The sequence below is a fragment of the Microbacterium sp. PI-SA-G genome, assembly GCF_057215335.1.
On record NZ_CM170103.1, the window covers coordinates 2,701,474 to 2,756,568 of the forward strand.

The window sequence follows — 55,095 nt, forward strand, 5'->3', positions numbered from 1 at the left end:
GCTCGTGCAGGTGATGAGCAGGCTCGAGTGCGCGGCGGTGCGGGCGTAGTCCTCGGCCGAGACGGCGCGGAGGCCGTGCTTCGCGGCGAAGATCTGCGCCCGACCGGAGGGGGAGTAGACCGAGATGTCGACCGCGCCGCGCTCGCGCAGCGTGGCGAGCGTGACGGCGGCGTAGGCCCCGGTGCCCACGAGCAGCACGCGCTCGGCGGACCAGTCGGCGATGCGGCTGTCGGCGAGCTCGAGTGCGAGGCGCACGAGCGAGCGGCCGGCGCGACCGAGGGCCGTGACGTTCTTGACCTTGCGCTGTGCCTGGCTGGCCCGCTGGAAGAGCCGCTCGAGCTCGGGGGAAGTGGTGCCCTCCTTGCGGGCGGACTTCAGCGCACGGCGCACCTGACCGGCGATCTCGCCCTCGCCGGAGACGACGGACTCGAGTCCGGAGGCGACCGAGAACAGGTGCTCGGCGACGTGGCGGCCGGAGTGCACCGTATAGGCACCGTCGAGTTCGCGGGCGGGAACACCGGTGACGGCTTCGACGGCCTCGAGCACTGCTTCGACGCCGATCGCGCCGGCCGCGGTGACGGGTTCGTCCATTTCCACGTACGCCTCGAACCGGTTGCACGTCGCGAGAACCACCGCACCCTGCACGCACGGCGTCATGTCCACCAGGGTGGGTGCGACGCCGTCGGGGGTGCGGCTCAAGCGTTCGAGCAAGTCGAAGGAGGCGGTCTTGTGACTCGCCGTGACACACAGCAGCACTCTTCGATTGTACCGGAGCCCGGGGTGTGCGGGCTCCGCATCCCGCAGGCAGCGCACACGCGACGGATGGGAGGATGGAGTCATGGCCCTCTCCGATGCTCCTCTGCTGCGCGCTCTCGCCGGCGACCGCCCCGAACGGACCCCCGTCTGGTTCATGCGTCAGGCCGGCCGCTCCCTTCCCGAGTATCGCGAGCTGCGCGTCGGCACCCGCATGCTCGACGCCTGCCTCACCCCCGAGCTCGCGGCCGAGATCACGCTGCAGCCCGTGCGTCGGCACGGGGTCGACGCGGCCGTGTTCTTCAGCGACATCGTGATCCCGCTGCGTCTGGCGGGTGTCGAGGTCGAGATCGAGCCCGGACGCGGACCGGTGTTCGCGAACCCGGTGCGCACGGCCTCGGACGTCGATCGCATCACGGCCATCGATCCGGACTCGCTCGATGCGACCGCGATCTCGGAGGCCGTGCGCCTGGTGACGGCGGAACTCGGCGACACCCCGCTGATCGGCTTCGCGGGCGCACCCTTCACGCTGGCCGCGTATCTGGTCGAGGGCGGCCCGTCGAAGGAGCACATGCGGGCGCGCGGCATGATGCGCGCCGACCCCGACTCGTGGAACCGTCTGGCCGGGTGGCTGGCGCAGATCTCCCGTCGTTTCCTCGAGGCGCAGCGCGACGCCGGGGCGTCGGTCGTGCAGCTGTTCGACTCGTGGGCCGGGTCGCTCAGCACCGCCGACTTCCGCCGATACGTGGCGCCGCACTCGACAGTGGCGCTGCAGGACATCGGAGTGCCCAGCATCCACTTCGGCGTCGGCACGGGCCCGTTCCTCGCCGATATGCGGCTGGGCGGTGTGGCCGACGGCGTCGGCGTCGACTGGCGGATGCCGCTCGACGAGGCCGCGGCCCTCCTCGGACCCGATGTCACGGTGCAGGGCAACATCGACCCCGCCTTCCTCGGGGCGCCGTGGCCGGTGCTCGAAGCGCACGTGCTCGATGTACTCGCACGCGGACGCGCGGCCCGCGCCCACATCGTGAACCTCGGCCACGGCGTTCCCCCCGAGACGGATCCCGACCAGCTGACGCGCATCGTCGAACTGGTGCACGCGCATGGCTGAGAAGCCCGCGCCCGCTGAGCTCGCGCGTCGGGCGGCCGCGACCAGGGTCGTGGTGATCGGCGGCGGCGTCGGCGGCCTGATCGCGGCGCGTGAGTGCGCGAAGGTCGGCATGCGCGTCACCGTGCTCGAGGCATCGGATGCCGTCGGCGGAGCGATCCGCCGCACCGAGATCGACGGCATCGTGCTCGATGCGGGCGCCGAGAGTTACGCGACCCGCGGCGGACACGTGCGCGCCCTGCTCGACGACCTCGGTCTCGCCGATCGCATCGTCGCGCCCGCGGCGGGCGGCGCCTGGCTCAGCGGCATCCCGGGCGTGGGAGCCGCGCCGTTGCCGGTCGGCGGGGTGCTCGGCATCCCCTCCAACCCCTTCCAAGACGACGTGCGCCGGGTCATCGGCTGGTCCGGGGCCTGGCGCGCCTACCTCGACCGCGTGCGGCCGCCCCTCACCATCGGACACGAGTCGTCGCTGGGTCGCCTGGTCGCCTCACGCATGGGCGCGAAGGTGCGCGATCGCCTCGTCGCCCCGGTCACGACGGGTGTGTATTCCGCGTCGCCGGATGACGTGGATGTCGACGTCGCCGCGCCCGGTCTGAACGCCGCGCTGACGCGGGTCGGGTCGCTATCGGGTGCTGTGATGGCTCTGCGTCAGGAGGGCGCGGCGCGCAAGACGCCCGGTGCGGCCGTCGAAGGACTCGTCGGCGGCATGGGCGCTCTGGTCGATGCGCTGCTGGTGGACCTCGCCCGCCTCGACGCCGACGTGCGTACCGGTGCCCGCGTCGAAGAGGTGTCGCGCGACGAGCAGGGGTGGCACGTCGCGGTGCGCTGCGAGAGCGAAGGCGGGACCGATGTGGCGACCGACGCCGAGCTCGAGCAGCTCGATGCCGATGCGGTGATCGTCGCCACCGACGAGGGCACCGCGCGGGCGCTGCTGACCGCGACGATCCCGGCGCTCGCGATCGCCGACGAGACGTCATCGGTCGCGCCCGAGATCGAGGTCGTGACGCTCGTGCTGCACGCTCCCGCCCTCGACGCGGCCCCTCGCGGCACCGGCGTGCTGACGGTCCCGGGCAGTCACATCGCCAAGGCGCTCACGCACTCCACCGCGAAGTGGGACTGGGTGCGTGACGCGGCTCCGGGTCGGCACGTGGTGCGCGTGTCGTTCGGCGCCCAGGGTGAGCCCGCGGCGACGGCCGGACTCGACGACGACGCGGCGGCGACGCTGGCGCTGAGCGAGGCATCCGCTCTCCTGGGCGTCCCGCTCACGCGCGACGCCCTCCTCGGCGCGCACCGTTCGCGGTTCGTGCAGGCGCAGCCGGCGTCGATCATCGGATCCGGTGAGCGCCGTGAGGCCGCGCGTGCTGCGATGCGCGCCGTGCCGGGGCTCGCAGCGGTCGGGGCGTGGCTCGCCGGCACCGGACTCGCGCAGGTGATCCCCGACGCGACGGCCGAGTCCGACCGCCTGCGGCGCGAACTTCTGTGGAAGTGAGTCCGCTCCGCGTGTCAACCCCCTCGTGAGTAGATGCCGAAATCGGCATACAGGACTACGCTGAAGACCTGGCCGACGGGGATCGAAGCCTGCGGCTCGACCGGAACAACGTGAGGAGACCCCATGAAGGGGAAGATCGGACTCATCGTCGGACTCGGCGCGGGATACGTTCTCGGCACACGCGCGGGGCGCGAGCGCTACGAGCAGATCAGGACGCAGTGGCTCAAGGTCTGGAACCTCGACCCTGTGCAGGAGAAGGTCGAACTGGTGAGGGATCTCGTGAGCGAGAAGGCCGCGGCCGTTCCCGGCGCGATCTGGACCGGTGCGGTGAAGGTCGTGCAGTCGATCGGCGGCTCCGGCACGCCGGGGCAGAAGCTCGACTCGGCCATCGCCAAGGGCAAGAAGGCGGCGGGCGACGTCGGCGACGCGGTCGAGGATGTCGTCGACGGTGCCAAGGCCACGGTCAAGAGCAAGAGCGACAAGGCTTCGGACGCGCCGTCCTCGACGCCCACCAGCACCTCCAGCGCGACGCAGTCTGCTCCGAAGAAGACCGGCGCCTGATATGCCTCGCGGATTCCGAGATCGCGCGGACGACAGTCTGCTGAGCCTCATCGGGGATCTCCCCGAGCTCGTCACCAACCTCGTCAAGGCCGAGATCAACAACGCCAAGGCGTGGATCTCGCGCACCGCGAAGGATGCCGGGATCGGGTCCGTGTGGTTCCTGGTCGCCCTGTTCTTCCTGTTCTGGGCGGTTCCGGTGATCCTGGTGTTCGCGATCGCGGGACTCTCGTCGTGGTGGCCGGTCTGGCTGTCGGCGCTCGCGGTCCTCGGCATCCTGCTGGTGGCGGTGCTGCTGTTCGCGCTGCTGGGCATCCTGAAGTTCCGCAAGGTCCTGCGCAGACAGAACCCTGCTCAGGCCGTGGCTGAAGACATCCGACTCGTGAAGGACGCCGGCGATGACCGTTTCTGACAACCTCCCTCGCACCGCCGTCCCCGCGGGGATCGTCGACCCGGTGGCGTCGGCGCGTGCCGAGCTGAAGGCCGCGCTGGCAGCGATCGAGATCAAGGGCAACTTCCCCCGTCGCATCGACAAGGCGACCAAGCGCGGCGCGGTCAAGGCCCGTCGGTTCGCTGACCGCAACCCGGTCGCCGCGGTCGGTGTCGTGGTCGTGCTGGCCAGCGGCATCGGCAGTCTGGTGTGGGTGATCGCTCGGGCGGTCGCGCGCTGAGCGCCGGGTTCGCGAGTGCCCCGCAAAGGGGGCAGACTGGGATCATGTCCGAAGAGCACGAAGGCAACCCGTCCGGCTTCACCCTCTGGGCGGTCTGGCGACGCAATCCCGATGTCGCGGTGACCGAAGCCGACTCGACCGAGCTCGAGACGATCGTCTCGTATATCGAGGACTCCGGTGTGATCGTGCGCGGCTTCTACGACGTGTCGGGCCTCAAGGCCGACGCCGATCTGATGGTGTGGCTGCACGGCGACACCGCCGAGGACCTGCAGCGCGCATTGCGTCGCCTGCGTCGCACCGAGCTGCTGACCTCGCTGCTGCCGGTCTGGAACGTCATGGGCGTGCACCGCGACGCGGAGTTCAACCGCTCGCACGTGCCCGGGTTCCTGCGGGGCGTCGAGCCGAAGGACTGGCTCTGCCTCTACCCGTTCGTGCGCACTCCGGAGTGGTACCTCGCCCCCGAGGGTGAGCGCCGCACGATGCTCGCCGACCACGGACGCAAGGGCGCCGCGTTCTCGGGCGTCATCGCCAACACCGTCGCCGCGTTCGCGCTGGGCGACTACGAGTGGATCCTGCCCATGGAGGCCGACGAGCTCACCGATCTGGTCGACATGATGCGCGACCTCCGTTACACCGACGCGCGTCTGTACGTGAAGGAGGAGGTGCCCTTCTACACCGGGCGCCGGCTCCGGTTCGACGAGATCGCGGACGTGCTGCAGTAGGTCGACGATGAGCACTCCGATCCGTCTGGGAACCCGGCGCAGCGCACTCGCGCAGGCGCAGTCGGGTCATGTCGCCGCCGCCCTCGAGAAGGTCATGGGGCGTCCGGTCGAACTCGTCACGATCACCTCCGAGGGCGACACGAACCGTGCGTCGCTGTCGGAGATCGGTGGTCAGGGCATCTTCGCCACCCGTCTGCGCGACGCGCTCCTCGCCGGCGAATGCGACTTCCTCGTGCACTCGCTGAAGGACCTTCCCACTGCGATCCCCGAAGGGCTCGTGATCGCAGCGACGCCGCAGCGCGAAGACGCCCGTGACGTGGTGCTCACCCGCACCGGCGTTCCGGTGCACGACCTGCCGCCCGGCAGCACGGTCGGCACGGGTTCGCCGCGCCGCATCGCCCAGATCCGCCGCCGTTCCCCGCAGGCGCAGGTCGTCGACATCCGCGGCAACGTCGACTCGCGTCAGGCGCGGGTCGTGTCGGGCGAGCTGGATGCCGTCATCCTCGCCGCTGCGGGGCTGCGTCGCCTCGAGTCCGACGCTCCGCTGCGCCGCGAGGGGCTGGGGCTGGCCGAATGGCCGACGGCTCCGGGGCAGGGCGCACTGGGTGTCGAGACCACGACGGATGCTCCCGCTGAGCTGCGTGCGGCGCTGGCCGCGCTCGATCACCAGCCCACGCGTCTCGCCGTGACCGTCGAGCGCGCGATCCTCGAGGGTCTCGACGCCGGCTGCCAGGCGCCGATGGCGGCGCACGCCGTGGTCGAGGGCGATTCCGTGCGCATCAGAACGGTCGTGTACGCGACCGACGGAGGGCGCCGGATCGGGCTCGACGTCACCGAAGCCCTGAACGGGGAGTATATTCGTCGGAACGGCAGTGGCAATGGAGCGGATGCTGCCGATGGTGCAGGCCCGATCAGCGCAGCGCGCGAACTCGGGTTGACTGTTGCCCGTCGGCTGCTCGATCAAGGGGCGGCCGATCTCGTCTCCCGAGAGCAATCCTCATGACATCCGAATCAAAGCAGGACCGACCACTGGACGGCTGGCGCATCCTTGTGCCCCGCGGAGGGCCGTGGGGCGACGGTGTCGCCGCCTCCCTCCGTGAGCGTGGCGCCGTGCCCGTCGTCGCGCCCCTCATCAATTTCGCGCCCACGACCGATCAGCCGACGCTCGACATCGCGCTCGAGCAGCTGGCGGCCGGCGCGTTCGACTGGCTCACCGTGACGAGTGCGACCACGGTCGACGTGATGTTCGCGCATCGCGCCGTCGTGCCGCGCACCACCCGGATCGCGGCGGTCGGCGAGACCACGGCGGCAGCGCTCCAGGCCGTCGGCTACGAGGTCGCCCTCGTCCCCGAGCAGGATAACTCGGCCGAGGGTATGGCCGAGCAGCTGATCGCGCTCGAGACCGAGCCGCGTCGCATCCTGGCCCTCCGCAGCGAGATCGCGAAGCCCGTGCTCAGCCGCCTGCTGTCCGACGCCGGACACCACGTCGACAGCGTGGTCGCCTATCGCACGGTCGGCGTGCCGGTGACCGAGCGCATCAAGCGCGACGTCGAGAACGGCCGTATCAACGCGATCCTCATCACCAGCGGCTCGGTCGCCGAGCAGGTGCGCGAGCAGTTCCCGAACATCCCCGATGAGACCCTGCTCGCCGCGATCGGTCCGCGCACGGCGCGCGACGCGCTCAACGCCGGGCTGCCGGTGTCGGTCGTGGCCGACCGACAGACGGTCGACGCGCTGATCGACGCTGTCTCGCACTTCACCCTTCCGCACGCGGCAGACGAGTTCGCGCCGTGAGCTTTCCCGATGTCCGACTGAGGCGCCTGCGTCAGTCTCGCGCCGTGCGTGATCTCGTCCGCGAGACCACCCTGCAGCCGCGGCACCTGGTGCTGCCAATGTTCGTGCGCGAGGGCCTCGACGAGCCGGTCGCGATCGGCTCCATGCCCGGCGTCGCTCAGCACTCGATGGACTCCCTGCGTCGCGCTGCGGTCGAGGCGGCCGAAGCCGGTGTCGCCGGCGTGATGCTGTTCGGCGTCCCCGCGGTGCGAGATGCGCAGGGATCCGGCGCAGACGACCCGCGCGGCACCCTGAACCTCGCGACTGAGGCGCTGGTGGCCGAGGTCGGCGACGCGCTCGTCGTGCAGACCGATCTCTGCCTCGACGAGTTCACCGATCACGGCCACTGCGGTGTGCTGGCATCCGACGGCTCGGTCGACAACGATGCGACGCTCGAGCGCTACACCTCGATGGCGCTCGCCCAGGCGCGTGCCGGATCGCAGCTGCTGGGGCTCTCGGGCATGATGGACGGCCAGGTCGCGGCGGTGCGCAGAGCGCTCGACGCCGAGGGCTTCACACAGACGCTGATCCTCGCGTACGCGGCGAAGTACGCCAGTGCCTTCTACGGCCCCTTCCGCGAGGCCGTGGACTCGCAGCTCGTGGGCGATCGTCGCACGTACCAGCTCGACCCGGGCAACCGTCGCGAAGGTGTGCGCGAGGCGGTCGTCGACGAGGCCGAGGGTGCGGACATCGTGATGGTGAAGCCGGCGATGGCGTTCCTCGACGTGCTGCGCGAGGTGCGCGACACCGTCGACATCCCCGTCTGGGCGTACCAGGTGTCGGGGGAGTACGCGATGATCGAGGCCGCCGCGGGCAACGGGTGGATCGACCGTCGTGCCGCCGTCCTCGAGTCGCTGCTGTCGATCCGACGCGCCGGCGCCGACACCGTGCTGACCTACTGGGCGAGGGAAGCCGCGCGCTGGCTGCGCGACTGATCCGCACCCCGATCCACTGCTTCTCTCTCTCGTTCGGAGTCCCCTCATGACCGACCGCAATGACGAACTCTTCTCGGCCGCTCGCGCCGTGATCCCCGGGGGCGTCAACTCGCCGGTCCGGGCCTACGGCTCGGTGGGCGGCACGCCCCGCTTCCTCGCGTCGGCGCGCGGTGCGACGGTGACGGATGCCGCGGGCACCGAGTACGTCGACCTGGTGGCGTCGTGGGGTCCGGCACTCCTCGGTCACGCGCACCCCGAGATCGTCGCCGCGGTGCAGGAGGCTGCGACCCGCGGGCTGTCGTTCGGCGCGCCCACCGAGGGCGAGGTCGAACTCGCCGGCGTGATTGCGGAGCGCGTGCGCGTCGGTGCCCACCGTCCGGTGGAGCGCGTGCGCCTGGTGTCGACGGGCACCGAGGCCACGATGACGGCGATCCGCCTGGCGCGCGGTGCGACCGGTCGCGACCTGCTGGTGAAGTTCGCCGGTCACTACCACGGGCACTCCGACGGCCTGCTCGCTCAGGCCGGATCCGGTGTCGCGACCCTCGCCCTTCCCGGTTCTGCAGGTGTGCCTGCCCCGATCGCCGCCCAGACCCTGGTGATCGCCTACAACGACCCGGCGGCTCTCGCCGAGGTGTTCGCACAGCACGGCCCCCGCATCGCCGCGGTGATCGTCGAGGCTGCGGCAGCCAACATGGGCGTCGTCGCTCCGGACCCCGGGTTCAACCGGCTGATCGCCGACACGGCACACGCGCACGGTGCCCTGATGATCCTCGACGAGGTGCTCACCGGATTCCGCGTGCACCCCGCCGGCTTCTGGGGTCTTCAGGTCGAGCACGGCGAGGAGTACCTCCCCGACATCTTCACGTTCGGCAAGGTCGTCGGCGGAGGGATGCCGCTGGCCGCCCTCGGCGGTCGCGCCGACGTCATGGACCTGCTCGCCCCGGTCGGACCCGTCTACCAGGCGGGAACGCTGTCGGGGAACCCGCTCTCGGTCGCCGCCGGACTCGCGACCTTGCGCCTCGCGACGCCCGAGGTCTACGCGACGGTGAACTCTGCCGCGCTCCGCGTCGCGGCCGCCCTGGCCTCGGCGCTCGCGGGTGCCGGAGTGACGCACTCGGTCGCCCACGCCGGCAACCTGTTCAACCCGTCGTTCCGGGCCACCGCGCCGCGTGACTACGCCGAGGCGCAGGCGCAGGAGTCGTTCCGCTACGCGCCGTTCTTCCACGCGCTCCGTGAGCAGGGCATCGCGCTCCCGCCGAGCGTGTTCGAGGCGTGGTTCCTCACCGCCGCCCACGGCGAGGAGGAGCTGCAGCGCATCGAGGCCGCGCTTCCTATCGCCGCAGCGGCTGCCGCGGAGGCCGTCGCGGGCTGACTTCTCGCCGGTTGACTGTTTGCGGCTGACTGCTCGCCGTCGCCACGCGCCCGGCCGCCGAATACTCCACGACCAGGGACCGCTGCACGGTCTCGCGGTGGTGCGGGTTCTCGCGCGCATCGTCGTGGCGAGGAGCGGTCATGGTGCTAGTATAGAACAAATATTCGAATGTCGGAAGAGGATGTGCAAACTTGTGAGAAGTCGTCGCGGCGGAACGGAGGAACCCGACAACGGATCGTTGCGTTCCTGTGAGCAAGTTCCAGACAACCGGGAGGGCCGCGCTGGCAGACTGGTGTCATGGTGACGTTGCTCCTCGATCAGACGCAACTGGAGGTCGTGCTCTCGCCGCTGGAGCGAGCCGCCACCTTCCACCGTGAGAACGTGCGCATCGCGCGCGACCACATCACCAAGGTGCAACTGACGGACGACGCCTGGACGTGGCTGCGCGGAGTGCCGAATCCCGGCACGCATATTCCGACCGTGCTCGCCGCCGGCAGCTGGAAGGCCGCGGGCAGCCTCGACTTCGTGCTCATCCGCCGCCGTCGCCCGAGCGTCGTCATCGACCTCGACGGCGACCCGCAGTACCGACGTCTCATCTTGACGACCAGTCATGGACTCGCTCTCACGCAGGCGCTGCGCCTCGCGGTGTCGGACGAGCCGGCCGACGTCGAGGAGATCGTCGCCACCTCGCCGGTGCCGGTCTCGAAGGGCAGTCGTCGACCGGTGATCCGGCCGCGCCCCGCCTGACCCCGCGCATGCCTGACCCCTGTGCATGAGAGAAGCCCTCCGCGACCTTTCAGTGCGGAGGGCTTCTCTGCGACGTCACGTCGGCATCAGCCTCGGCTCTAGCCGTGGTGGTGCTCGCGGTGCTCCTCGTGCTCGCCGTCCGAGTGCTCGTGGTGCTCGGGCTCGTGGTGCTCGCCCTCGGAGTGCTCGTGGTGCTCGGGCTCGCCCTCGGATTCAGGGGTCGGCACGGTGTCGATCACGCCGGTGGATGCGACGGACCACGTCACGGGCTCGTCCTGCTGCTGCGGGTCGTCGCCGAGCGGATAGTCCTTCGGTTCGTCCTCGTAGTAGGCCTTCGCCGCCGCCGCGAGCATCGAGCTGACGGCCGCAGAACGAGGGTCGGAGTCGTCGGCGTCCGACTGCTCATCGGTATCCGACTGCTCGTCGTTCGAGCTGTCGAGGTCCTGGAAGATCTCGAGGCCCGTCTCCTTCGAGTTCTCGGATTCGTCGTCCGAGTTCTCAGATTCGTCGGTCGAGCCGTCCGTCACATCGTCGGTCGATTCGTCGGCGGCATCCTCGTCGCTCACATCGTCGTCGCTGCGATCGGCGAAGACCTGCTCGACGTCGTGCGTGGGAGCGTCGTCGGCGTGGTCCGCGTCGAGCGCCGTCGGAACAGACGCGACCGGCGTCGGAGCCGCGGTGCCGAAGAGGATCTCGTCGAACGACGGTGCCGGCGTCTCGGCGGTGTCCGAGGAATCGGCGTGCGGGAGCACGTCGATGACCGCCTCGTTCGCGGCCTCGGCCTCGGCGACGGCAGCGGCCGCGGCGGCATCCTCGTCTCCGTCGTCGTCACCGGCTCCGTCTTCGTACCGCGGCGTGAACGTGTCGTGGTCGTCGGAGGCGACCGCCGCAGCCGTCACGGGATCGGTCGGAGTGCTCTCGGAGATCGCTGCCGAGACGGCCGCGATCTCAGCGAACATGGCGTCTTCCTCGGCGACCACGGCGTCGGTGCCGTCCGTGTCGGCGTCGATCCGCGTGATGCCGGAGTCGGTGGCGTCGGATTCGGCGTCTGCAGCGTCCGAATCCGCGGCGACGGGGGCAGCCACGGGCGCCGCGGCGATCGGAAGGCCGGCGATCCTGGCCGGGATCGCGAGCTGCGAGGCGGCAGCCGAGGCACGCGCTTCGAGCTTGCCGCCGCGCACCAGGTCGATGAACACGTCCTCGAGTGTCGGTCCGCGCTGCAGGAGCGTGCTCAGCGCGATGCCGGCAGCGGCTGCGACGGCGCCGACGGTTCCGGCGTCGCCGCCACGCACGGTCAGGCCCGAACGCAGCACCTCGACGTCGAAGCCGGCCGCCGAGAGTGCGGTCGTGAGTCCGGCGCGGTCCGCGGCATCCACCACGACCGTGCCCGCCGCCGGGTCGGCCAGGGTCTCGATGCCGCTCGAGAGCACGAGCTCGCCCTTCGAGAGCACGAGCACGTTGTCGGCGACCTGCTCGACCTCGCTGAGGACGTGCGACGACACCAGCACGGTGCGCCCTTCGTCGGCCAGACGACGCATCAGCAGGCGCATCCAGCGGATGCCCTCGGGGTCGAGGCCGTTCGCCGGCTCATCGAAGACCAGGGCGCCGGGGTCGCCGAGCAGTGCGTGCGCGACGCTCAGCCGCTGACGCATGCCGAGCGAGAACCCGCCGATGCGCGAGTCGCCCTCACCCTCGAGGCCGACCTCGGCGAGCACCTGGTCGACGCGCGAGAGCGGGATGCCGTTGGCCTTGGCGGCGATCGTCAACTGGCGGTACGCGGTGCGGCGGGGACGGTACGCCGTCTCCTCCAGCACGGAGCCGATGGTGCGCAACGGCTGGCGGAGCTCGCTGAACGCGGTGCCACCGATCGTGGCGGTGCCGCTCGTGGGCCGCACCTGGCCGAGCAGGATGCGCAGCGTCGTGGTCTTGCCGGCCCCGTTCGGGCCGAGGAAAGCGGTGACGGCGCCGGGCTCCACGCGTGCGGAGAGGTCCGAGACGGCGGTCACCTCATTGAAGCGCTTCGTCACTCGCGTGAATTCGAGCACCTGTCCGTCGGGCATCCGCGACCTCTCCTTGCATTGGGCACTTCCCCCTATCCTGCCGGAAAAGCCGTGGGATCGCGTATTTCATGCGGATTGCGACGGTTCGCGATCGGAGTAGCCTGGCACCCGTGACCGATTCTCCCGCCGCTCCCCGTGTCCTCGTCCGCACGGAAGGGGCACTGGGAAGACTCACGCTCAACCGCCCCGAGGCGATCAATGCGCTCGACCATGACATGATCCGGCAGCTCACCACGGCGCTCGAGGCCTGGCGCACCGACACCGACGTGCAGATCGTCCTGATCGACGGCGAGGGGGAGCGTGGCATGTGCGCGGGCGGCGACGTGCGGGCGCTGCACGGCCAGATCGTCTCGGGTCGCGCCGACGAGACCGCCGAGTTCTTCCGCGCCGAGTACGCGCTGAACGCGCTGATCGCGGAGTACCCGAAGCCGGTGGTCACGCTCGCCGACGGCATCACGATGGGCGGCGGCATCGGACTCTCCGGGCACGCGGCGATCCGCATCGTGACCGAGCGGTCGAAGCTGGCGATGCCCGAGACGCGGATCGGCTTCACGCCCGACGTCGGGGGCACCTGGCTGCTGGGGCGCGCGCCGGGCCGGCTCGGCGAGTACTTCGCCCTCACCGGGGCTTCGATGAACGGGGCGGATGCCGTCTACCTCGGCCTCGCCGATCACGTGGTGCCGTCCGACCGGCTCGACGCGCTCCGCGAGGCTCTGGCCTATCGCGCCGACCCCACCGGTCCCAGCGAGATCGTGCTGCTCTTCGACGAGACCCCCGAGCCCTCCGCGCTCCCCGAGACGCGGTCCTGGATCGATGACGCGTTCTCGGCGCCCACTGTGGCCGAGATCGTCGAGCGTCTGCGCGCGCACGACACGACGGATGCCGCGGGCGTGGCTGACCTGCTCGAAGGACTCGCTCCGACCGGGCTCGCAGTCACGCTCGACGCCGTGCGCGAAGCGCGGGCGATGCCCGGCCTCCGCGCGGCGCTGGAGGGCGAGTATCGGCGGGTGATGTGGTTCGTGACGCAGCATCCCGACCTCGTCGAGGGGATCCGCGCGCAGCTGATCGACAAGGACCGCACCCCGCACTGGCAGCCGGCGACCCTCGCCGAGCTCGAGCCGGATGCCGGTGCCCCGGCCCGCGCGTACGTGCCGTCTCTGTCGCTGTTCTGAGCGTCTCGCCGCCGCTCGCACGGCGGGCCTGAGTTCTTCGTCGCGGTTCAGTAATCGGCGTCGCCCCGGGCAGTGGTTCGCTGTCAGCGAAGGTGCGCCCTCCAGGGGGGACGAATGTCCGAGCTTCGTGCCACTCTTTCTTGTGGCCGATTGTCGGTCGGCATCCGTCAGCCGAGAAATCCGCCGTGTTCTTCTTCCTAGAAAGTCCGCCTGTGCTGGGAAAACTCCTCGTCCGTTATCTCTCCCGATACCGTTGGCTGCTCGTCGGCGTGCTGGTCTTCCAGTTCGCGAGCGCCCTCGCCGCGCTGTACCTGCCGCGGCTCAACGCCGACATCATCGACAAGGGCGTCGCCCAGGCCGACACCGGCTACATCTGGCGCACCGGCCTGTTCATGCTCGCCGTCTCGTTCGGCCAGATCGCGGCGTCGATCGTCGCGACCTACTTCGCCGCACGCGCCGCGATGCAGGTCGGTCGTGACATCCGCGCCGACGTCTTCTCGCGCGTGAGCGGGTTCTCCGAACGCGAGGTCTCGCTGTTCGGCGCGGGCTCGCTCATCACCCGCAACACCAACGACGTGCAGCAGGTGCAGATGCTGGCGATGATGGGCGCGACGATGTTCGTCACCGCGCCGCTGCTCGCCATCGGCGGCATCATCATGGCCGTCCAGCAGGACGTCGGGCTGAGCTGGCTGATCGCCGTCTCGGTGCCGGTGCTGCTGCTCGTCGCCGTGATCATCATCAGCCGCATGGTGCCGCTGTTCCGCATCAACCAGAGCAAGATCGACGCCGTGAACCGCATCATGCGCGAGCAGCTGACGGGTGTGCGCGTCGTGCGCGCGTTCGTCCGCGAGGGCATCGAAGAGGAGCGCTTCCGCGGCGCGAACACCGACATCATGGTGGTCGGTCGCAAGATCGGCTCGCTGTTCGTGCTGCTGTTCCCGCTGTTCATGCTGATCCTCAACGTCACCGTCGTCGCCGTGATCTGGTTCGGCGGCATCGAGGTCAACGCCGGCAACGTCGAGGTGGGCACGCTGTTCGCCTTCATGCAGTACATCGGTCAGATCATGATGGGCGTGATCATGTCGAGCTTCATGGCGATGATGATCCCCCGCGCCGCGGTCTCGGCCGAGCGTGTGGCCGAGGTGCTCGATGCCGACGCGAGCCTCGAACGTCCCGTGAAGGGCGTCACCGTGTTCCCCACGCCGGGGTCGGTCGCGTTCGATGACGTCGAGTTCACCTACCCCGGTGCCGACTCGCCGGTGCTGCGCGGCATCAGCTTCGCGGCCGAACCCGGTGAGACCGTCGCGATCGTCGGCTCGACCGGCGCCGGAAAGACCACCCTCATCTCGCTGATCCCTCGCCTGTTCGATGTGACCGGCGGAGCCGCGTTCGTCGGAGGGACCGACGTGCGTCAGGCCGATGTCGACGCACTCTGGGGAAGCATCGGACTCGTGCCTCAGCGGCCGTTCCTGTTCACCGGCACCGTGGCGTCGAACCTGCGCTACGGCCGCGAGGAGGCGACCGACGAGGAGCTCTGGCACGCGCTCGAGATCGCTCAGGGCCGCGACTTCGTCGAGGAGATGCCCGACGGGCTCGACTCGCGCATCTCGCAGGGCGGCACCAACGTCTCGGGCGGCCAGCGTCAGCGCCTGGCGATCGCCCGCGCGATCGTGCATCAGCCGCAGGTGCTGGTGTTCGACGACTCGTTCTCGGCGCTCGATCTGACCACCGACGCGCGGCTTCGGCAGGCGCTCTGGCGCGAGTTGCCGCACGTCACGAAGATCGTGGTCGCGCAGCGCGTGTCGACCATCACCGACGCCGATCGCATCGTCGTCCTCGAAGGGGGCACCATGGTCGGCGTCGGCACACACGAGGAACTCCTCGAGACGAGTGAGACCTATCGCGAGATCGTCGGATCGCAACTGGGGGTGGACGCATGAGCACCGTGAGCGGATCCGCCGAGATGACGGCTGAGGAGAGGTACGAGGCCGAGCTCGCCGAGCAGGCACGACAGAACTCGGGTGACTGGGACAGCGTCGCACCGGGCAAGGCCGACAACTTCGGCAAGAGCTTCGGACGCATGATCGGGCTGCTCCGCCCGTCGGCGATGTGGTTCGTGTTCGTGTCGATCCTCGGAGCGATCGGCGTCGTGCTCACGGTCGCCGCACCGAAGGTGCTCGGCGAGGCGACGAACATCGTCTACGAGGGCTTCATCTCGAACATGCTCGCCGAGAACGGCGTGCCGCGCGACCTCACACAGGACCAGGTCGTCGAGCTGCTGCGCTCACAGGGCCAGAACGACTTCGCCAACATGGTCTCGGCGATGAACGGCTTCCAGGTCGGAGCCGGCATCGACTTCGAGGCGCTGCGCTGGATCATCACCGCGGTCCTCGCGATCTACGTGATCGCGGCGACCCTCACGTGGGTCCAGGGCTACGTGATCAACGTGATCATGGTGCGCACGATGTGGCGTCTGCGTGAAGACGTCGAGGCCAAGATCAACCGTCTGCCGCTGTCGTACTTCGACAAGGTGCAGCGCGGTGAGCTGATCTCGCGTGTCACCAACGACATCGACAACATCACCCAGACGATGCAGCAGTCGCTCTCCGGGGCGCTCACATCGGTGCTGACCGTGGTCGGCGTGCTCGTGATGATGTTCTCGATCTCGTGGCAGCTCGCCCTCGTCGCACTGGTGTCGCTCCCGCTCATGGGCGTGATCTTCGGCGTCATCGGTCCGCGCTCGCAGAAGGCGTTCGGCACGCAGTGGCGCAAGGTCGGCCGGCTGAACGCCCGAGTCGAAGAGGCCTTCTCGGGCCACGCGCTGGTCAAGGTCTTCGGCCGCGAGCAGGACGCGCTCGACAAATTCCAGGCCGAGAACGAGGAGTTGTACCAGGCGAGCTTCAAGGCGCAGTTCCTCTCGGGAATCATCATGCCCGCGATGACCTTCGTCGGCAGCCTCAGCTACGTCGGCATCGCCGTCCTCGGTGGGCTCATGGTCGCGGGCGGTCAGCTCCGACTCGGTGACGTGCAGGCGTTCATCCAGTACTCGCAGCAGTTCTCGCAGCCGCTGTCCGAGCTCGGAGGCATGGCCGCGGTCGTGCAGTCCGGCACCGCATCGGCCGAGCGCGTGTTCGACTTCCTCGACGCCGACGAGCAGGAGGCCGACGCCGAAGACGCCCCCACGGTGGTCGACGGCAAGGGCGTCATCGAGTTCGAGAACGTCGCGTTCTCGTACACGCCGGAGCGTCCGCTCATCCGGGATCTCTCGTTCCGGGTCGAGCCGGGCCAGACGGTCGCGATCGTCGGACCGACCGGTGCGGGCAAGACCACGCTGGTGAACCTCATCATGCGGTTCTACGAGCTCAGTGGCGGTCGCATCCTGCTCGACGGGCAGGACATCGCCGAGATGACCCGTGAAGACCTGCGTTCGCGCACCGGCATGGTGCTGCAGGATCCGTGGCTCTTCGCGGGCAGCATCCGCGAGAACATCCGGTACGGCCGCTCCACCGCGACCGACGACGAGGTGCTCGCCGCCGCGCAGGCGACGTACGTCGACCGGTTCGTGCACGCCCTCCCCGAGGGGTACGACACCGTGCTCGACGAGGACGCGTCGAACGTGTCTGCCGGAGAGCGTCAGCTCATCACGATCGCGCGGGCGTTCGTCGCACAGCCGTCGATCCTGATCCTCGACGAGGCGACGTCGGCGGTCGACACCCGCACCGAACTGCTCCTGCAGCAGGCGATGGCGGCACTGCGTGAAGGACGCACGTCGTTCGTGATCGCGCACCGCTTGTCGACCATCCGCGACGCCGACCTCATCCTCGTGATGGAGCACGGTGACATCGTCGAGAAGGGAACGCACGACGAGCTGATCACGGCGCAGGGAGCGTACTGGCGGCTGTACCAGTCGCAGTTCGAGCAGGCCGCGACCGACATCGACGCCGAAGACACCCTCACGGGTTCGACTGATGTCGTGCCGAGCGACGATGCCGAAGAGGCCGCTGCCGCCGCGGTGCAGGGCGTGACCGTCGGCGCGCAGGCGCCCGTGTCAGAAGCAGCTGCGGCTCAGGCCGTGGTCGACCAGCCCGCCGGCGACACCCCGGACCGCCAAGACTGATCCGCCGCAGCGCACGACGAAGCCCCGCCTCGGTGATCCGGCGCGGGGCTTCGCGTGTGTGGGCCGGCGCGGGGCGGCGGGGGGTCGCGTATGGCCGCTTCATGGTGGGCGTTGCGGCGTGTTGTGACCCCTCGCGCGGGGTGGGTGTGGGAGGCGAGGCGCAGGGGGCGCGAGTGGCCGTTACTGCGCGCGGGTTTCGGCCATGTGCGACCCCTCGCGCGCGGTGGGTGTGGGAGGCCAGGCGCAGGGGGCGCGTGTGGCCGCTTCAGGGCGCGGGATGCGGCGTGTTGTGACCCCTCGCGCGGGGCAGAGGCGTGGGTGAGTGTGGGACGCGCGGGCGCAGGGGGCGCGAATGGTCGCCATGGGGCGCGGGATGCGGCCATCTGCGACCCCTCGCGCGGGGGCCGGAGGCGGCGCGCGCGCGCACAACCCCAGGGGTCAGCGCGGCTCGACCTGGATGCCCAGCAGTTCGAACGGATGGGTCAGCCGCCACCACGGGCTCGGCCCGACGATGTCATCCGCCAGCGTGAGTGTCGTCGTGGCAGTGTCGAGCGGTCCCGCCGTGGTGAGGGTGCCGACCGCGGCATCCTGGTCTCGAGCGTCACCGAGATCGAAGTCCGGCGTGGCTGTCGCCGCGGCACCCGACCACAGCACGACCTGTGCGTCGGCGTCGGTGACCACGTCTACCGTCTCGCCCCACTCCGTCTGCACCTGACCGATGACCGTGCCCTCGGCGACCGCAGGGCCCTGCGCGTCCAGCGCGGCCTCCATCTCGGCGAACAGCGAGCGCGTCGCGGCGAGGCGCTGTGCGTCGTCATCCTGATCGAGCACGGCGGCGAAGAGGTGCACGGTGGTTTCGCCGACCGTGACATCCTTCGCGGTGAGCAGGTTCCACCCCACCAGCGTGCCGGTCTTGATGCCCACGACTCCGACGTCGGCGAGCATGCCGTTCGTGTTCGAGACGGTTCCCGCGCCGGGGAGGTTGACCGACGACGTCCCGACGATCTCGGCGAACACCGGGTTCTGCATCGCGTACTCACCGAGCGCGACGAGTGCCTCGGGTGTGGCGACGTTGCGCTCATCGAACCCCGACGGTGTCACGACCGTGATGCCGCTGAGCCCTCGTGCGGCCAGCCACTCCTCGGCGGCGCGGGCGAACTCAGCCTCCGAGCCCCAGATCTCGTCGACGAGGCGGTCGATGTAGTTGTTCGCCGACCCGAGCAGCGTGCCCTGCAGCATCTGGTACTCGGTCAGCACCCCGCCGACGGGCACGTCGAGCGAGGACTGGTCCGACCGGCGGTACGACCAGTAGTCGAGGTTGTCCTGGCGGTCGAACGAGAACTCGGGGCCCTGCTCGCCGAGGGCCAACGGCATCCGATCCAGCACCATCAGGCTGCTGACGACCTTCGTGATGCTCGCGATGCTGATCGCGTCGGTCGTGGATGCCAGCGAGCTCATGCCCGTGATGCCGACGCCCGCGCTGCCCTGCGCCGGCCAGGTCACCGTCGCGGCCGGCGCCGGAGTCGTAGCGAACTCGACCGCGGCGACCGTCGGTGCGACCTCGTGCAGCGGCCAGAGGAGCGTGGTGCCGGTGTACGAGGCGACGAGGCCGACGAGGATGCCGACCGGCACCAGCACGCGCGGCATCGCGATCGCGGGGCGTAGCCGGGCACCGCGCAGCAGGGATGCTCCGGATTCGGCATCGGGGCGCTGGTCGAGCGACGCGACGGGGGAGTGGGCGGCGACCTCGGCCGGATCCACCCAGGTCAGGGCTGTCGCGGGTTCGGAGCCGTCGGCCCACTGGGCGTCGGGCGTCATGAGGATCGCGGTGGGATCCGCCCAGACGAGTGCCGGTTCGGCGGCGGGCTCCGGGGGGATGACTCCCTCGCCGTCGACGGCATCCGCGGCAGGCGCCTCGGTCGGATCAGTAGCGGTCACTTGCCTAAGTTACCGAATCCTCCGCATCGCCGCCGCGAGGCGCCGCATGACGTCGCTGACACGGGCCGTCGCAGGAGTCACTAGAATCGTCCGTACAACCACGGGAGTCCGGCGAGCCGGGCTGAGAGGGAGCGAATCGCGCTTCGACCGTCGAACCTGATCTGGGTCATGCCAGCGCAGGGAGGAGTTCAGATGAGTACGTCCACGTCCACGCAGGCTTCCGCCGTCGCGAAGGATCCGCATCCGGTCTGGCGCTGGCGTGTCGTCGACATCGTCGTCGCTGCTGTCCTCGGCGTCGCGATCGGTCTGGTCTTCTGGGGCTGGAACACGATCGGCTACGCCTGGTTCGGCGCGGCGGATGCACTCACCCCGGGCCTCGGCGGCATCGCTGTCGGCATCTGGCTGCTCGGCGGCGTCGTCGGTGGCCTCGTGATCCGCAAGCCCGGCGCGGCGCTGGTCGTCGAACTCGTCGCGGCGATCGTCTCGATGCTGATCGGCAACGTCTGGGGAGTGTCGACCGTGCTCTCGGGCATCGTGCAGGGGCTGGGCGCGGAGCTGATCTTCGCCCTGTTCTTCTACCGCCGCTTCGGCATCGCCGTCGCCGCCCTCGCCGGAGTCGGTGCCGCGGTCGCCGCCTGGGTGTTCGAGCTGTTCTACGGCAGCTCGCCCAACATCCTGAAGTCGATCGAGTTCAACACGATCTACCTCGTCACCGTCGTCATCTCCGGGGCGATCCTGGCCGGTGTGGTGGGCTGGCTGCTGGTCCGTGCGCTCGCGGTCACCGGCGCCCTCAACCGTTTCGCCGTCGGGCGAGAGCACGTGCGCGAGGTCTGAGTATGACGTTCGCCGCCCCGGCCCGCGTGCAGGCTGCGGGCTGGGGGTGGCGGTACGCCGGGCGCAAGCGGCCGGCGGTCGCCGATGTCACGTTCACGATCGAGCCCGGTGAGCGGGTGCTGCTGCTGGGCGCCTCGGGTGCGGGCAAGTCGACGCTCCTCGCGGGCCTCGCCGGCGTGCTCGGCGACGACGACGAGGGGCAGCGCACGGGTTCGCTGCGCATCGACGGCGCGGCGCCCGAGTCGCGGCACGGGCAGGTGGGTCTCGTCCTGCAGGACCCGGATGCCGGGATCGTGCTGTCGAAGGTCGGCGACGATGTGGCGTTCGGATGCGAGAACCTCGGCGTTCCGGCATCCGACATCCCTGGCCGGGTGGCCGATGCGCTGGATGCCGTCGGACTGGACGTGCCGCTGAACCGGCCCACCAAGGCGCTCTCGGGCGGGCAGAAGCAGCGGCTGGTGCTCGCCGGTGTGCTCGCGATGCGCCCCGGGCTGCTGCTGCTCGACGAGCCGACGGCCAACCTCGACCCCGAGGGGGTGCGCGAGGTGCGTGCGAGCGTCGAACGCGTGGTCGAGTCGACCGGCGCGACGCTGATCGTCGTCGAGCATCGGACGCCGATCTGGGTGGGGCTGATGACGCGGGTGATCGTGCTCGCGGCCGACGGCGGGCTGCTCGCCGACGGCGCCCCCGACCGCGTGTTCGCCGAGCACGGGGCGACGTTGGCGGATGCCGGGGTGTGGGTGCCCGACCGCGGGATCGATCTGCCCATGCTCGCGCAGGTCGCGGCATCCGATGCACTCTCAGCGTCGGGCCTCGCGATCGCCCGCGCGGCGGATGCCGTGGTGCAGTCCGGGCTGGACCTGCGCGTGCCGCGGGCGAACGCGACCGTCATCACGGGGCCGAACGGTGCGGGCAAATCCACCCTCGCGCTGACTCTCGCGGGGCTCATCCCCGAACACGCGGGCGAAGTGCGTGCCGCCCCCGAACTCGCCGGGCGGCGCGGACCACGACCGATCCGCTGGACCTCGCGCGAGTTGCTCACCCGCATCGGCATGGTGTTCCAGGAGCCCGAGCACCAGTTCCTCGCCCAGACGCTGCGCGACGAGCTCGCGGTCGGGCCCCGCGCCCTGGGCTGGGATCAGGCGCGGACGGATGCCGTCGTCGACGAGCTCCTCGAGCGGCTGGGCCTCGCGCCGCTGGCCCTCGCGAATCCGTTCACGCTGTCGGGCGGGCAGAAGCGGCGCCTCTCGGTGGCGACCGTGCTCGCCGGATCGCCCGAGGTGATCGTGCTCGACGAGCCGACCTTCGGCCAGGACCGACGTGGATGGATCTCACTCGTCGCGCTGCTGCAGGAGGAGATCGCACGCGGCCGCTCGATCGTCGCCGTCACCCACGACGACGCGGTCATCCGGCACCTCGGCGGGCACCGCATCGCGCTGGAGGCGGCATCATGACCACGACGGAGACCGCGCGCGCGGTGTGGCTCGACGGCGTCAATCCCGTGACCAAGCTCGTACTCGCGCTGCTGCTGTCGGTGCCGCTCTTCGCCTCGATCGATGTGACCAGCGCACTCGTCGCCGTCGCTCTGCAGCTGCTGTGCCTGCCCCTGACCGGCCTGCGCCTGACAACGGTGCTGAAGCGGATGCTGCCGATCGTCGTCTTCGCCCCGATCGCCGGCATCAGCATGCTGCTCTACGCCGAACCCGCAGGGCAGGTCTACTGGACATTCGGGTTCGCCACCGTCAGCGACGACTCGATCATGCTGGCGATCGCCGTCAGCCTGCGCGTCATCGCGCTCGGGCTACCGACCATCCTGCTGTTCGGCGGCACCGACCCGACCGAGCTCGCCGACGCGCTGTCGCAGGTCGCGAAGCTGCCGAGTCGGTTCGTGCTCGGCATCCTCGCCGGCACACGGATGCTGGGGTTGTTCCTCGACGACTGGCGCACGATGGCCCTGGCTCGTCGGGCGCGCGGCGTCGGCGACCGCGGAGCGCTGCGACGCTTCTTCTCGATGGCGTTCGTGCTGCTGGTGTTCGCCGTGCGCCGCGGGTCGAAGCTCGCACTGGCCATGGAAGCGCGCGGCTTCGGCTCCGGCATCCCGCGCACCTGGTCACGGCCGTCCCGGCTGCACCCGCGCGATGCCGTGGCGGTGCTCGGAGGGCTCGCGATCATGGCGCTGGCGCTCGCCGCCGCGGTGCTCGTGGGGACGTTCCGCTTCGTGTGGAGCTGAGGGGCGGGGTCAGTCGTCCATCTGGAAGTAGTGCGCGCGGTGAAGCACACAGCCCTCGTTGAACGGCGCGCGGCAGCGAGGACAGGCGGTCACGGGGAGGTACTCCGCGATCGTGAGCTCATGACCACACGCGCCGCAGAGGATCGCAGTGGTGTCCCGTTGCGCGACCGCCCATTGCGCTGCGGGGTGATCGGCCGATTCCGCGTGGCAGAGGTGGCAAGGATAGTACTCACCACAGCACGCGAACCGGATCGCGATGATGTCGGTCTCGCCCCGGTAGTGCACGCATCGGGTCATCGCGTCGACGACTGGACCGCGCACCGATGGTCGCTCCGGGACCGAGGCGGCGGGGATGCTCATGCGCCCATCCTGCTGCATCCGAGGTCGCGGAGAGGGTGAGGAGGGTGAGACGCAGAGCCGTGTTGGGTGAGACTGCGTCGCACGACTAGTCTCGTAGGCACCGGTCACGACGTCGTTCGAAGGAGAACAGGATGCAGATCAGCGGCCAGGGTGCGCTCATCACCGGAGGGGCTTCGGGCCTCGGACTCGCGACCGCCCGACGACTCGTCGCCGCCGGCGGACACGTCACGATCATCGACCTTCCGTCATCGCGCGGCGCGGAACTCGCCGACGAGCTGGGTGGTTTGTTCGTGCCGGCCGACGTCACCAGTGTCGACGAGGTGCAGGCGGCGGTCGCCGCAGCCCACGCGGCCGCACCCTTGCGCGTGGTCGTGAACTGCGCCGGCATCGCCCCGCCCGCGAAGGTGCTCGATCGCGAGGGGCACCCGGCCGTGCTCGCCGACTTCGAGCGCGTCGTGCGCATCAACCTGATCGGCACATTCAACGTGCTCTCGCAGGCCGCGGCCGTCATCGCGACGACCGAGGCCATCGACGGCGAGCGCGGCGTGATCGTGAACACCGCCAGCGTCGCGGCCTTCGACGGACAGATCGGTCAGCCCGCCTACTCCGCGTCGAAGGGCGGCGTGCACGCGATGACGCTACCTGTGGCGCGTGAGCTCGCGCGCCACAGCATCCGGGTCGTGACGATCGCCCCCGGCATCATGGAGACCCCCATGCTGATGGGCCTGCCGCAGGCGGCGCAGGACTCGCTGGGGCAGCAGGTGCCGCATCCTTCGCGGCTCGGCCGCCCCGACGAGTACGCCGGACTCGTGCAGCACATCGTCGAGAACGCGTACCTGAACGGTGAGACCATCCGGCTCGACGGCGCGATCCGCATGGCACCGAAGTAACCCCGGGAACCGAGGAGAGACATGAGCACTCTGGCAGGCAAGACCATCCTGATGTCGGGCGGCAGCCGTGGCATCGGCCTGGCGATCGCGTTGCGCGCCGCGGCGGACGGAGCGAACATCGCCATGCTCGCGAAGACCGACACCCCGCATCCGAAGCTCGAGGGCACGGTGCACTCCGCCGCCGAGCAGATCCGGGCCGCGGGCGGGCAGGCGCTGCCGATCGTGGGCGACGTGCGCGATGACGACGACATCACCGAGGCCGTCATGAAGACGCAGGGCGAGTTCGGCGGGATCGACATCGTCATCAACAACGCCAGCGTGATCGACCTGTCGCGCTCGCTCGACCTGGGCGCGAAGAAGTACGACCTGATGCAGGACGTCAACGTGCGCGGCACGTTCATGCTGTCGCGCGCGGCCGTGCCGATCCTGAAGGATGCCGAGAACCCGCACATCCTGTCGCTGTCGCCGCCGCTCAACCCCACCCCGAAGTGGCTCGGCGCGCACACCGGCTACACGCTCGCGAAGTTCGGCATGACGATGGTCACACTCGGGCTCGCGGCGGAGTTCGCCCGCGACGGCATCGCCGCGAACACCCTGTGGCCGCGCACCACGATCGCCACGGCCGCGGTGCAGAACCTCCTCGGCGGCGACAAGGTCATGGCCGCCAGCCGCACGCCCGAGATCTATGCCGATGCCGCGTACGCGGTGCTCTGCACGCCTGCCGCGGGCTACACCGGGCAGACGCTGATCGTCGAGGACGTGCTCGAGGCGAACGGCATCACCGACTTCTCGCGGTACGCCGCGGTCCCCGGCACCCCGGACGAGGCGCTCTTCCCGGACATCTTCCTCGACTGAGGCGGGGGCTGGGCGCGGCGGGGTGTCGCAGATGGCCGCTTCGCGCGCGTGGATGCGGCCTTTCGCGTCCCCCGGGCGTGGGTGGCCGGTGGGTGGGGCCTCAGAACAGCAGGTACACGGCCCCGGCGACGGTCAGCCCGATCACGATGCGGTCGAACAGCCGCTGGTCCAGCCGCCGGGCGAGTGCGAGGCCTGCGAGCGCGCCGACCACGACGAGCGGGGCGAGCAGGGCGTCCATCAGCAGTACCGGCGGCGCGAACAGTCCGAGGCCCGCGAGGAACGGCACCTTCACGAGGTTGATGATCGCGAAGAACCAGGCCGACGTGCCGAGGAAGACCTGCACCGGGGTGCGCGTGGCGAGAAAGTACATCGACATCACCGGCCCGCCCGCGTTCGCGACCATCGTCGTGAAGCCGCCGAGCGTGCCGTAGGTTCCGGCCAGCAGGATGCCGCCGGGTGCTGCGGCCGCGGCATCCGTCCTGTTCTGTCGCCACCGCCGCCACAGCGTCACCGCGATCATGAGCAGCAGGATCACGCCGATCGCCCGACGGACGATGCCGTCTCCGGCCAGCGCGAGGAACGCGAAGCCGACCAGCAGCCCGGCGATCACGGCGGGCGCGAGGCGCAGCAGCGTCGGCCAGTGGGCGTGGCGGCGGTAGGCGATCAGCGCGAAGATGTCGCCGACCATCAGCAGCAGCAGCATCGCGGCCGTCGATGTGCGCGCGGGAAGCACCGCTGCGAAGAGCGCGATCGCGAGAATGCTCCCGCCGGGTAGCGCGGTCTTCGAGATCCCGATCGTCACCGCGGCGAGACCGAGCGCCGCCCACGCCCAGGGGTCGAGCGTGATCACCGCGGCCGCGACACGATCAGCGGCGTGCGGCGGCGAGCGAGGCGGTGAACCGTGCGGCGCGCTGCTCGATGTCGACCCAGTCGGATGCCGCGATCGAGGCGCCGTTCGCGAGGTCGCCGCCCGCGCCGACCGCGACCGCACCGGCGGCGAACCACGCGGCGAGGTTGTCGGGGCTCACGCCGCCCGTCGGCATGAGCGGTGCGGTGGGGAACGGGCCGCGCAGCGCGCCCAGGTACGAGGGGCCGCCGAGAGATGCGGGGAAGATCTTCACCACGTCGACACCGAGCGCCAGTGCGCCCATGACCTCGGTCGGGGTCATCGCGCCGGTCATGACGACGCGGCCGGTGTCGAGCATCGTGCGGGTGAGGTCGGGGAGCGTGCCGGGGCTCACGAGGAACTCGGCGCCGGCCTCTGCGGCATCCGTTGCCTGCTCGGGAGTGGTCACGGTGCCTGCGCCGATGTACGCGGCGTCGCCGTGGCGGGCGATCAGCTCGCGGATCACGGCCGGGGCGTCGGGTGTCGAGAACGTGACCTCGATACCGGTGACGCCGCCGCGGATGATCGCCTCGGAGGCCTCGAGCGCGAGCTCGGGAGAGGGTGCGCGCAGCACGGCGAGGATCCCGGTGGTGCGGGCGCGGTCGAGACGGTCAGGCATGGAGCTCCTCGGGGTGGGGTGATCCTATTCTCCCGGATCGCCACCTGTAGTGACAACCGACGCCGCAGGCCCCGGGCCTTTCCCACCCGCCACCGCGTACCCTGGTAGTCATGACCGATATTCCCCGCACGCGCGAGACGCGCCCCGCAGCACCCGCGTCCGCCCCGCAGGGAAAGCCGGCGCAGGGCAAGATCCGCTCCACGAAGCCCGCGCAGGTGCGCCCGGCGACCGAGGGGTGGACCCAGCAGAAGGATGCCGAGGGGCGCCCGCTTCTGCAGTTCGCGAGCCCAAAGCGGGGCAAGCCGCCCGTGCACCTCGCCGACCTGACTCCCGCCGAGCGCATCGAGAAGGTCAAGGAGCTGGGGCTGCCCGGCTTCCGCGCGAAGCAGCTGTCGACCCACTACTTCCGTCACTACACGTCGGATCCCGCGCAGATGACCGACCTGCCTGCCGACACCCGCGAGCAGCTCGTGGCCGGCATGTTGCCGCCGCTGCTCACCGAGGTGCGCCGACTCGAGACCGACCGCGGCGACACCGTCAAGTTCCTCTGGCGCCTGCACGACGGCGCCCTGGTCGAGTCGGTGCTCATGCGCTACCCCGGCCGCATCACGCTCTGCGTCTCGAGCCAGGCCGGCTGCGGCATGAACTGTCCGTTCTGCGCGACCGGCCAGGCCGGGCTGACGCGCAACATGTCGACCGCTGAGATCATCGAGCAGATCGTGCGCGCGAACCGTCTCATCGCCGAGGGTGGCCTGGGCGGCAAGAAGGCCGACGACCACAGCATGGAGCGCGTGTCGAACATCGTCTTCATGGGCATGGGTGAGCCCCTCGCCAACTACAAGCGGGTCATGGACGCCGTGCGCATCATGGTCGCCGCGCAGCCCGACGGCCTGGGCATGAGCGCCCGCGGCATCACGGTCTCGACGGTCGGACTCGTTCCGGCGATCAAGAAGCTCGCCGACGAGGGCATCCCGGTGACCTTCGCCCTGTCGCTGCACGCACCCGACGATCACCTGCGCGACGAGCTCATTCCGGTGAACTCCCGCTGGAAGGTCGACGAGGCGCTCGACGCCGCGCGGTACTACTACGAGAAGACCGGTCGCCGTGTGTCGATCGAGTACGCGCTGATCAAGGACATGAACGATCACGCCTGGCGCGCCGACCTGCTCGCCGACAAGCTCAACGAGCGCGGACGCGGCTGGGTGCACGTGAACCCGATCCCGCTGAACCCGACGCCCGGCTCCATCTGGACCTCGTCGACGCGTGAGGCGCAGAACGAGTTCGTCCGTCGCCTCAACGACGCCGGCATCCCGACGACCCTCCGCGACACCCGCGGCAAGGAGATCGACGGCGCCTGCGGTCAGCTGGTCGCGACGACCGAAGACGAGGCCGCTTCCGCCGCGATGGCCTGAGTCCCCGACTCCCGCTGTCCGTCCCGGACCCCGAGCTGTTCGGCACGGGCGAGCCAGCGGTCGATGACCGGTACGCCGGCATCCTTCACGCCGAGTAGGCGATGCGTGCGCACGGAACGAATGCCGCAGAGCTTCATCGTGTTGCGCGCCACCTGCGTCTGCGCGGGCAGACCGGTGAAGGGCACGGCGAACCACGGGGTGTCGGCGAGGAGCAGCAGGCGTCCTCGGGGTGCGGGGAGCAGTCCTTGGGGGAGCCCGAGCTTCGTGTAGCGGTACTCCTGCTGCGGCAGCAGCGCGCGGTCGAAGAAGCCCTTGAGCACCGCGGGCACGGAACCCCACCAGAGCGGCGTGGCGACGACCACGGTGCGGGCGTCGCGCAGCGCCTGCTTGGCGTCGGCGAGGTCGGGCTCGAGGGGCATGCGCTCGCGGTAGCCGAAGCGCAGGTGCGGGTCGAACGTGAGGTCGCGCAGCGCGAGAACGCGTGCGTCGCCGTGGCCCGCGGCATAGCGGCGTGCGAGTTCGGCGGTCAGGGAGCGGGCGTCGGGGTGGCCGTCGATCACGAGTGCGGACATGCGCGGTTCCAATCTGGACAGTGTCAAGTAGGTGGACAATGTCAAGATAGGAGAGGATGTTGCTCATGTCAAGTTCGAAGGACGGCTACCACCACGGCGACCTCGCCCGGGCGCTCGAGGATGCCGCGATGCAGCTGCTCGAGCGGATGCCGGCAGGCGACATCAGCCTCCGCGAGGTCGCGCGCGCCGCGAACGTCAGCCACAACGCGCCGTACCATCACTTCGCCGACCGCCTCGGGCTGCTCAAGGCGCTCGCGGAGCGCAGCATGGCCGACCTGCTCGCCCAGGTCCGTGCCGCCGCCGAGGCCGCTGAGACTCCGCGCGCGGTGATCCTCGAGGGCGGGTTCGCCTACATCCGCTTCGCCGTCGAGCATCCGCACGCCTTCGACGCCGTCTACGACCCCACCGTCTGCGTGCCCGGCTCGCCGACCGCGACCATGGCGCCCCTGATCGACGGCCTCGAGCGGGTGCTCGCCGAGGGTGCCGTCGCCGCCGGCCTCGATCAACCCGCCGATGTAGTGGCCCTGTGGGGTCTGATCCACGGGCTCGGCACGCTCTGCGCCGCCGGGCACTTCTCTCTCGACGACGCCTTCGCCGCCCACACCGCGACTGTGGAGCGCCTGCTCGCCTCCTGACATCAGCGCCGCACAGAGCGGCGTTTTCGCCACCGGAACAGCTGTTCCTGTGAGGCGTTCGCAGGACTCTTCCAACCGACGCACAGGCGGGGTTCCCTACATTGGTCTGATGCCCTACTCCGCCCACCGACCGGGTCGCTTCGACTCGCAGGGTCGGATCATCCTCGACAGCGACCCGAACGCTGACACGGATGACCTCGACTTCCTCCGCGAGTTCGAGCCCACCGGCGCCGACCCCGAGGTCGGCCCCGAGAACCGTGCGCCGCAGCAGCCCGACGCCGATGAGCCGTCAGCCGACCCCGCGCCCGCCGCCGCTCGCCCGCCTCGTGAGCCGCGTGTGCGCCGTCCGCGCACGCCGCGCACGCCGGGCTCTCGTGCCCGGACCCTGGCGATCCTCGGCGGTGCGGAGGGCGAGATCCTCGACCGCGTGCCCGGCGAGACGCCGCGGTTCATGCAGATGTTCTTCGTGCTCGCCGGAACCGCGCTGGTCTCGGCGATCTCGATGCTGTTCGCGCTGACCACCGGTGTGCAGGCGGCCGTCTGGCTCGCGGTGCCGCTCGCGCTCGTCTGGGCGCTGATCATCTTCAACCTCGACCGCTTCCTCACCTCGACCATGGCGTCGACGAAGAACGTCTGGCGCCTCATCGGCCTCGCGATCCCGCGAGTGATCATGGCCGCGATCATCGGCTTCGTGGTCGCCGAGCCGCTCGTGCTGCAGATCTTCCACAACGACATCGCCCGTGAGGTCGCCGCGACCAACATCACCCAGTCGCAGTCCGACCAGGAGGCGCTCGAGACCGGTCCGGAGAAGATCGCTCTCGACGCGGCATCCGCTCGGGTCGCCGAGCTCGAGAACCAGGCGGCCACCGGCATCGTCGCCGGCACCGGCGCTGCCTCCGCCACCGAGGCGGCCGCGCAGGCCACCGTCGACGACCTCACCGCGAAGATGACCGCCCAGCAGGGCGTCATCGATCAGGCTCGCGTGCTGTACCAGTGCGAGCTCACGGGCGAGGGCGCCGGCACCGTTCCGGGCTGCACCGGTGTGAACGGCGAGGGCGCGAGCTCGGATGCCGCGCAGGCGCAGCTCGCGCAGGCGCAGCAGACGTATGACGCGCTGGGCGCGCAGCTGCGCACGGCCAACGAGGAGCTCGCCGCTGCGGGCACCGCCGCCAAGGAGAGCACGTCGACGTCGGAGGCGCAGAACCGTGAGCAGGCGCAGACACAGCTGCCCGCGGCCCGCGACACCTATGACCAGGCACTCACTGCCTACAACGCGCGGGCGGATGCCGTGGCCCAGGGCAATGCGGGAGCGGTCGGGCTGCTCAGCCAGATCAGTGGCCTGAACCGACTCAGCGAGAAGGAGCCCACGATCCTCTGGGCGCACATCCTGATCGCGGCGCTGTTCTTCATGATCGAGCTGCTGCCGGTCCTGGTGAAGGTGCTCACGAGCTACGGAGACCCGAGCCTCTACGAGAAGGCCGCGGCGATCCGCAAGCAGGTCGCGCTCGACCGGGTGACCGCGGAGGGCTTCCGCGACCGTGCGGCGATCGTGACGAGTCAATCGCAGGGGATCGAGACGGATGCCGGCTCCGGCTCCGGCTCCGGCTCCGGCGAACCGCAGACGCGGGCGCAGCGCCGCGAGCTGCACGAGACGCCCGCACTCGTCGACTGACCTTCCGGTCGCAGTTGCTGCCGCCCCGCGCGACCCCGGGCGGCAGCAACTGCGACCGCAACGCGTTCACGACTGCCTGAGACCGGTCACGGCATCCGGCCCACCTCCGCTCGTGGAGCCAGTAGCGTTGGACCATGGTCAACTATCGCTATCTCGGAAACAGCGGTCTCAAGGTCTCGGAGATCACCTACGGCAACTGGGTCACCCATGCTTCTCAGGTCGGCGACGACGCCGCCGTGAAGACGGTGCACGCCGCGCTCGACGTGGGCATCACCACCTTCGACACCGCAGACACGTACGCCAACACCGCGGCGGAGGTCGTGCTCGGCAAGGCGCTGAAGGACCAGCGCCGCGCGGGGCTGGAGATCTTCACCAAGGTCTACTTCCCGACCGGGCCGAAGGGCCCCAACGACACCGGCCTGAGCCGCAAGCACATCATGGAGTCGATCGACGGCTCACTGCAGCGTCTCGGCACCGACTACGTCGACCTGTACCAGGCGCACCGCTTCGACTACGAGACCCCGCTCGAGGAGACATTCCAGGCCTTCGCCGACGTCGTCCGTCAGGGCAAGGCGCTCTACATCGGCGTCTCGGAGTGGACCGCGGAGCAGCTGCGTGAGGGTCACGCGCTCGCGAAGCAGCTCGGCATCCAGCTCATCTCGAACCAGCCGCAGTACTCGATGCTGTGGCGCGTGATCGAGGGCAAGGTCGTTCCTGCGTCGGAGGAGCTCGGCATCTCGCAGATCGTCTGGTCGCCGATGGCGCAGGGCGTGCTCAGCGGCAAGTACCTGCCGGGTCAGCCGGTGCCGGAGGGCTCGCGCGCGACCGACCCGCACAGCGGCGCCGACTTCATCAAGAGCTTCCTGCAGGACGACATCCTCACCGCCGTGCAGAAGCTGAAGCCGATCGCCGACGAGGCGGGCCTGTCGATGCCGCAGCTCGCGATCGCCTGGGTGCTGCAGAACCCGAACATCGCCGCCGCGCTGGTCGGAGCCTCGCGTCCGGAGCAGCTCGCCGAGACGGTGAAGGCCTCGGGCGTGAAGCTCGACGCCGACACGATGGCCGCGATCGACACCGCACTGGGCGACACGGTCAACCGCGACGCCGAGCACACGTACTCGACCTCGCCGAAGTCGCGCCTGGTCTGAGTCACGCGCACCGCAACACGAAGGCCGCCGTTCCGAGGAACGGCGGCCTTCGTCGTGGGTGGGGGGCTACTCCTTCACCGCGCCCGCCGTCAGGCCCTGCACGATCCAGCGGCTCGCGAGCGCGAACATCACCATGGTCGGCAGGATCGTGATCACCGCTGCGGCGCTCATGGATCCCCAGTCGATGTTGAACGTCGAGATGAAACCGTTCAGCGCCGACGGCACGGTGCGATTCGCGTCGGTGTTCATCAGCACGACCGACAGGAACAGCTCGTTCCAGCAGTTGACGAAGTTGAAGATGAACGCCGCGATGATGCCGGGCGTCATCACGGGAACCAGCACCCGGAACAGGGCGCCGAGCCGTGAGCATCCGTCGATCATCGCCGCCTCCTCGAGCGCGTCGGGTACGTTCTCGAAGAAGCCACGCAGCATCACGGTCGAGAACGGGATGCAGATCGCGATGTACACGAGGATCAGTCCGGGCTTGGTGTCGACGAGCCCGAGGTTGGTCATCATCGAGTACAGCGGACCCAGGGCGATGAACGCCGGGATCATCTGCGTCAGCAGGAACGCGATGAGCACCGCGCCCTTGCCGCGGAACTCGAACCGTGCGATCACGTAGGCGCTCAGCAGGGCGATCAGCGTCGCGACGGCACCCGCGACGATCGCCACCAGCGCGGAGTTGCCCAGGAACGTCGCGAACGAGCTCTGCTCGAACAGCTTCACGTAATTCTCGAACGAGGGCTCGCTCGGCCAGTACTCGATCGGGAATCTGTTGATCGTGCCCGGCGACTTGATCGAGGTCAGCGCGATCCAGTACAGCGGGAACAGTGTGATCACGAGCCAGAGCCCGAGGCCCACGACGCGCACCACGCCGCCGGGGGTCACGCGCCGCTTCGGGCGGGGAGCCTTGGCGAGATCGGGGACGGTGAGACGCCGGGTCTCCGTGACTGTCGTTCCGGTGATCGTCATCGCTGCGCCTTCCGCATCGCCATCAGGTAGAACGCGCAGAACACGAACAGGAACGCGACCACGATCAGCCCGATCGCACTCGCGATGCCGTAGTTGCCCTGCTGGGTGTAGTTGATCATCCAGGTCGTGATGATGTGCGTCTGGTTCGCGGGCCCGCCGTTGGTCATGGCGTAGATGATGTCCGGGAAGTTGAAGATCCAGATCACCCGCAGCAGCACCGTCAGCAGAAGCGTCACGGCGATGTACGGGATGATGATCGAGAACAGCTGGCGCACCTTGCCGGCGCCGTCGAGGCTGGCGGCCTCGAGCATCTCGTCCGGGACGGACTGGAGGGCGGCGAGGATCATGATCGCGAAGAACGTGACGCCGTACCAGATGTTGGCCACGATCACCGCGAACATCGCGAGCTTCGGATCCGCGAGCCAGGGGAGCGGCGCGTCGATGAATCCGGCCTTCATGAGCAGGTCGTTGACCACGCCGAACTCGGCGTTGAACATCCAGCGGAACAGCATCCCGATCAGGAAGCCCGACACCGCCCACGGGAAGAACACGAGCGCCTGGTAGAGCCCGCGGAAGCGGAATCGCTTGCGCAGCGCGAGCGCGATCAGGAAGCCGATCACCAGCTGCGGTACCAGCGAGCCGACCACCCAGAGGATCGAGTTCCATGCGACGACGGGGAACGCGGGGTCCTGGAAGACCGTGACGAAGTTGTCGAAGCCGACCCACGGCGTCGACGTCAGGTCCCACAGGTTCCAGTCGTGGAACGCCATGCGGGCGCCCTGCAGCATCGGCCAGTACGTGAACCAGCACACGAACACGATCGCCGGGGCCAGGAAGGCCAACAGCGTCAGCGCGTGGCGGCCGCGGAACTGCCGGCGCCGGGGGCCCGGGGAGGCCCCGCCGGCTGCTTTTCGAGAAGCAGTGCCGGCGGAGCCTCTCTCACGAAGAGAGGATGCCACGGATCAACCCTTCTCCGCGGCGTACTTCTCGGTCCAGAAGGTGTCCCACGAGGCCAGCAGGTCGCTGGTCGACATGTTGCCCAGGAGCACGTTCTGCACGTCCTGGTCGGACTTCTGGATCCATTCGGTCCACCAGCTGACCCCGCGCGGCTGACGCACGTTCACGTAGGTCTCGGGGTCCTCGGTCATGGTGACGTAGCTGGTCCACGGTCCGGACGAGTAGAACTCATCGTCTGCCGCCTCGGTGATGATCGGCACCAGGCTGTTGGCCTGCGCGAACTCGGTGGCGGGCTCGGCCGACGAGAGGAACTCGATCAGCTTCACGGCCGCCTCCTTGTTCTCGCTCTTCTCGGCGACACCCCATCCGGCGACGGCGAGCGGCTGTGCGGCCTTGCCCGTGGGGCCGACGAGCAGCGGAGCGGTGTCCCACTGGTCCTCGGTCAGCGAGGAGTCCTGCACGGTGGCGATGACCTCGGGGTCCTGCAGCAGGAACGCGGTGGTGCCGTTCGTGAAGCCGGCGACCATCTCGGGGTAGCCCCACGACACGGCCGAGGGCGGCGACGCCTTCTCGAACAGGGCGAAGTAGTCATCGACCGCCTGCTGCGCCTCGGGTGCGGCGAAGATCGTCGAGCCGTCCTCCATCAGGAACGCGTCGTCGACGTTCAGCCCGTCGATCGTGTACGCCTCGATCGCGGCGACCACGTTGCTGTTCGCGTTCGGCCCGCCGCGGAAGGCGTAGCCGTAGACGTTGTTGGAGGGGTCCTGGATCGCGCTGGCCTGCTCGAGCAGGTCTTCCCAGCTCTTGGGCGGGCCGTCGAAGCCGGCGTCGGCGACGAGGTCGGTGCGGTAGAACAGCGACAGGCCGTAGAAGCCGTAGGGCACGAAGTAGCTCTTGCCGTCTTCGGCCACCGACGCCGCCTGCGCGTTGTCGGTCAGGGCGTCCCAGCCGTCCCACTTCTCGAGGTCGCCGCCGAGGTCGTACAGCCACCCGTTGTTGGCGAACGGCCCGACGGTGATGTCGCGCACCTCGAGCACGTCGACGCCCTTGCCGGACTGCAGCATCTGCTGGATCTTCTGGTCGGCCTGCTCGGTGGGCGGCGAGATCAGGCTGACCTTGATCTTCGGGTTCTCCTTCTCGAACTCGTCGAGGAGCCCGCGGATCAGGTCGGTGCGGGCCGGATTGGTCAGGCTCTCGACCATCTGCAGGGTGACGGTGCCGTCGGCGGCCGGACCGCTGCTGCCGGAGCAGCCGGTCAGTGCGAGTGCGGCGACGGTGCCGAGTGCCGCAGCTGCCGTCAAGATCTTGTTCTTCACGATGTGCCTCTCAGGATGGGTGGTGCGTGTGGGTGATGAGGAGGGGTGGTGCTCGGGTGGTGCTCGGGTCGGAACGGAGGGGACGGGTCAGGAGATGACGACGGATGCCGGGGCGTGGATGCCCGCACGTCGGAGGATCGAGGGGATGCAGCGGTCGACGAACGCCTCGAAGTCCGAGGCCTCGGTGTACAGGTGCGCCGAGAGGCGGAAGTAGCCGATGCCGCGGAAGCTCGTGAAGGCGGTCTCGACCGCGGTCTCGTCGAGCAGCTGCATGCGCAACTCGTCCGCTTCTTCCCGCGAGGAGCCGAGTCCGAGGGGGAGGCGGACGAGACGCATCGACGGGACAGGGGAGGGGAGCGGGGTCAGCGGATCCTCGTCGCCGTAGGGACGGAATCCCTCGGCGATGATCTCGGCGCCGGCATCGGCCATCTGCACCATCGCCTCGCGCGTCTGCTGCCAGCCGATCTCGCTCTCGATGAAGTCGATCGCGGCGGGCGTGCTGAGGTAGGTGGTCGCGTCGATCGTGCCCTGCGTGTCGAAGCGCTCGGGGAAGAACTCGTGCGCCGCCCACGAGTCGATCAGCGGCCAGAGGTCGTCGCGGTCGGCGGCCGTGGTCACGAGCAGCGCCGAGCCGCGCGGGGCGCAGGGCCACTTGTGCAGGTTGCCGAACCACCAGTCACCGCCGGCGACCGCGGCCGCGTCGGGGATCAGCCCGGGGGCGTGCGCGCCGTCGACGAGGGTACGCACACCGCGCTCGGCCGCCAGCCGCGCGATGCGGGCGGTCGGCAGCAGCCGCGCCGTGGGAGAGGTGATCTGGTCGACGACGATCAACCGGGTGTGCGCGGTGATCGCGTCGCTGAAGCGCTGCACGACCTCGTCGTCGGAGGCGAGGAGCGGAAGCTCGACGGTGCGCACGTGTGCGCCGAAGCGACGGGCCAGGCGCTGCGCCCCCATCGTGATCGCGCCGTATCCCTGGTCGGTGACGAGGATCTCGTCGTCGCCGTCGAGCCGCATCGCGTTGTAGACGACGGTCGCCGCAGCCGAGGCGTTGGGCACGAACGCCGTGTCGTCGGGGCGGGCGCCCACGAACGGGGCGGTGTGCTCGCGCGCTTCGCGCACCCGCTCGGCGATGCGGGGGAACCACTCGACGGGGCTGCGGTCGGCGCGGCGACGCAGGGCGTCCTGATGCGCGACGACGGCCGACGGGACTGCACCGAAGGAGCCGTGGTTGAGGTGGATGACCTCGGGGTCCAGCGGCCAGGCATCCCGCGCGCGATCGACGGAGTTCAGCCGGAGCGGCGCGGGGAAGGGAAGGGCTGACATGCGTCCTCATCTGCAGGGCGGGGCGGAGTTGTTGCACAACTTTGCCATAGAGTCCGGAATATCGCCATGAAAATTCGGAACTGAGGCATAGTTGTCATACGAATTGGCCGGACTGCCCCCATCCGACAGACTCACAGAGGAGTTGGCGTGTCAGGGAGGATCACGATGAGCGCACTGGACACCGCGCTGCACGGACTGCGGACGCTGATCGCCGACGGAGCCCTGCGCCCGGGCGACCGGCTTCCCAGCGAGGGTGAGCTGTGCGAACGGCTCGGGGTGTCGCGGGGGTCGCTGCGCGAGGCGATCCGCATGCTCGCCGCGCTCGGCGTGCTCGAGACGCGACACGGATCCGGCAGCTACGTCGGAGAGCTGCGGGCGGCCGACCTGATCGGCAGCCTCTCACTCACCGTCGGACTGCTGCCGATGGAGGGCGTGCTCGAGCTCACCGAACTGCGCCGCGTGCTCGAGCCCCACGCTGCCGCGCTCGCCGCCGCCCGGATGGACGCGGCGACGGTCGAGAAGCTCGACCACGTGCTCGAGCAGATCGAGGCGAGTGACGACTTCGAGCTGCACTCACGGCTGGACCACGAGTTCCACATGACCATCTCGCGGGTCGCGGGCAACGACGCCCTTACCAGCCTGATCGATGTGCTGCGTTCGCGCTCCCGCGCCTACCGCATCCCCGATGCGGGTGACGCCGCCGAGCTCAAGCTGCACTCCGACGCGGGGCACCGTGCGATCCTGCGCGGGCTCGCCGCCGCGGACCCGGTCGCGGCGTCCGCCGCGGCGTCGTCGCACGTGGCGTACACGGAGTACTGGGTGCGCCGGTACACCGACGCGGAGTCGCAGCCCGAGGCGTGAGCGCGGGCGCCGTGCTCAGTCGAGTGTGATGTCGACCTGGATCTCTGCAGCGAGACGCTCGAGATCGGCCCGCAGAGCGTCGAGGTCGACGGATGCCGTCACCCGCGCGGTGACGGATGCTTCGAAGAGTCGTCCGCCGGCCATCGCCGCGTCGCGCGTCTCGGTCGCCAGTTCTTCGATGCTGAGCTCATGGGCGTTCAGCACCGACGACACCTCGCGGACGATGCCCGGCCGGTCGTTGCCGAGCACCTGGACGGTCAGGAGCTGATCCTCCTCGAGCGTCGCGGCGGAACTGCCGGTGAGGACCGTGAGCGTGAGGAGACCCTGGCCCTGCAGCCCCCGCAGAGCGCTCTGCAGCTCCTCGGCGCGGTCGGCCGGGACCGAGACCTCGATGACACCGGCGAACGTGCCGGCGAGTTCGGAGAGCGAGCTGTTCTCCCAGTTGCCGCCGTGCGCATCGACGACATCGGCGACGGCGGCCACGAGTCCGGGTCGGTCTGCTCCGGCGACGGTGAGGATGAGAGTGGTCATGCGGCCAGCGTAGCCGGAGCGGTCGGCGGCGTCAGTCGGCCCAGATGCCCGTCTCGAGGAAATGATCCAGGCGCGCGGCGTGGGGAGCGAGGTCCCAGCCCTGAGCGGCGACCCACTCGTCGGAGTAGTACGTGCGGGCATAGCGGATGCCGCTGTCGCAGATGAGCGTCACGACGCTGCCGGTCTCGCCCGCCGCCCGCATGCGTGCGATCAACTGGAACGCACCGTACAGGTTGGTGCCGGTGGACCCGCCGGCGAGGTGCAGGGTGCGTGCGCGCAGCATCCGGATCGCGGCGATGGAACCGGCATCGGGCACCCGGATCATCTCGTCGATCACGGTGGGCACGAATGACGCCTCGACACGGGGTCGGCCGATGCCCTCGATGCGGCTCGGGCGTCCGACCGGTGCGTCGACGGTGCCCGCCCACCCGTCGTAGAAGGCCGAGCCCTCGGGGTCGACGACCGCGATCTGCGTCTCGTGCCGGCGGTACTTCACGTAGCGGCCGAAGGTCGCGCTGGTTCCCCCGGTGCCGGCGCCCACGACGATCCAGCGGGGGATCGGATGCCGCTCCTGCGACAGCTGGCTGAACACGCTCTCGGCGATGTTGTTGTTGCCGCGCCAGTCGGTCGCGCGCTCGGCGAACGTGAACTGGTCGAGATAGTGCCCGTGGCAGTCCGACGCGAGGCGCTGCGCCTCGGGCGACATGTCCTCGGCGCGGTCGACGAAGTGGCACCGACCGCCGTAGAACTCGATGAGGTCGATCTTCTCCTGGCTGGTCGAGCGCGGCACCACGGTCACGAACGGCAGCCCCAGCATCCGTGCGAAATACGCCTCAGACACGGCGGTCGATCCGCTGGATGACTCGACGAGGGTGGTGTTCTCGTGGATGTGGCCGTTGACGAGACCGTAGAGGAGGAGGGAGCGGGCCAGGCGGTGCTTGAGGGAGCCGGTCGGATGCACCGACTCGTCCTTCAGGTACAGATCGATGCCCCACTCGGGCGGCAACGGGAAGAGGTGCAGGTGAGTGTCGGTGCTGCGGTTGGCGTCGGCTTCCAGCAGGGCGATCGCGGTGCTGGTCCAGGAGGTCACCGATCGAGCGTAACGCGCCTGATCACTTCGCGGTGTAGCCGCCTTCGCCCGTCTCGCCGTCGTACGTGAAGACCTCGTCCTCGAGAGTGATGGTGATGTCGTCGCCGAGCGGCTCCTGGGCGAGCAGCTTCTCTTCGAGCATCGTCATCCGCTCGTCGTACTCGCGTGCCTGCGTCTCGTCGACTCCCCAGATCGTCGCGACCTTCATGTCGGTCAGGAAGTAGAGGAAGGCCGAGACGGCGGTGCGGTTGAACTCGCTGTCGGGGATGCTCTGCCACAGCGCCCCCGAGTCGCGGAGCCGCTTGTACTCGTCGATCTTCGCCTCGAGTCGAGTCGCGATGCCCGTCGGATCGGCGTCGGGATCGGAGTCCGGGTCGGGGGCCGGGTCGGAGGGCGCGTCGGACGGGAAGGCCGGTTCCTCGGTGACCGCGGTCGGAGGGAGGGGAGAGGACGAGCCCCGCACGGCGCCGAGGAAGAGCCCGATGGCGACCGCGACACCCACGATCGCGAGCACGACGACCCCGCCGATGATCGCGAGCACGACGCCGAGGCGATTCGAGGATGCCGGGGGAGCAGAGGGGTACGGCGCGGCGTGAGCCGACGCTGGCGGAGGGCTCAGCGGCGGCGCGAGCGGGGGCAGGGCGGGAGCCATCGGGGCCCCTGAGTCGAGCGGTGGCGGAGGGACGACCCGGTCGGGATCGGCGTCGGTTCCGTGCTCATCGACCATCGTGCGCCCCCTGGTTCGCCTCGGCGGAACTCGCCTCAGCTCACCGTACCCGCGCGGGATGCCCCGCCTTCGCCGTCGATGTGAAGCAGAGACGCCTGCGACTGCTCCTGCTGCAGCTGGAACTCAAAGCGCGAGCGGTCGCCGCGGTGGTACGCGACGAAATACTCCATGGGCGCGCCGTCTTCGCCGCGACTGACGCTGCGAAGCCGGAGCAGCGCGGAACCCGCACTCACGCCCAGGTGCTGCGCCTGCTCGTGCGTGGCGACCGTCGCCTCGGCCGACCGCACGCCACTGGTCGCGATGATGCCGTGGTCGGCCAGAAGGCGATACAGCGAGCGCTCGCTCAGATCGACGCCGAGGGTGACGGTGCCGACCTGCTCGGGCATCCACGTCGTCGACAGCGACCAGGGCTCTCCGTCGACGTGCCGCAGGCGCTCGAGCGCGACCACCGGTGCGCCGACGGGGACCTCGAGGGCCGCGGCGATCTCGTCGTCCGCCGTGCTGCGCTCATGGCGCAGAACATCGCTGTGTACGTGCCCGCCGCGCCGCTCGACATCGTCGTACAGACCGATCAGCGTGTGCACCAGGCTTTCGCTCGTCCGCGGACGCGAGACGAACGTGCCCTTGCCCTTGACCCGTTCGACCAGTCCCTCGTGCTCGAGCTGCGCGAGCGCCTGGCGCACCACGGTGCGCGAGATGCCGTAGCGCTCACAGAGCCGGTGCTCACCGGGCAGCGGATCGCCGGGGAGCAGCCCGTCGCGCGCGATGCCGTCGATGATCAGCTGGCGCAGCTGGTCGTACATCGGCGCCGGGGAGTGCCGGTCGATTGCGTCGGTGCCGGTCGTCTCGGTGCTCGGGTCGGTGCCGGTTCCGGTGCTCGGGTCGGTGAGGGTCATGTCAGTACGCGACTCCCGCGTGCAGGATGATGTTCGCGTACGGGGTGAACTCTCCCGTGCGCACGAATGCGCGAGCCGCGTGCGTCAGGGCCTTGAACTCGACGTGCGGGATGAGTTCGATCTCGAAATCCATCTCCGCGAACCGCTCGCGCAACGCCGCCAGCATCTCGGGACTGTTGTCGGCCACCTCGGACGACACGGTCGCGCCCTCGACCACCATCTCGGCGAGCACGGTGTCGAGCACATCGAGGAACGCCGGTGCACCCGGACGGTAGGCCAGATCGATGCGCTCGGAGCCGAAGGGGATCGGCAGCCCGGCATCCGTCACCACCAGCGTGTCGGTGTGCCCGATCTCGCTGATCACGCGGGACAGGGTGGGGTTGATCGTGGTGGCGGTCTTGCGCATCGGGTTCTCCGGTTCTCGGGTGTGGTCTCAGTGCGCGGCAGTCGCGACGTCGGCGATCGACGCCGACTCGCGCTCCGCGAGGAACGCGTCGACCTCGGCCCGCAGCGGCAGGCTCGGCGATGCGCCCTGCTTGGTGACGGTGAGCGCGCCCGCGGCGGTCGCCAGGCGCACGGCTTCGGTGAGCGTGCCCCCGTTGGCGAGGGCGGCACCGAGGTATCCGGCATACGCGTCGCCCGCGGCGGTCGTGTCGACGGGCACCACCGGGAACGGCGCGACGACCGTGACCGCCTCAGGCGTGACGACGCACGAGCCCTGGCCGGCGAGAGTGATCACCGCGGCGCCGACGCCCTGGGCGAGGAACCACCGGCCGGCGCGCTCGGCGGACTCGGGGTCGGTCACCTCGATGCCGCTGATGAGCGACGCCTCGGTCTCGTTCGGGGTGACGATGTCGATGTTCTTCCACACCTCGGCGGGCAGGGTGGCCGCGGGAGCCGGATCGAGGATGACGGTCATGCCGTGCTCGCGTCCGCGGGCCGTGATGTGCGCGGTGAGGGCGGACGGCGTCTCGAGCTGCGTGAGCAGGACCGATGTCGTGGGAGCGAGAGCCGCCAGGGCCTCGTCGACCTGCGCGGTGCTGAGTGCCGCGTTGGCCAACGGCACCATGACGATGTCGTTCTGCGCCGACGCGTCGACGCGGATGTGCGCGATGCCGGTCGGCCCCGGCACCGTGCGCAGATGCGTCAGGTCGACCCCGGCCTCACCGAGTCCGTCGACGACGAGGTCGTGGAACAGGTCGTCGCCCACACAGCCGACGAAGCTCGTGCGGGCACCCGAGCGGCCCGCGGCCACGGCCTGATTCGCGCCCTTGCCGCCGAGCATCAGCGTGAACTGATCGCCGAGGATCGTCTCACCCCGGGCGGGAAGCCGCTGCGAGAAGGTGGTCACATCGGCGGTCACGCTGCCGACGATGACGACGCCCGATCGGTCGCCGGGGTGTGCGGGGGCCATGACGCTCCTGATCTTCTTCGACAGCATGGGGCAGCGCGACGTCTTTGACATCGTCAGCGGCTGTCATTACATTAGCCGAAGCCGAACCTGTAACGACAGGTTGGCCGCGAGGAGACCCGATGACTGCGATCGCGCCCCGACTCTATGTCGACAGCGCCGACACCGACCGGGTGTCCCGGCTTCTCAGCGCGGGAGTGGTGCACGGTGTGACCACGAACCCCACGATCCTCGAGCGCGGCGGACGCACTGCCGCCGAGATTCCCGACCTCTACGCCCGCTGGGCAGAGGAGGGGGCCGGAGAGATCTTCTTCCAGACGTGGGGCGGTGACACCGCGTCGTTCCTGCGCAACGCGGAGGGCATTCGTGCGCTCGGCGACCGGGTCGCGGTGAAGGTGCCCGCGACGGCCGACGGGTTCGCCGCGGCATCCGCCCTCGTCCGCGACGGCGCGACGGTGCTCGTCACCGCCGTCTACACCGTGGCGCAGGCGCTGGCGTGCGCCAGCATCGGCGCGCACTACATCGCGCCCTACCTCGGCCGTATGCGCGATGCGGGCATCGACGGCGACGCCGTGATCGCGCGGATGCAGCAGGTGTGTGTCGGGAGCGAGTCGAACGTGCTCGCCGCCTCGCTGCGGTCGCCCGACGACATCACGGCCCTCCGCCTCGCGGGCGTGCCCTACTTCACCGCCGCGCCCGATGTGATCGAGCAGATGCTGTTCGACGCGGTGAGTGACAGCTCGGCGGCCGAGTTCGACGCGGCGATGGGTCGCTTGGGCGCCTGAGGCCTCAGGCGGATGCCGCCTGGCGCAGCCACCGCTCCACACCCGCGATGTGAGCGGTCGCGAGTGAGGTCGCCAGCCCCGCGTCGTGCTGAGCGATCGCGTCGGCGATGCCCCGGTGCTCAGAGAGCGTGCGCTCGACCGCGCCGCCCTCGGTGAGTCCGCGCCACACCCGCGCGCGCACGGTCTGGCTGCTCAGGTGCTCGATCAGGCTGGCGAGGTAGGCGTTGCCCGCCATGCGCACGATCTCGCGGTGGAAGCGGATGTCATGCTCGACCAGCGCCTCGATGCTGACCGAGGCGTCGATGCCGTCGACCTCGGCGATCAGCTGCGCGATGTCGTCGTCACTGCCGTGCGCTGCGGCGAGGCCGGTCGCCTGCGATTCCAGCATCCGCCGCACCGCGAAGATCTCGAGCATCGACCCGTCGTCGTGCATGTCGACGACGAATGAGATCGCCTCGAGCAGCAGGTGCGGTTCGAGGCTGGTGACGTAGGTGCCGTCGCCGCGCCGCACATCGAGAACGCGGATCACCTCGAGTGCCTTCACGGCCTCGCGCATCGAGTTGCGAGAGAGGCCGAGGCGGTCGGAGAGCTCCTTCTCGGGGGGCAGCCGGTCGCCGGGGCCGAGCTCGCCGGTCACGATCATCGCCTTGATCTTCTCGATCGCCTCGTCCGTCACAGCCATGGGGTCATCCTAGCGATTGGTCGGATGTCTGAGGCAGTATGGTCGCATGCGCGTTCTCGATTCTCATCTGCACCTGTGGGACGAAGAGGTCCTCACCTACACGTGGCTGGAGGGGCCGCTCGCCTACCGATTCGCGCAGACCGAGCTCGACCACGCGCGCGTGCCCGGTGCGACCGACGAGAAGGCCGTGTTCGTGCAGGCCGAGACGGTGCCGGAGCAGTTCCTCGACGAGGTGCGCTGGGTGTCGGCGAACGCCGAGGCGCTCGGCGTCGTGGGCATCGTGGCGGGCGCGCGGCTCGACCGCGGGGTCGACACCGTGACGCAGCTGGAGGAGCTCGGCGCTCACCCGCTCGTGCGCGGGGTGCGGCATCTGCTGCAGAACGAGCCCGATGGACTCGCCGTCTCGACCGCGTTCGTGACCGGCGCGCGGGAGGTCGCGTCCCGCGGCTGGACCTTCGACGCCTGCGTCCGTGCCGCGCAGCTGCCCGACATCGCACGGCTGGCCGGGGCGATCCCGGAACTGCGGATCGTGCTCGATCACCTCGGCAAGCCCGCGATCGGCACGGCGGATGCTCCGCTGCTGCCCACCGCGGAATGGGTGCGCGACCTCGAGGAGACGGCGCGGCATCCGAACACGTCCTGCAAGCTGTCGGGTCTGCCCGCCGAAGCCGGGGGCGCCTGGAGTGCTGAGCAGGTGGAGCCGTTCCTCGACGCCGCCGCCGACGCGTTCGGCGATGAACGGCTGCTGTGGGGAAGCGACTGGCCGGTCTCCGTGATCGGACCCGCCGAAGAGGGCGACCCGCATGCGCCCGAAGACGGCTCCGACACCTACCAGCCGAACGGCCGCGCCCGGTGGGCCGAGGTCGTCGCGGCGTGGGCACGCACCCGCGGGCACGACGTCGACGCGATCCTGTGGGGCAACGCCGAGCGCTTCTACGGCACGGACCGGCCGGCCGTGTCGGCGGAGCCCTCGCGTCGCGGCATCCGGGACTGGTTCCGCGGCCGCTGAGCGGGCTTGCCGGCTTGCGGGGTGGCGGCCCTTCCGGTCGCAGTTCGCGCCGGTTCGCGCCGGTGCGTGGCGCCGCGCCCTTCCGGTCGCAGTTCCCGCCGGTTCGAGCTGGTTCGTTCCGTTCCGGTCGCAGTTCGCGCCGCCTGTGGCGGCCGGGAGCGGCATCAAGTGCGACCGGAAGGGCGGCGCGGCCGTGGTGGCGCGCCGGCGAGGGCGCCTCGGATGCGGCGGACGAGCTCGTCCGGGCGCGCGAGAAGCGCGCTCGTGACCTCGACCACCGTCCAGCCGGCGGCGCGCAGGGCGGCGAGACGCTCCACGTCTTCGGCGTACCGCTGCGCGTGCAGCACGGACTGATACTCGATCGCGACCTTCTGTGCGGGATACGCGAGGTCGACGCAGGCGAGAAAGCGGCCGAGATCGTCGAAGATGTCGAGGTTGAGCTCCGGCTCCGGGAGTCCGGCCCACACGATGCGGCAGCGCAGCACCGACTCGCGCGCCGACCAGGAGTCCTCGCGAACGAGGTCGAGTGCCGCGCGCAGTCGTCCGGCCCCGCGGTGTCGTCCGTCATCGACCGCGCCCCGCAGCAGGTCGACGGTGGAGTACGGCCGCCGACCGGCATCCCGTCGACCGTGGCCGACGCGCCAGACCCGGCAGAAGTAGTCGCCGAGTGCGACGAGGTCGACCACCGCCCAACCGCCCAGGCCGGCGAACGTCGTCTCCGGGCTCGCGACGGTGAGGCCGCCGGGGTGGAGCAGCCGAGCGGCGCCGGATCGGTGGCGATGCGCCTGGACGCCCGCCGCGCGGACCAGCGGGGCGTCGCCGAGCGTGCTGACGTGCACCGGGAGGGTGCGGCCATCCACAGGGTCTCCGTCGAGGAGTGCCAGCGGCATCGGCCCGCCCCAGACGGCGACGGCGCTCTCATGGCTCAGGAACTGGCCCTCACGCAGGCGCGGACCGTATGTGAGCACCCGGATGCGGCGCTCGGCCTGCTGACGCTCGTACGGGTCGAGATCCGGAAGCCGGGGGATGTCGCGGGCTCTGCTCCGGACGCCGCGGAACGGGGTGTCGAGGTCACGTCGCCGAAGACGTCCGGCGTCGATTCCGGCATCCAGAGCCTCTCGCACGGCGAAGAACGTACCCAGGTGCGCAGGGAGGGGTCGAGGTCGAGTCATCGCGCCACGATCGCAGGCTTGCGCGAGCGCCGCGTCGACTTTCCACAGGGTAGGTCAGGTGCCGAGTCGGTGGTTCCGGTCGCAGTTCGCGCCGCCCCGTGAGGCGGAGGGCGGCGTCAACTGCGACCGGAACGGATGCCGACGGCGCCGGGCGGCAGAAACTGCGACCGGAACGGATGCCGAAGACGCCGGGTCAGGCGGGGCGGGGACGCAACTGCGCCATGCCGCCGTCGACCTCGATGAAGGTGCCCGTGGTCGAGCCCGCAGACGGTCCGACCAGGTAGGCCACGGCGGCGGCGACCTCGTCGGCGCTGACCAGCCGGCCATGCGGCTGGCGTGCTTCGAGCGCGGCACGTTCGGCGGCCGGATCGGCCGCGGCGTCGAGCAGGCGTCCGACCCAGGGGGTGTCGGCGGTGCCCGGGTTCACCGCGTTCACGCGGATGCCCTCGTGCAGGTGATCGGTCGCCATGGCGCGGGTGAGCGCCGAGACGGCACCCTTCGACGCGCTGTAGAGCGCCCGCTGCTGCAGCCCGGTGGTGGAGGCGATGGATGCCGTGTTGCACACGGCCGCCGCCGGCGATTCGCGCAGCCACGGCAGGGCCGCCGCCGTCACGCGGGCGATGCCGGTGACGTTGATCGAGAACACGCGCGCCCACTCGTCGTCGTCGTTCGTCGTGATGTCGCCCTGCGCCCCGATGCCGGCGTTGTTGACCACGATGTCGATGCGGCCGAAGCGCTCGGCGACACCGGCGACCGCCGCGTCGACGCTCGCGCGGTCCGACACGTCGGCCGTGAACGCGGCGAAGGCCTCGTCGGCGTGGGTGGTGTCGCGGTCGAGCACCGCGACCTGGGCGCCGTCGGCATGCAGACGGCGAGCGATGGCGGCGCCGATCCCGGATGCTCCGCCGGTGACGATCGCGACGAGTCCGTCGAGCGCTCCGTCTCGCTTCGCTCGCTCGGGAGCGGTGGCGGTCACGAGCGTGCCTCCCATGCGATGAATTCCTGACGCTGGCGGCCGAGGCCGTCGATCTCGATCTCGACCACATCGCCGGCGGCGAGGTACGGGAAGTTGCCCGAGAGTGCGACGCCCTGCGGGGTGCCGGTGAGGATCAGGTCGCCGGGCTCGAGGGCCACGTACTGCGAGAGGTGGTGCACGATGTGCGCGACGGAGAAGATCATGTCGCTCGTGTTCGAGTCCTGACGCGGCTCGCCGTTGACGAAGCTGCGCAGGCCCAGCGCCTGGTGCTCGACCTCGTCGGGGGTCACCAGCCACGGGCCGGTGGGGTTGAAGCCGGGGGCGATCTTGCCCTTCGACCACTGGCCGCCCGACACCTCGATCTGGAACGCGCGCTCCGAGACGTCGTTCGCCGCGACGAAGCCGGCGACGTGAGCGAGGGACTCCTCGGGGGAGTCGAGGTACGACGCGCGAGCGCCGATCACGATGCCGAGCTCGACCTCCCAGTCGGTCTTCTCGCTGCCGCGGGGGATGGTGACCGTGTCGTAGGGGCCGACGACCGTGTTCGGGGTCTTCAGGAAGATGATCGGGATCTTCGGTGGTTCGGAGCCGGACTCGGCCGCGTGGGCGGCGTAGTTCATGCCGATGCAGATCACGGCGCTCGGTCGGGCGATCGGCGCGCCGACACGGAGCGACGCGGCATCCTCGAGCTCGGGAAGCTCGTCGGCGGCGCGTGCCGCAGCGACGCGGGCGGCGAAGTCGCCGGCGAGGAAGTCGCCGTTCACATCGGATGTCAGGGACCGGAGGTCGAAGTATCGGTCACCCTCCACGAGGACGGGGATCTCGGTCCCTGGGTCGCCAAGCCGCGCGAACTTCATGATTCTCCTGCTCCGTCATTGGGCCGCCGGACAGCGGCCGGTCTCATTGACAGTATAGACATCGGATGTTTACACTCCAAGAGGTCTGCACGAGTTTTCGCCGTGCATGGAGAGGAAACCCCCGTGAGCCGTATCGTCGCACTCGACACCACCGACATCCGCTTCCCCACGTCGCTCAGTCTCGACGGGTCGGACGCGATGAACCCCGACCCCGACTACTCCGCCGCGTACGTCATCGTGCGCACCGACGCCGACGACGACATCGAAGGCCACGCCTTCGTCTTCACGATCGGCCGCGGCAACGACGTGCAGGTGGCGGCGATCGACGCCCTCGCCGGTCACCTCGTCGGGCGCGAGATCGAACCGCTGCTGGATGACATGGGCGGCACGTTCCGCGAGATCATCGGCGACTCGCAGCTGCGGTGGCTGGGCCCCGAGAAGGGGGTCATGCACATGGCGATCGGTGCGGTCATCAATGCGCTGTGGGACATCAAGGCGAAGCGTGCCGGGATGCCGCTGTGGCAGCTCCTCGCCCGCATGACGCCGGAGCAGATCGTCGACCTCGTCGACTTCCGCTACCTCACCAACGCCCTCACCCGCGAGGACGCCCTCGAGATCCTCCGCGCCGCCGAGCCCGGACGCATCGAACGCGAGCGCGAGCTGCTGGCCACCGGCTACCCCGGCTACACCACGAGCCCGGGATGGTTGGGCTACTCCGACGAGAAGCTCGAGCGTCTCGCCCGCGAGGCCATGGCCGACGGCTTCACGCAGATCAAGCTCAAGGTGGGTGCCGACCTCGACGACGACATCCGCCGCTTCCGCAAGGCGCGCGAGGTGTGCGGCCCGGACTTTCCGATCGCGATCGACGCGAACCAGCGCTGGGAGGTGGCGGAGGCCATCGAGTGGGTGAACGCCCTCGCCGAGTTCAACCCGGCCTGGGTCGAGGAGCCGACCAGCCCCGACGATGTGCTCGGTCACGCCGAGATCGCCCGCGGCATCGCGCCGATCCGCGTCGCCACCGGCGAGCACGCGCAGAACCGCGTGATCTTCAAGCAGCTGCTGCAGGCCGAGGCGATCTCGGTGATGCAGATCGACGCCGTGCGCGTCGCCGGCGTCAACGAGAACATCGCGAACCTGCTGCTCGCTGCCAAGTTCGACGTGCCGGTGTGCCCGCACGCGGGCGGCGTGGGCCTGTGCGAAGCCGTGCAGCACCTGTCGATGTTCGACTTCGTGGCCGTGACGGGCACGCGGGAAGGCCGTTTGATCGAGTTCGTCGATCACCTGCACGAGCATTTCGTCGTGCCGACCGACATCCGAGGCGGCTCCTACATGGCGCCGACCGCACCGGGAACCGGCATGGAGATGAAGGCCGACAGCGTCGCCACCTACACGTGGACGGGCGCGCATGTCACGGTCTGACCGCGCAGCACTCGCCGTTCCGGCGCTCGGATACGGTGCCGCGAACGTCGGCAACCTGTTCCGCCCGTTGACCGACGACGAAGCCTGGACTGTGCTGGATGCCGCGTGGGAGAGCGGCATCCGCTTCTTCGACACCGCCCCGCACTACGGACTCGGGCTCTCGGAGAGGCGTCTCGGCGCGTTCCTGCAGACCAAGCCCCGCGACGAGTTCGTGCTGTCGACCAAGGCCGGCCGGCTGCTGCGACCCAACCCCGACCACGCCGGCGGCCTCGACACCGCGAACGACTTCCACGTGCCCGACGACCTGCAGCGGGTGTGGGACTTCTCGGCCGACGGCATCCGCCGCAGCGTGGACGAATCGCGTGCACGGCTGGGCATCGAGCGGATCGACCTGCTCTACCTGCACGACCCCGAGCGGAACGACCTCGACCTCGCGCTCGCCGAGGCCCTGCCCGCGATGGAGCAGCTGCGCGCCGACGAGGAGGTCGCGGCGATCGGCATCGGATCGATGGTGTCGGATGCTCTCGCTACGGCCGCGCGCGGTGCGGATCTGGACCTGATCATGGTCGCCGGGCGGTACACGCTGCTCGAGCAGCCGGCCGCCGTCGACGTGCTGCCCGCGTGCCGCGAGACCGGGACGGGCATCGTCGCGGCGTCGATCTTCAACTCCGGTCTGCTCGCGTCGAACGAGCCGCGTCGCGACGGGCGCTACGAGTACGGGCAGCTGCCCGACGAACTGTGGGAGCGACTGGTGCGCATCGCCGCTGTCTGCGCCGACCACGGGGTTCCGCTGCCCGCCGCGGCGATCCAGTTCCCGCTGCAGGCGCCCGAGGTCCGCTCAGTCGTCGTCGGCGGCAGCCGCCCCGCGCAGCTGCAGCAGAACGCCGAGTACGCCGCGCTCGACATCCCCGCGGCGCTGTGGGAGAACCTCGCGGCCGAAGGCCTGATCCCGCAGACTGTCTGACGGCGCCCGCCGCCTGATCGAGAGGAGCCGCCGTGCTCGAAGGAATCCACCCGCTGCTCACGGGCGAGCTGCTGCTGCACCTCGACCGGATGGGGCACTCCGACTCCGTGATCGTCGCCGACGCGCATTTCCCCGCCTGGGGGCTGGGTGAGCACGTCGTCGACCTGCCCGGCACCACAACGCCCGAGGTGGTCGCGGCGATCCGCAGCGTGCTGCCGCTCGACGACGCTCCCGGCATCGATCTGATGGCTTCGGCCGACGGCGAGCTGCTCGACGTGCAGCGCGAGCTGATGGCGGCCGCGGGCAGCGAGGTCGACACCACCCGCTTCGTGGAGCGCTTCGCGTACTACGAGCTCGCGAAGTCCGCATACGTGCTCGTGCGCACGGGTGAGACCGGCAAGTACGGCAACGCGCTGCTGCGCAAGGGCGTCGTGGGGCACGCCTCGCGGTGAGTCAGCGTCCGACGGTCGACTCGCGCACGATCAGCTCGGCGGCGAACGGTGTGGTCTCGGGCGGCGGCGCCGACGGGTCGGCCAGCTGACGCAGCAGCGCGGCCCCTGCCGCGCGACCGATCTCGTATCCGGGCTGCCGCACGCTCGTCAGCGGCACGATGCTCTGATGTGCCTGGGCCACGTCGTCGAACCCCACGATGGCGACGTCCTCCGGCACGCGCAGTCCGTGCCGCAGCAGTCCGGTGAGCACTCCGAGGGCCACCATGTCGTTCGCGGCGAACACGGCGTCGGGGCGCTCGGCGGCCGGCATCGCGGCGATCATCTCGGCCGCGTGCAGACCGTCTTCGGTGATGAGCGCCGGAACATCGTGCACCGACACCTCGGCCCCGGTCCCCTCCGCCGCGTCGCGCAGGCCGCGCAGCCGATCGTTGGACTGGCTCACCGTAGGAGTGCCGAGGAACAGCATGCGGCGTCGTCCGAGCGAGAGGAGGTGCTCGCCGGCGAGCCGACCGCCCCCGCGGTCGTCGAAGAGCACCGAGGCCACCTTGGTCGTATCGGGCACGGGGCCGACGATGACCGAGCGGATGCCACGGTCGGCGAGCCGCTCGAGATGCGGCACCACGTCGTCGTGCGGGTAGATCACGATGCCCTGCACGCGGTGCGCCTCGAACATGTCGATGTTGCGCCGCTCCTGCGCGCTGTCGCGGTTGCTGTTGCTGTAGAACAGCGACCACCCGCCCTCGCGGGTGACGTCCTCGACACCGCGTGAGAGCTCGTTGAAGTACGGCAGCCACGCGTCGAGCAGGATCAGCGCGAGCGCTTTGCTGGAGCCGGCCCGCAGCTGCCGCGCCGACTCGTTCGGCACGTAGCCGAGCTGCTCGATGGCGGCGCGCACCCGTTCGCGGCTGGACTCGCCGAGCACGTGCGGGTGGTTGAGGTAGTTCGACACCGTCGAGGAGGAGACCCCGGCGAGCGCGGCGACATCCTTCACGCTGGCGGGCATGGCGAGACTCCTTCGTGTCGGCGCCGCAGCATATCGGGGTGCGCGGCGTGACCAGAGTAGCCGAGGAATTGGCACGTGCCAAGAAAGTCCTTGACAGGGTCGTCGGCGGCGACGTAGCGTGTCTCGAGCGCAGGTTGGCACGTGCCAACTGCCGAGGCGATGGTGCCGCACACCCGCCTGCGAGGGATCTCATGAACATCGGCTGCCACGGGCTCGTCTGGACCGGGAACTTCGATGCCGACGGCATCCGCCTGTCCGTCGAGAAGACCAAGGGGGCCGGCTTCGACCTCATCGAGTTCCCTCTGATGGACCCGTTCTCGTTCGATGTCGCCGCCGCCAAGGATGCTCTCGAGGAGCACGACCTCGCCGTGAGCGCGTCGCTCGGGCTCTCGGGCGCGACCGATGTCACCAGCTCCGACCCCGAGATCGTCGCCGCCGGCGAGGCGCTGCTGCTGCGGGCCGTCGACGTGCTGGCCGACCTGGGCGGCTCTCACTTCTGCGGCGTCATCTACAGCGCCATGCAGAAGTACATGGAGCCGGTCACGGCCGCGGGCCTCGAGAGCAGCCGCCGCGCGATCGCGAAGGTCGCCGACCACGCCGCGGACCGAGGCATCTCGGTCGCCCTCGAGGTCGTGAACCGCTACGAGACCAACGTCCTCAACACCGCACGCCAGGCCATCGCATACCTCGCGGAGGTGGATCGCCCGAACCTCGGCATCCACCTCGACACGTACCACATGAACATCGAGGAGTCGGACATGTTCGCGCCGGTCCTCGACGCCGCCCCGAGCCTGCGCTACGTGCACATCGGCGAGAGCCACCGCGGCTACCTCGGCACCGGAACGGTCGACTTCGACACCTTCTTCAAGGCGCTCGGGCGCATCGGCTACGACGGCCCCGTTGTGTTCGAGTCCTTCTCTTCGGCCGTCGTCGCCCCCGACCTCAGCCGCATGCTGGGCATCTGGCGCAACCTGTGGACCGACAACGAGGAGCTCGGGGCGCACGCCAACGCGTTCATCCGCGACAAGCTCGTCGCCGTCGACTCGATCCGCCTTCACTGACAACTGTGGCCGAGTTGTTATTACAGGCCTTCCCAACCGACCGACCTGTAGTTACATTTAGATACAACTTGCGCAGAACGCGGCGCGAGTACAGAATTGATCCGATGTTTGCGGCCCGAACCGCAGACCACGGAAAACCAGGACCTTCAAGGAAGCAGGTGAGCACATGAGCGATCCCATTCTCAGAGTCGACGGAATCAGCAAGGGGTTCCCCGGTGTGCAGGCACTCAAGGACGTGCACCTCGAAGTGCACTCCGGCGAGGTGCTCGTGCTCGTCGGTGAGAACGGCGCGGGCAAGTCCACGCTCATGAAGATCCTCTCGGGGATCTACACCAAGGACGAGGGCACGATCCTGTTCGAGGGCCAGGAGGTGGAGCTCACGAGCCCCCTGCAGGCGCAGGAGCTGGGCATCACGATCATCCATCAGGAACTCAACATGATGCCTGATCTGACGGTCGCTCAGAACATCTACGTAGGCCGTGAGCCGAAGATCGGGCCGTTCCTGTCGGAGCGCAAGCTCAATCTGCAGACGGCCGAACTGCTGAAGCGCCTCGACATCCGCCTCAACCCGCGTCAGCTCGTCGGCGAGCTCACGGTGGCCGAGCAGCAGATGGTCGAGATCGCCAAGGCGCTGTCGTTCAACGCCAAGGTCCTCATCATGGACGAGCCCACGTCCGCGCTCACCGACTCCGAGGTCGAGACGCTGTTCGTGCTCATCGAGCAGCTCAAGGCTCGGGGCACCGGCATCGTCTACATCTCGCACCGCATGGACGAGCTGCGCCGCCTGGCCGACCGAGTCTCCGTGCTCCGCGACGGCGCATACATCGGATCACTCGAGAAATCCGAGGTCAGCGTCCCGCGCATCATCGAGATGATGGTCGGTCGTCCGATCGACGAGGGAACCCGCCCGATGGCGCGCGAGCACGCGAACGATCCGGTGGTGCTCTCGGTCCAGGATCTGTCGACCAAGGGCCTGCTCTCCGACATCTCCTTCGAGCTGCACCGAGGAGAGATCCTCGGGTTCGCCGGCCTCATGGGCGCGGGCCGCACCGAGACCGCCCGCGCGATCATCGGCGCCGACCCGCGCGACGGCGGCACGATCACCATCAGCGGCCGCGAGACGAAGATCAACCAGCCCGCCGATGCCGTGAAGCACGGCGTCGGCTACCTCTCAGAGGACCGCAAGCTCCTCGGTCTGATGCTCGAGCAGGACGTCACCTTCAACACGGTGCTCGCCTCGCTCGGCTCCTACGCCAACGGCATCGGCTGGATGGGCGACAGCAAGGCCAAGAGCCGCACCAAGGAGTACGTCCAGCAGCTGCGGGTCAAGACCCCCTCGGTGAACCAGGTCGTCAAACTGCTCTCGGGCGGCAACCAGCAGAAGGTGGTCATCGCCCGCTGGCTGATGCGCGACTGCGACATCCTCATCTTCGACGAGCCGACCCGCGGGATCGACGTCGGTGCGAAGGAAGAGATCTACCGCCTGATGCAGCAGCTCGCTGATCAGGGCAAGTCCATCATCGTCATCTCGTCGGAGCTGCCCGAGATCCTCCGCGTCGCGAACCGCATCGCGGTCTTCGCGAACGGCCGGATCACCGGAACTCTCCGCAACGAGGATGCAAACCAGGAGAAGATCATGCAACTCGCAGCCCACGGGGAGGAAGTCTGATGAGCACCCCACAGAAGTCCGGATCGTCGACGACGACGATCATCCAGACGGCGATGACCGAGAACACCGACAAGCGTGACGTCGGAGCGTTCCTGAAGCGCCAGCTGCAGCAGTCACTGGCGTTCGGCACCCTGATCGTGCTGGTCATCTTCTTCTCGATCGCCAGCCCCAACTTCTTCACCTTCAGCAACATCGCCACGGTTCTGCTCTCGACCGCGGTCATCGGCATCCTGGCGCTCGGCACCACGTTCGTCATCATCACCGGCGGCATCGACCTCTCGATCGGCACCGGTATGGCGCTCTGCGCCGTGATGACCGGCGTCTTCGTGACGAACATGGGGCTTCCCGTGTGGGTCGGCGTGATCGGCGGCGTCCTCACCGGTGTGCTGATGGGGCTCGTGAACGGCGTGAACATCACCTTCCTCCGGCTCCCGCCGTTCATCGCGACCCTCGCGATGATGATGATCGCCGGCGGCCTCGCCCTGGTCATCTCCAACGTCTCGCCGATCTACTTCTCCTCGTCGGCGCCGGACTTCAAGAAGATCGCCCTCGGCGTCATCATCCCCGGCATCCCGAACGCGGTGCTGATCACCGCGGTCGCCGCGATCATCGCGTGGCTCGTGCTGTCGAAGACGCTCCTCGGCCGCTACACCTTCGCGATCGGCTCGAACGAGGAGGCCACCCGCCTCTCCGGCGTCAACACGCGACGCTGGACGATCCTGATCTACATGTTCGCCGGTGCCTTCACTGGAATCGCGGGCATCGTCATCGCCGCCCGCCTCGACTCGGCCCAGCCGCAGATCGGCACGGGGTACGAGCTGCAGGCGATCGCCGCGGTCATCATCGGCGGCACCTCGCTGCTCGGCGGACGCGGCTCCATTCTCGGAACCGTCATCGGCGCGCTGATCATGAGCGTGCTCGTCAACGGTCTGCGCATCATGTCGATCCAGTCCGAGTGGCAGAACATCGTCGTCGGCGTCGTCGTGCTGCTGGCCGTGTTCCTCGACTCGCTGCGCAATCGCCAGCGAACCTGACCCATTCCTCACCCGACCCAACTCAATACGCACCACGACCCCGTCGGCCCTGGCCGGCAATCACAGAGAACAATGGAGTTTCCATGAAATTCGGCAAGAAGACCGCATTCGCGGCACTCGTCGCAGCATCCGCGTTGGTGTTCGCCGGCTGTGCCGGCGGCGGTGGCGATGTGATCGAAGAAGGCAGCGGCGGCAGTGGCAGCGGCGACGGAGAGATGTACATCGCTCTCGTCTCGAAGGGCTTCCAGCACCAGTTCTGGCAGGCCGTCAAGAAGGGCGCCGAGCAGAAGGCAGAAGAGCTCGGTGTGCGGATCACGTTCGAAGGCCCCGCGGCCGAGAC

At 69.6% G+C, this 55,095-nt stretch carries 55 protein-coding genes and 1 riboswitch (2 of these 56 cut by a window edge); of the genes, 33 read left to right on the forward strand and 22 right to left on the reverse strand.

Features of this window, described 5'->3' with window-relative positions:
* Positions 1–756: the 5' portion of a glutamyl-tRNA reductase gene (locus AC2D10_RS13300; protein ID WP_484708345.1), read on the reverse strand. It extends 564 nt beyond the left edge of the window; the window shows 756 of its 1,320 coding nt (coding positions 1–756); it begins with the start codon at positions 754–756; the stop codon falls past the left edge of the window.
* Positions 757–838: 82 nt separating this feature from the next.
* Here AC2D10_RS13300 and hemE point away from each other — a divergent pair, with 82 nt between their 5' ends.
* The 11 genes from hemE to AC2D10_RS13355 all read left to right on the forward strand — a co-directional run bounded on the left by hemE (position 839) and on the right by AC2D10_RS13355 (position 10,188).
* A complete protein-coding gene (gene hemE / locus AC2D10_RS13305; protein ID WP_484708348.1) occupies positions 839–1,864 on the forward strand; it encodes a uroporphyrinogen decarboxylase in 1,026 nt (341 codons plus the stop codon).
* Positions 1,857–3,350 carry a protoporphyrinogen/coproporphyrinogen oxidase gene (locus AC2D10_RS13310; protein WP_484708349.1) on the forward strand — a complete coding sequence of 498 codons (1,494 nt, stop codon included), beginning with the start codon at positions 1,857–1,859 and terminating at the stop codon, positions 3,348–3,350. The genes hemE and AC2D10_RS13310 overlap by 8 nt, the downstream gene beginning before the upstream one ends.
* A gap of 123 nt (positions 3,351–3,473) precedes the next feature.
* Positions 3,474–3,911, forward strand: a complete 438-nt coding sequence (locus AC2D10_RS13315; RefSeq protein WP_484708351.1) for a hypothetical protein — start codon at positions 3,474–3,476, stop codon at positions 3,909–3,911.
* Position 3,912: 1 nt separating this feature from the next.
* Positions 3,913–4,320 carry a phage holin family protein gene (locus AC2D10_RS13320; RefSeq protein WP_484708352.1) on the forward strand — a complete coding sequence of 136 codons (408 nt, stop codon included), beginning with the start codon at positions 3,913–3,915 and terminating at the stop codon, positions 4,318–4,320.
* Complete coding sequence (locus AC2D10_RS13325; RefSeq protein ID WP_484708354.1) at positions 4,307–4,579, forward strand: hypothetical protein; 273 nt, start codon at positions 4,307–4,309, stop codon at positions 4,577–4,579. Before AC2D10_RS13320 ends, AC2D10_RS13325 begins: the two co-directional genes overlap by 14 nt.
* 44 nt (positions 4,580–4,623) lie before the next feature.
* Positions 4,624–5,301 (forward strand): hydrogen peroxide-dependent heme synthase, encoded by a 678-nt coding sequence (gene hemQ, locus AC2D10_RS13330; RefSeq protein WP_484708356.1) that lies wholly within the window; start codon positions 4,624–4,626, stop codon positions 5,299–5,301.
* A 7-nt stretch (positions 5,302–5,308) separates the two neighbouring features.
* Entirely contained in the window at positions 5,309–6,304 is a 996-nt protein-coding gene (hemC, locus tag AC2D10_RS13335; RefSeq protein WP_484708357.1) for a hydroxymethylbilane synthase, read from the forward strand.
* Positions 6,301–7,095 carry a uroporphyrinogen-III synthase gene (locus AC2D10_RS13340; RefSeq protein WP_484708358.1) on the forward strand — a complete coding sequence of 265 codons (795 nt, stop codon included), beginning with the start codon at positions 6,301–6,303 and terminating at the stop codon, positions 7,093–7,095. The genes hemC and AC2D10_RS13340 overlap by 4 nt, the downstream gene beginning before the upstream one ends.
* On the forward strand, positions 7,092–8,069 hold the full coding sequence (hemB, locus tag AC2D10_RS13345; RefSeq protein ID WP_484708360.1) for a porphobilinogen synthase: 978 nt from the start codon (positions 7,092–7,094) through the stop codon (positions 8,067–8,069). The genes AC2D10_RS13340 and hemB overlap by 4 nt, the downstream gene beginning before the upstream one ends.
* A gap of 46 nt (positions 8,070–8,115) precedes the next feature.
* Positions 8,116–9,441 carry a glutamate-1-semialdehyde 2,1-aminomutase gene (locus AC2D10_RS13350; RefSeq protein WP_484708362.1) on the forward strand — a complete coding sequence of 442 codons (1,326 nt, stop codon included), beginning with the start codon at positions 8,116–8,118 and terminating at the stop codon, positions 9,439–9,441.
* A gap of 297 nt (positions 9,442–9,738) precedes the next feature.
* Complete coding sequence (locus tag AC2D10_RS13355) at positions 9,739–10,188, forward strand: hypothetical protein (RefSeq protein WP_484708364.1); 450 nt, start codon at positions 9,739–9,741, stop codon at positions 10,186–10,188.
* A gap of 98 nt (positions 10,189–10,286) precedes the next feature.
* On the opposite strand, the gene AC2D10_RS13360 is transcribed toward AC2D10_RS13355, so the two are convergent.
* Complete coding sequence (locus AC2D10_RS13360) at positions 10,287–12,248, reverse strand: ATP-binding cassette domain-containing protein (RefSeq protein WP_484708366.1); 1,962 nt, start codon at positions 12,246–12,248, stop codon at positions 10,287–10,289.
* 110 nt (positions 12,249–12,358) lie between these two features.
* Between AC2D10_RS13360 and AC2D10_RS13365 the strand changes: the two genes are divergently transcribed.
* The 3 genes from AC2D10_RS13365 to AC2D10_RS13375 all read left to right on the forward strand — a co-directional run bounded on the left by AC2D10_RS13365 (position 12,359) and on the right by AC2D10_RS13375 (position 17,537).
* Complete coding sequence (locus AC2D10_RS13365; protein WP_484708367.1) at positions 12,359–13,420, forward strand: enoyl-CoA hydratase/isomerase family protein; 1,062 nt, start codon at positions 12,359–12,361, stop codon at positions 13,418–13,420.
* A gap of 212 nt (positions 13,421–13,632) precedes the next feature.
* Positions 13,633–15,360, forward strand: coding sequence for an ABC transporter ATP-binding protein (locus AC2D10_RS13370; RefSeq protein ID WP_484708368.1), 1,728 nt, complete (start codon positions 13,633–13,635; stop codon positions 15,358–15,360).
* On the forward strand, positions 15,357–17,537 hold the full coding sequence (locus AC2D10_RS13375) for an ABC transporter ATP-binding protein (RefSeq protein WP_484708369.1): 2,181 nt from the start codon (positions 15,357–15,359) through the stop codon (positions 17,535–17,537). Before AC2D10_RS13370 ends, AC2D10_RS13375 begins: the two co-directional genes overlap by 4 nt.
* Positions 17,538–17,975: 438 nt before the next feature.
* Here the strand turns inward: AC2D10_RS13375 and AC2D10_RS13380 are convergent, their stop codons facing one another.
* Positions 17,976–19,475: a D-alanyl-D-alanine carboxypeptidase family protein gene (locus AC2D10_RS13380; RefSeq protein WP_484708370.1), complete on the reverse strand. Its 1,500-nt coding sequence runs from the start codon at positions 19,473–19,475 to the stop codon at positions 17,976–17,978.
* A 90-nt stretch (positions 19,476–19,565) separates the two neighbouring features.
* Positions 19,566–19,677, forward strand: a riboswitch (TPP riboswitch).
* Between AC2D10_RS13380 and AC2D10_RS13385 the strand changes: the two genes are divergently transcribed.
* From AC2D10_RS13385 to AC2D10_RS13395, 3 genes are all read left to right on the forward strand, one after another.
* Positions 19,668–20,309, forward strand: a complete 642-nt coding sequence (locus AC2D10_RS13385; protein ID WP_484708371.1) for an ECF transporter S component — start codon at positions 19,668–19,670, stop codon at positions 20,307–20,309. It overlaps the preceding riboswitch by 10 nt.
* A 2-nt stretch (positions 20,310–20,311) precedes the next feature.
* Positions 20,312–21,763, forward strand: coding sequence for an ABC transporter ATP-binding protein (locus tag AC2D10_RS13390; protein ID WP_484708373.1), 1,452 nt, complete (start codon positions 20,312–20,314; stop codon positions 21,761–21,763).
* Positions 21,760–22,539 (forward strand): energy-coupling factor transporter transmembrane component T family protein, encoded by a 780-nt coding sequence (locus AC2D10_RS13395; RefSeq protein WP_484708375.1) that lies wholly within the window; start codon positions 21,760–21,762, stop codon positions 22,537–22,539. Before AC2D10_RS13390 ends, AC2D10_RS13395 begins: the two co-directional genes overlap by 4 nt.
* 9 nt (positions 22,540–22,548) lie before the next feature.
* Here the strand turns inward: AC2D10_RS13395 and AC2D10_RS13400 are convergent, their stop codons facing one another.
* On the reverse strand, positions 22,549–22,899 hold the full coding sequence (locus tag AC2D10_RS13400) for a CHY zinc finger protein (protein WP_484708376.1): 351 nt from the start codon (positions 22,897–22,899) through the stop codon (positions 22,549–22,551).
* A gap of 131 nt (positions 22,900–23,030) precedes the next feature.
* Here AC2D10_RS13400 and AC2D10_RS13405 point away from each other — a divergent pair, with 131 nt between their 5' ends.
* Both AC2D10_RS13405 and AC2D10_RS13410 read left to right on the forward strand, forming a co-directional pair.
* Positions 23,031–23,789 carry an SDR family NAD(P)-dependent oxidoreductase gene (locus tag AC2D10_RS13405; RefSeq protein WP_484708378.1) on the forward strand — a complete coding sequence of 253 codons (759 nt, stop codon included), beginning with the start codon at positions 23,031–23,033 and terminating at the stop codon, positions 23,787–23,789.
* 21 nt (positions 23,790–23,810) lie between these two features.
* Positions 23,811–24,644 carry an SDR family oxidoreductase gene (locus AC2D10_RS13410; protein ID WP_484708379.1) on the forward strand — a complete coding sequence of 278 codons (834 nt, stop codon included), beginning with the start codon at positions 23,811–23,813 and terminating at the stop codon, positions 24,642–24,644.
* A gap of 100 nt (positions 24,645–24,744) precedes the next feature.
* Here the strand turns inward: AC2D10_RS13410 and AC2D10_RS13415 are convergent, their stop codons facing one another.
* Both AC2D10_RS13415 and AC2D10_RS13420 read right to left on the reverse strand, forming a co-directional pair.
* A complete protein-coding gene (locus tag AC2D10_RS13415; RefSeq protein WP_484708381.1) occupies positions 24,745–25,494 on the reverse strand; it encodes a sulfite exporter TauE/SafE family protein in 750 nt (249 codons plus the stop codon).
* Positions 25,495–25,510: 16 nt separating this feature from the next.
* Entirely contained in the window at positions 25,511–26,149 is a 639-nt protein-coding gene (locus AC2D10_RS13420) for a bifunctional 4-hydroxy-2-oxoglutarate aldolase/2-dehydro-3-deoxy-phosphogluconate aldolase (RefSeq protein WP_484708383.1), read from the reverse strand.
* Between the two features lie 110 nt (positions 26,150–26,259).
* Between AC2D10_RS13420 and rlmN the strand changes: the two genes are divergently transcribed.
* On the forward strand, positions 26,260–27,561 hold the full coding sequence (rlmN, locus tag AC2D10_RS13425; protein ID WP_484708384.1) for a dual-specificity RNA methyltransferase RlmN: 1,302 nt from the start codon (positions 26,260–26,262) through the stop codon (positions 27,559–27,561).
* On the opposite strand, the gene AC2D10_RS13430 is transcribed toward rlmN, so the two are convergent.
* The gene (locus AC2D10_RS13430) at positions 27,510–28,133 is read right to left on the reverse strand and encodes an NAD(P)H-dependent oxidoreductase (RefSeq protein ID WP_484708386.1); all 624 of its coding nucleotides are present in this window, start codon (positions 28,131–28,133) and stop codon (positions 27,510–27,512) included. The genes rlmN and AC2D10_RS13430 overlap by 52 nt on opposite strands.
* 65 nt (positions 28,134–28,198) lie before the next feature.
* Between AC2D10_RS13430 and AC2D10_RS13435 the strand changes: the two genes are divergently transcribed.
* The 3 genes from AC2D10_RS13435 to AC2D10_RS13445 all read left to right on the forward strand — a co-directional run bounded on the left by AC2D10_RS13435 (position 28,199) and on the right by AC2D10_RS13445 (position 31,588).
* The gene (locus AC2D10_RS13435) at positions 28,199–28,768 is read left to right on the forward strand and encodes a TetR/AcrR family transcriptional regulator (protein WP_484708388.1); all 570 of its coding nucleotides are present in this window, start codon (positions 28,199–28,201) and stop codon (positions 28,766–28,768) included.
* A 109-nt stretch (positions 28,769–28,877) separates the two neighbouring features.
* On the forward strand, positions 28,878–30,440 hold the full coding sequence (locus AC2D10_RS13440) for a DUF4407 domain-containing protein (RefSeq protein WP_484708389.1): 1,563 nt from the start codon (positions 28,878–28,880) through the stop codon (positions 30,438–30,440).
* A 134-nt stretch (positions 30,441–30,574) separates the two neighbouring features.
* On the forward strand, positions 30,575–31,588 hold the full coding sequence (locus AC2D10_RS13445; RefSeq protein WP_484708391.1) for an aldo/keto reductase family protein: 1,014 nt from the start codon (positions 30,575–30,577) through the stop codon (positions 31,586–31,588).
* Positions 31,589–31,654: 66 nt separating this feature from the next.
* On the opposite strand, the gene AC2D10_RS13450 is transcribed toward AC2D10_RS13445, so the two are convergent.
* The 4 genes from AC2D10_RS13450 to AC2D10_RS13465 all read right to left on the reverse strand — a co-directional run bounded on the left by AC2D10_RS13450 (position 31,655) and on the right by AC2D10_RS13465 (position 36,156).
* A complete protein-coding gene (locus AC2D10_RS13450) occupies positions 31,655–32,560 on the reverse strand; it encodes a carbohydrate ABC transporter permease (protein ID WP_484708392.1) in 906 nt (301 codons plus the stop codon).
* On the reverse strand, positions 32,557–33,519 hold the full coding sequence (locus AC2D10_RS13455; RefSeq protein ID WP_484708393.1) for a carbohydrate ABC transporter permease: 963 nt from the start codon (positions 33,517–33,519) through the stop codon (positions 32,557–32,559). Before AC2D10_RS13455 ends, AC2D10_RS13450 begins: the two co-directional genes overlap by 4 nt.
* A gap of 3 nt (positions 33,520–33,522) precedes the next feature.
* A complete protein-coding gene (locus AC2D10_RS13460; protein ID WP_484708394.1) occupies positions 33,523–34,833 on the reverse strand; it encodes an ABC transporter substrate-binding protein in 1,311 nt (436 codons plus the stop codon).
* Between the two features lie 87 nt (positions 34,834–34,920).
* Complete coding sequence (locus tag AC2D10_RS13465; RefSeq protein WP_484708395.1) at positions 34,921–36,156, reverse strand: aminotransferase class V-fold PLP-dependent enzyme; 1,236 nt, start codon at positions 36,154–36,156, stop codon at positions 34,921–34,923.
* 165 nt (positions 36,157–36,321) lie between these two features.
* Between AC2D10_RS13465 and AC2D10_RS13470 the strand changes: the two genes are divergently transcribed.
* Positions 36,322–37,017 carry a FadR/GntR family transcriptional regulator gene (locus tag AC2D10_RS13470; RefSeq protein ID WP_484708396.1) on the forward strand — a complete coding sequence of 232 codons (696 nt, stop codon included), beginning with the start codon at positions 36,322–36,324 and terminating at the stop codon, positions 37,015–37,017.
* Positions 37,018–37,032: 15 nt separating this feature from the next.
* Here AC2D10_RS13470 and AC2D10_RS13475 read toward each other — a convergent pair whose 3' ends face one another.
* From AC2D10_RS13475 to AC2D10_RS13500, 6 genes are read right to left on the reverse strand one after another with little or no spacing between them, the layout of a single operon-like run.
* Positions 37,033–37,548 (reverse strand): glycine cleavage system transcriptional repressor, encoded by a 516-nt coding sequence (locus AC2D10_RS13475; protein ID WP_484708397.1) that lies wholly within the window; start codon positions 37,546–37,548, stop codon positions 37,033–37,035.
* A 31-nt stretch (positions 37,549–37,579) separates the two neighbouring features.
* Positions 37,580–38,638, reverse strand: a complete 1,059-nt coding sequence (locus tag AC2D10_RS13480) for a PLP-dependent cysteine synthase family protein (RefSeq protein ID WP_484708398.1) — start codon at positions 38,636–38,638, stop codon at positions 37,580–37,582.
* Between the two features lie 22 nt (positions 38,639–38,660).
* The gene (locus AC2D10_RS13485) at positions 38,661–39,365 is read right to left on the reverse strand and encodes a hypothetical protein (RefSeq protein ID WP_484708399.1); all 705 of its coding nucleotides are present in this window, start codon (positions 39,363–39,365) and stop codon (positions 38,661–38,663) included.
* Between the two features lie 35 nt (positions 39,366–39,400).
* On the reverse strand, positions 39,401–40,261 hold the full coding sequence (locus tag AC2D10_RS13490; RefSeq protein WP_484708400.1) for a GntR family transcriptional regulator: 861 nt from the start codon (positions 40,259–40,261) through the stop codon (positions 39,401–39,403).
* A 1-nt stretch (position 40,262) separates the two neighbouring features.
* Positions 40,263–40,667, reverse strand: coding sequence for a D-ribose pyranase (gene rbsD / locus AC2D10_RS13495; protein WP_484708401.1), 405 nt, complete (start codon positions 40,665–40,667; stop codon positions 40,263–40,265).
* Positions 40,668–40,694: 27 nt separating this feature from the next.
* Entirely contained in the window at positions 40,695–41,675 is a 981-nt protein-coding gene (locus tag AC2D10_RS13500) for a ribokinase (protein ID WP_484708402.1), read from the reverse strand.
* A gap of 119 nt (positions 41,676–41,794) precedes the next feature.
* Between AC2D10_RS13500 and AC2D10_RS13505 the strand changes: the two genes are divergently transcribed.
* Positions 41,795–42,457, forward strand: a complete 663-nt coding sequence (locus tag AC2D10_RS13505; protein WP_484708403.1) for a transaldolase family protein — start codon at positions 41,795–41,797, stop codon at positions 42,455–42,457.
* Between the two features lie 4 nt (positions 42,458–42,461).
* Here the strand turns inward: AC2D10_RS13505 and AC2D10_RS13510 are convergent, their stop codons facing one another.
* The gene (locus tag AC2D10_RS13510; RefSeq protein WP_484708404.1) at positions 42,462–43,139 is read right to left on the reverse strand and encodes a FadR/GntR family transcriptional regulator; all 678 of its coding nucleotides are present in this window, start codon (positions 43,137–43,139) and stop codon (positions 42,462–42,464) included.
* A gap of 46 nt (positions 43,140–43,185) precedes the next feature.
* Here AC2D10_RS13510 and AC2D10_RS13515 point away from each other — a divergent pair, with 46 nt between their 5' ends.
* Positions 43,186–44,148, forward strand: coding sequence for an amidohydrolase family protein (locus AC2D10_RS13515; RefSeq protein WP_484708406.1), 963 nt, complete (start codon positions 43,186–43,188; stop codon positions 44,146–44,148).
* 164 nt (positions 44,149–44,312) lie between these two features.
* Here the strand turns inward: AC2D10_RS13515 and AC2D10_RS13520 are convergent, their stop codons facing one another.
* The 3 genes from AC2D10_RS13520 to AC2D10_RS13530 all read right to left on the reverse strand — a co-directional run bounded on the left by AC2D10_RS13520 (position 44,313) and on the right by AC2D10_RS13530 (position 47,153).
* A complete protein-coding gene (locus AC2D10_RS13520; protein WP_484708407.1) occupies positions 44,313–45,320 on the reverse strand; it encodes a hypothetical protein in 1,008 nt (335 codons plus the stop codon).
* A gap of 193 nt (positions 45,321–45,513) precedes the next feature.
* The gene (locus tag AC2D10_RS13525; protein WP_484708409.1) at positions 45,514–46,311 is read right to left on the reverse strand and encodes an SDR family NAD(P)-dependent oxidoreductase; all 798 of its coding nucleotides are present in this window, start codon (positions 46,309–46,311) and stop codon (positions 45,514–45,516) included.
* Positions 46,293–47,153 (reverse strand): fumarylacetoacetate hydrolase family protein, encoded by an 861-nt coding sequence (locus AC2D10_RS13530; protein ID WP_484708410.1) that lies wholly within the window; start codon positions 47,151–47,153, stop codon positions 46,293–46,295. The genes AC2D10_RS13525 and AC2D10_RS13530 overlap by 19 nt, the downstream gene beginning before the upstream one ends.
* A 123-nt stretch (positions 47,154–47,276) precedes the next feature.
* On the opposite strand from AC2D10_RS13530, the gene AC2D10_RS13535 reads away from it, so the two are divergent.
* From AC2D10_RS13535 to AC2D10_RS13545, 3 genes are read left to right on the forward strand one after another with little or no spacing between them, the layout of a single operon-like run.
* The gene (locus AC2D10_RS13535; protein WP_484708411.1) at positions 47,277–48,572 is read left to right on the forward strand and encodes an L-fuconate dehydratase; all 1,296 of its coding nucleotides are present in this window, start codon (positions 47,277–47,279) and stop codon (positions 48,570–48,572) included.
* Complete coding sequence (locus AC2D10_RS13540; RefSeq protein WP_484708413.1) at positions 48,559–49,536, forward strand: aldo/keto reductase; 978 nt, start codon at positions 48,559–48,561, stop codon at positions 49,534–49,536. The genes AC2D10_RS13535 and AC2D10_RS13540 overlap by 14 nt, the downstream gene beginning before the upstream one ends.
* A 32-nt stretch (positions 49,537–49,568) precedes the next feature.
* Positions 49,569–49,988 (forward strand): RbsD/FucU family protein, encoded by a 420-nt coding sequence (locus AC2D10_RS13545; protein ID WP_484708414.1) that lies wholly within the window; start codon positions 49,569–49,571, stop codon positions 49,986–49,988.
* Between the two features lies 1 nt (position 49,989).
* On the opposite strand, the gene AC2D10_RS13550 is transcribed toward AC2D10_RS13545, so the two are convergent.
* Positions 49,990–50,991, reverse strand: a complete 1,002-nt coding sequence (locus AC2D10_RS13550; RefSeq protein ID WP_484708415.1) for a LacI family DNA-binding transcriptional regulator — start codon at positions 50,989–50,991, stop codon at positions 49,990–49,992.
* Positions 50,992–51,182: 191 nt separating this feature from the next.
* Here AC2D10_RS13550 and AC2D10_RS13555 point away from each other — a divergent pair, with 191 nt between their 5' ends.
* The 4 genes from AC2D10_RS13555 to AC2D10_RS13570 form a co-directional block, all read left to right on the forward strand.
* A complete protein-coding gene (locus tag AC2D10_RS13555; RefSeq protein WP_484708416.1) occupies positions 51,183–52,052 on the forward strand; it encodes a sugar phosphate isomerase/epimerase family protein in 870 nt (289 codons plus the stop codon).
* Positions 52,053–52,218: 166 nt separating this feature from the next.
* A complete protein-coding gene (locus tag AC2D10_RS13560) occupies positions 52,219–53,721 on the forward strand; it encodes a sugar ABC transporter ATP-binding protein (RefSeq protein ID WP_484708418.1) in 1,503 nt (500 codons plus the stop codon).
* Positions 53,721–54,755 (forward strand): ABC transporter permease, encoded by a 1,035-nt coding sequence (locus AC2D10_RS13565; protein WP_484708420.1) that lies wholly within the window; start codon positions 53,721–53,723, stop codon positions 54,753–54,755. The genes AC2D10_RS13560 and AC2D10_RS13565 overlap by 1 nt, the downstream gene beginning before the upstream one ends.
* Before the next feature lie 83 nt (positions 54,756–54,838).
* On the forward strand, positions 54,839–55,095 hold the beginning of the coding sequence (locus tag AC2D10_RS13570; RefSeq protein WP_484708421.1) for a substrate-binding domain-containing protein. It continues 745 nt past the right edge of the window; only the first 257 of its 1,002 coding nucleotides appear in the window; its start codon is at positions 54,839–54,841; the stop codon falls past the right edge of the window.

Excerpts from the sequence above, each read along its gene's own strand:
- AC2D10_RS13390 (WP_484708373.1), top strand. The coding sequence starts at position 20,312 with ATGACGTTCGCCGCCCCGGCCCGCGTGCAGGCTGCGGGCTGGGGGTGG.
- AC2D10_RS13505 (WP_484708403.1), top strand. The coding sequence starts at position 41,795 with ATGACTGCGATCGCGCCCCGACTCTATGTCGACAGCGCCGACACCGAC.
- AC2D10_RS13375 (WP_484708369.1), top strand. The coding sequence starts at position 15,357 with ATGAGCACCGTGAGCGGATCCGCCGAGATGACGGCTGAGGAGAGGTAC.
- AC2D10_RS13355 (WP_484708364.1), top strand. The coding sequence starts at position 9,739 with ATGGTGACGTTGCTCCTCGATCAGACGCAACTGGAGGTCGTGCTCTCG.
- AC2D10_RS13500 (WP_484708402.1), bottom strand. The coding sequence starts at position 41,675 with ATGGCCCCCGCACACCCCGGCGACCGATCGGGCGTCGTCATCGTCGGC.
- AC2D10_RS13560 (WP_484708418.1), top strand. The coding sequence starts at position 52,219 with ATGAGCGATCCCATTCTCAGAGTCGACGGAATCAGCAAGGGGTTCCCC.
- AC2D10_RS13450 (WP_484708392.1), bottom strand. The coding sequence starts at position 32,560 with ATGACGATCACCGGAACGACAGTCACGGAGACCCGGCGTCTCACCGTC.
- AC2D10_RS13315 (WP_484708351.1), top strand. The coding sequence starts at position 3,474 with ATGAAGGGGAAGATCGGACTCATCGTCGGACTCGGCGCGGGATACGTT.
- AC2D10_RS13520 (WP_484708407.1), bottom strand. The coding sequence starts at position 45,320 with ATGACTCGACCTCGACCCCTCCCTGCGCACCTGGGTACGTTCTTCGCC.
- hemQ (WP_484708356.1), top strand. The coding sequence starts at position 4,624 with ATGTCCGAAGAGCACGAAGGCAACCCGTCCGGCTTCACCCTCTGGGCG.
- AC2D10_RS13490 (WP_484708400.1), bottom strand. The coding sequence starts at position 40,261 with ATGACCCTCACCGACCCGAGCACCGGAACCGGCACCGACCCGAGCACC.
- AC2D10_RS13445 (WP_484708391.1), top strand. The coding sequence starts at position 30,575 with ATGGTCAACTATCGCTATCTCGGAAACAGCGGTCTCAAGGTCTCGGAG.
- AC2D10_RS13515 (WP_484708406.1), top strand. The coding sequence starts at position 43,186 with ATGCGCGTTCTCGATTCTCATCTGCACCTGTGGGACGAAGAGGTCCTC.
- AC2D10_RS13555 (WP_484708416.1), top strand. The coding sequence starts at position 51,183 with ATGAACATCGGCTGCCACGGGCTCGTCTGGACCGGGAACTTCGATGCC.
- AC2D10_RS13475 (WP_484708397.1), bottom strand. The coding sequence starts at position 37,548 with ATGACCACTCTCATCCTCACCGTCGCCGGAGCAGACCGACCCGGACTC.
- AC2D10_RS13360 (WP_484708366.1), bottom strand. The coding sequence starts at position 12,248 with ATGCCCGACGGACAGGTGCTCGAATTCACGCGAGTGACGAAGCGCTTC.
- AC2D10_RS13385 (WP_484708371.1), top strand. The coding sequence starts at position 19,668 with ATGAGTACGTCCACGTCCACGCAGGCTTCCGCCGTCGCGAAGGATCCG.
- AC2D10_RS13530 (WP_484708410.1), bottom strand. The coding sequence starts at position 47,153 with ATGAAGTTCGCGCGGCTTGGCGACCCAGGGACCGAGATCCCCGTCCTC.
- AC2D10_RS13430 (WP_484708386.1), bottom strand. The coding sequence starts at position 28,133 with ATGTCCGCACTCGTGATCGACGGCCACCCCGACGCCCGCTCCCTGACC.
- AC2D10_RS13540 (WP_484708413.1), top strand. The coding sequence starts at position 48,559 with ATGTCACGGTCTGACCGCGCAGCACTCGCCGTTCCGGCGCTCGGATAC.
- AC2D10_RS13550 (WP_484708415.1), bottom strand. The coding sequence starts at position 50,991 with ATGCCCGCCAGCGTGAAGGATGTCGCCGCGCTCGCCGGGGTCTCCTCC.
- AC2D10_RS13395 (WP_484708375.1), top strand. The coding sequence starts at position 21,760 with ATGACCACGACGGAGACCGCGCGCGCGGTGTGGCTCGACGGCGTCAAT.
- AC2D10_RS13420 (WP_484708383.1), bottom strand. The coding sequence starts at position 26,149 with ATGCCTGACCGTCTCGACCGCGCCCGCACCACCGGGATCCTCGCCGTG.
- AC2D10_RS13440 (WP_484708389.1), top strand. The coding sequence starts at position 28,878 with ATGCCCTACTCCGCCCACCGACCGGGTCGCTTCGACTCGCAGGGTCGG.
- AC2D10_RS13350 (WP_484708362.1), top strand. The coding sequence starts at position 8,116 with ATGACCGACCGCAATGACGAACTCTTCTCGGCCGCTCGCGCCGTGATC.
- AC2D10_RS13325 (WP_484708354.1), top strand. The coding sequence starts at position 4,307 with ATGACCGTTTCTGACAACCTCCCTCGCACCGCCGTCCCCGCGGGGATC.
- AC2D10_RS13485 (WP_484708399.1), bottom strand. The coding sequence starts at position 39,365 with ATGGTCGATGAGCACGGAACCGACGCCGATCCCGACCGGGTCGTCCCT.
- AC2D10_RS13470 (WP_484708396.1), top strand. The coding sequence starts at position 36,322 with ATGAGCGCACTGGACACCGCGCTGCACGGACTGCGGACGCTGATCGCC.
- AC2D10_RS13435 (WP_484708388.1), top strand. The coding sequence starts at position 28,199 with ATGTCAAGTTCGAAGGACGGCTACCACCACGGCGACCTCGCCCGGGCG.
- AC2D10_RS13405 (WP_484708378.1), top strand. The coding sequence starts at position 23,031 with ATGCAGATCAGCGGCCAGGGTGCGCTCATCACCGGAGGGGCTTCGGGC.
- rbsD (WP_484708401.1), bottom strand. The coding sequence starts at position 40,667 with ATGCGCAAGACCGCCACCACGATCAACCCCACCCTGTCCCGCGTGATC.
- AC2D10_RS13340 (WP_484708358.1), top strand. The coding sequence starts at position 6,301 with ATGACATCCGAATCAAAGCAGGACCGACCACTGGACGGCTGGCGCATC.
- AC2D10_RS13400 (WP_484708376.1), bottom strand. The coding sequence starts at position 22,899 with ATGAGCATCCCCGCCGCCTCGGTCCCGGAGCGACCATCGGTGCGCGGT.
- AC2D10_RS13465 (WP_484708395.1), bottom strand. The coding sequence starts at position 36,156 with ATGTCAGCCCTTCCCTTCCCCGCGCCGCTCCGGCTGAACTCCGTCGAT.
- AC2D10_RS13320 (WP_484708352.1), top strand. The coding sequence starts at position 3,913 with ATGCCTCGCGGATTCCGAGATCGCGCGGACGACAGTCTGCTGAGCCTC.
- AC2D10_RS13410 (WP_484708379.1), top strand. The coding sequence starts at position 23,811 with ATGAGCACTCTGGCAGGCAAGACCATCCTGATGTCGGGCGGCAGCCGT.
- AC2D10_RS13310 (WP_484708349.1), top strand. The coding sequence starts at position 1,857 with ATGGCTGAGAAGCCCGCGCCCGCTGAGCTCGCGCGTCGGGCGGCCGCG.
- rlmN (WP_484708384.1), top strand. The coding sequence starts at position 26,260 with ATGACCGATATTCCCCGCACGCGCGAGACGCGCCCCGCAGCACCCGCG.
- AC2D10_RS13565 (WP_484708420.1), top strand. The coding sequence starts at position 53,721 with ATGAGCACCCCACAGAAGTCCGGATCGTCGACGACGACGATCATCCAG.
- AC2D10_RS13510 (WP_484708404.1), bottom strand. The coding sequence starts at position 43,139 with ATGGCTGTGACGGACGAGGCGATCGAGAAGATCAAGGCGATGATCGTG.
- AC2D10_RS13525 (WP_484708409.1), bottom strand. The coding sequence starts at position 46,311 with ATGGGAGGCACGCTCGTGACCGCCACCGCTCCCGAGCGAGCGAAGCGA.
- hemE (WP_484708348.1), top strand. The coding sequence starts at position 839 with ATGGCCCTCTCCGATGCTCCTCTGCTGCGCGCTCTCGCCGGCGACCGC.
- hemC (WP_484708357.1), top strand. The coding sequence starts at position 5,309 with ATGAGCACTCCGATCCGTCTGGGAACCCGGCGCAGCGCACTCGCGCAG.